Here is a 49740-nt window from a genome sequence, read left to right as displayed (position 1 = left end):
GTGTCAGGCAACAACGACGTCGACTGACACGACGTTTTCGCGAGCAAGCTCGCTCCCACAGGGGGATGTGATCCGACCGGGAATGCACCTGCAGGCTTGCAATCCACTTAAGCCCGGCCACATTGGCCAGGCGAACGAAACCTGTTGGGAGTTTCACATGGCAAACGCCTCCAGCACTTACAGGAAGGCACTTGAAGGTCATCAGCAACCGAAAAAGGTGCTGGTGAAAGTCGATCGTGTCACCAAGAAGTTCGACGAAACCGTGGCAGTGGACGATGTGTCCCTGGAGATCCATCAGGGCGAAATCTTCGCCCTGCTCGGCGGCTCCGGTTCGGGAAAATCGACCCTGCTGCGCATGCTCGCCGGTTTCGAGCGACCGACCGAAGGGCGGATTCTGCTCGACGGCGTGGACATCACCGACATGCCGCCGTACGAGCGGCCGATCAACATGATGTTCCAGTCCTACGCGCTGTTCCCACACATGACCGTCGCGCAGAACATCGCCTTCGGCCTCAAGCAGGACCGTTTGCCGGCCAGTGAAATCGACGCCCGTGTCGATGAAATGCTGCGTCTGGTGCACATGACCCAATACGCCAAACGCCGTCCGCACCAGTTGTCCGGCGGTCAGCGTCAGCGCGTCGCCCTCGCCCGCTCGCTGGCCAAGCGTCCGAAGCTGTTGCTGCTCGACGAGCCGATGGGCGCGCTGGATAAAAAGCTGCGTTCGCAGATGCAACTGGAACTGGTGCAGATCATCGAACGCGTCGGCGTAACCTGCGTGATGGTGACTCACGACCAGGAAGAGGCCATGACCATGGCCGAGCGCATCGCGATCATGCACCTCGGCTGGATCGCCCAGATCGGCAGCCCGGTCGACATTTATGAAGCGCCGGTCAGCCGCATGGTCTGCGAGTTCATCGGTAACGTGAACGCCTTCGATGGCACCGTGGTGGAAGACCTTGAAGGTCACGCGATCATCCACAGCCCGGACTTGCAGCAGAAGATCTACGTCGGTCACGGCGTCAGCACCTCCGTGCAGGACAAATCGGTCACCTACGCGATCCGTCCGGAAAAAATGCTTGTCAGCACGACCAAGCCGGAGTTCCGCTACAACTGGTCCGAAGGCAAGGTGCATGACATCGCCTACCTCGGCGGTCACTCGGTGTTCTACGTCGAATTGCCCGGCGGCAAAATCGTCCAGTCGTTCATGGCCAACGCCGAACGCCGTGGCGCGCGTCCGACCTGGGACGACAAGGTTTACGTCTGGTGGGAAGACGACAGCGGCGTGGTACTGCGCTCATGAGAACCTTCAATCAGCAATTCCTGCGCCTGGTGCCCAGCGGGCGAAAACTGGTGATCGGCATTCCGTTCATCTGGCTGTTCCTGTTCTTCATGCTGCCGTTCTTTCTGGTGATGAAGATCAGTTTCTCGGAAGCCGCGCTGTCGATCCCGCCGTATTCGGAGATCTACACCTACGCCGAACAGAAATTCCAGCTGATGCTCAACATCGGCAACTACACCATGCTCGGCGAAGACGAGCTGTACCTGTCGGCCTACCTCGGTTCGCTGAAGGTGGCGGCACTGAGCACGATGATGTGCCTGCTGATCGGTTTCCCGATGGCCTACGCGATCACCAAGACCGGCAAGGAAACGCAAAACGTCCTGCTGCTGTTGATCATGATGCCGACCTGGACCGCGATCCTGATCCGCGTTTATGCGTGGATGGGCATCCTCAGCAACAACGGTCTGCTCAACGCGTTTTTGATGTGGACGGGGTTGACCGATCACCCGATCGAGATCCTCAACACCAACACGGCTGTGTATATCGGCGTGGTTTACGCCTACCTGCCGTTCATGGTGTTGCCGCTGTACGCCAACCTCGTCAAGCACGATGGCAGCCTGCTGGAAGCCGCGCAGGACCTGGGTTCGAGCAACTTCAACAACTTCTGGAAAATCACCGTGCCGCTGGCCAAGAACGGGATTATTGCCGGCTGCATGCTGGTGTTTATTCCGGTGGTCGGTGAGTTCGTGATTCCGGAACTGTTGGGTGGCCCGGAGACCCTGATGATCGGTCGCGTGCTGTGGCAAGAGTTCTTCAATAACCGCGACTGGCCGGTGGCGTCTGCCTTGGCGGTGGTGATGCTGTTGATCCTGATTGTGCCGATTCTGCTGTTCAACCGCAGCCAGGCCAAAGAGATGGAGGCACGGGGATGAAACGCTTCGGTTTTTCCAAGTTCATGCTGATCTTCGGTCTGATGTTCATTTATCTGCCGATGCTGATTCTGGTGATCTACTCGTTCAACGCATCCAAACTGGTGACAGTCTGGGGCGGCTGGTCGGTGAAGTGGTACGTCGGGCTGCTCGACAACACGCAACTGATGGGCTCAGTGGTGCGCTCGCTGGAAATCGCCTGCTACACGGCGATTGCTGCCGTGGCGCTGGGCACCCTCGCCGCTTTCGTGCTGACCCGCGTCACGCGCTTCAAGGGTCGCACGCTGTTCGGTGGTCTGGTCACCGCGCCGTTGGTGATGCCTGAAGTGATCACCGGTCTGTCGCTGTTGCTGCTGTTCGTGGCCATGGCGCAGTTGATCGGCTGGCCGCAGGAGCGTGGCATTGTCACGATCTGGATCGCCCACACCACGTTTTGTGCCGCTTATGTCGCGGTGGTAGTCTCCGCCCGCCTCCGCGAGCTGGATCTGTCGATCGAAGAAGCGGCGATGGATCTCGGCGCGAAACCGTTCAAGGTGTTTTTCCTGATCACCATTCCGATGATCGCGCCGTCGCTGGCGGCGGGCGGGATGATGTCGTTCGCTCTGTCGCTGGATGACCTGGTGTTGGCAAGCTTCGTTTCCGGGCCGGGTTCGACGACCCTGCCGATGGAAGTGTTCTCGGCGGTGCGTCTGGGCGTCAAGCCTGAGATCAACGCCGTGGCCAGCCTGATTCTGCTGGCGGTGTCGCTGGTGACCTTCCTGGTCTGGTACTTCGGCCGCAAGGCAGAAGCCAATCGCAAACGAGCGATTCAGGAAGCGATGGATCAGACCGCAAACGAGTCGTGGCAGCCTCAGCAATCCGCAGCAACCGCTTAACCTGTAGTCAGCCCCTCGGTCAGTCCCCTCTCCCCCTGGGAGAGGGTTAGGGTGAGGGGGCTTTGCGTAACGTGAATAAAAAGAATGGAGTTGTACCGATGAAAATGTTTGGCAGGACTCTGCTGACACTGTCCTTAATGGGCGCGATGGTCATGGGCGCCCAGGCCAACGACAAGGTGCTGCGTGTTTACAACTGGTCCGATTACATCGCGCCGGATACGGTCAAGAAGTTCGAAGACGAGACCGGTATCCGCGTGACCTACGACGTCTTCGACAGCAACGAAACCCTTGAGGCGCGTTTGTTGGCGGGCAAATCCGGCTACGACCTGGTCGTGCCGTCGAACAGTTTCCTGGCCAAGCAGATCAAGGCCGGCGTCTATCAGACGCTGGACAAATCCAAGCTGCCGAACTGGAAGAATCTCAACCCGGTGCTGCTGAAAAACGCCGCTGCCAGTGATCCGGACAACGCCCACGCGTTCCCGTACATGTGGGGCTCGATCGGCATTGGTTTCAACCCGGCCAAGGTCAAGGAAGTGCTCGGCGCCAACGCCCCGACCAATTCCTGGGACTTGCTGTTCAAACCGGAAAACGCTGAAAAACTCAAAGCCTGCGGCATCAGTTTCCTCGATTCGCCGACCGAAATGATCCCGGCCGCCCTGCACTACCTGCGCTACCCGGTGAACGACAAGGACACCGCGCACATCAAGGAAGCCGAGGCGCTGTTCATGAAGATCCGCCCGAACGTGGCGTACTTCCACTCCTCGAAATACATCTCGGATCTGGCCAACGGCAACATCTGCGTCGCGGTCGGTTACTCCGGCGACGTGCTGCAGGCCAAGGCCCGCGCGGTGGAATCGGGCAACAACGTGGTCATCGACTACAGCATTCCCAAGGAAGGCGCCGGCAGCTTCTACGACATGGTCGCGATCCCGCGCGATGCGGCGAACGTCGAGAACGCCTACCTGTTCATGGACTTCCTGATGCGCCCGGAGATCATCGCCGAGATCACCAACAGCAACGGCTACAGCAACGCCAACGCGGCGGCAACGCCATTGGTGGATGAAGCGATCCGCAACGACCCGGGTTCGTACCCGTCGCAAGCGGTGATGGCGACGCTGTATGCGGTGCCGGATCAGCCGATTGCCACACAGCGAATCATGACCCGTGGCTGGACCCGGGTGAAACTCGGTAAATAGGACAAGCACAAATCCAAATGTGGGAGCGAGCTTGCTCGCGAAAGCGGGTAAACAACCGCTAAAGATGTTGGATGTGCCGACGCCTTCGCGAGCAAGCTCGCTCCCACAGGGTCAGTGGCTGACTCGAAGAAATTTATGATTTCCCGTTCACGCAGCGCCTTACCACCGCTGCACCCTGCAATGAACGGCCTCACCTGGCTTCCTCGGTCAAGGTGAATTTCAGGCGCCTTCGGGCGCCTTTTTTTGTGCGCTCAAATCAGCGGCCAATCCTGCAGGATCCGGTAGCGCCCCTTGTGTGATTCGAACAGGGCAAAACGTTCAGCGCGCAGGAAAAACTCCGGCGGCGTGACGGATTCCGGCTCCGGCGCACGAAAGTCTCGGGCCAGGGTCAGGTGCGGACGAAACTCGCGGGGCGTCTCTTCAAAACCGAACGGCAACATCGCCTGTTCCAGCGCATAGACCAGTCGCAACAACGCCGGCGGCGCCTGCTCCGGCGCCAGCGACAACACCCCGGCGCGATGCCAGACCTGTAAGCGATCCAGCGAAATTTTCAACGCCTCACCCGGTGTGCGCACTTGCCCGGCCGCCTCGCAGACTTCATTGATCTGGGCTAATGGCACCGCGCCAAGGAACAGCAACGTCAGATGAAAGTTGTCCGCCGGCACCGGCTTACCGGTTCGCAAACCCAACTCCCCGCGCCAATGAGCAATTGCCTTGCGTTGCACCGCCGGGCAATCGAGGGCGAAAAACAGTCGCTTCGCTTCTTCGGTCATGGCCCTGCTCCCCTGTTCAAAGTGATCCGCCGGATTCTACACAGCCTGATCTGACGACTCGTGACAGGAAGCTATAGTTCAAGGATTGCCATCAACCGGAGGCCGTCATGCGCGCGATCCTCAGCAAAGAACCGTGGTGGGCCCGCCCGCCCAATCCCGGGCAGGATGAAAGTGAACTGGAATGGGGCTGGCTGGTGCATTACAGCGAAGGTGAGCCGCGCTTCGAATTCGTCCGCGAACGCCCCACCGATGAGCAGATCCGCAACCGCAAAAGCTGTCGCATCACCCCCTCGGAGTGAACACAATACCTGTAGGAGTGAGCCTGCTCGCGATGGCGTTCGCACATTCAATGCTTCATTGACAGACCCACCGCGATCGCGAGCAGGCTCACTCCTACAAAAGATTTACGCTGGTTTCAGGGTTCGAGGATATTTTTAAAGCCACCAAAGATCATCCGCTGCCCATCAAACCCCATCGGGTTGACGTCTGGTTGCATGCGCGGATCTTCCATCATTTTGCCCATGCCAGCGTCGCGAGTGGCCTTGTCGGGCCAGATCAACCAGCCAGCCGAAACCGTCTCGCCTTCCTTGAGTTTGACCGCCATCGGGAATGACGTGACCTTGCCCTCCGGCACGTCATCGCCCCAGCACTGCATCACATCCTGTGCACCGTATTCCTTGAACAGTTTCGCCGCGATTTCACAGTGCTTTTTGTACTGCTCAAGGTTGGCAGTCGGCACCGGCGCTACAAAAATATCGATGTAAGCCATGATCACTCTCCTTGCACGTTGGGTTCGATCTGCTGGTTAGTCGATTGCGGCGGCTGCCATTCGACAGGATTCACGCCCAAGCCGACCGACGGTTCATCACCCCTACCCAGATTGCGCTCGACCTGCCCGGCCACGTGCAACGTGCCGGCCATAACGCCAGTCGTCGGGCTTTGCACCAGTTTCAGCCAGGCTTTGTCGAAGGTGCTGCCCAGACTGGTGCGAATCAGCGCTTCGCTGTCGGGTCGGTCATTGGCCTGGATGATCGCGCGGATCCCCGCCACACCCACCGAGATCAGCCCTCCAGCCAGTTTCCCCGCCGCAGCCGCTACAGCACTGGCTGCCCCGCGCGGGGCCATTTCCGCTTCCATCCGCTGACTGGCGCGCTTGGCCACCGGGGCCATGCCGGCATCGGTCGAGGCAATGCCCTTGGCGCCGCCGTCAGTGTGGATCTTGTCGATCAACGCGGCATAGGCCGGCAAGGTGTTCAACGGTTCCGTGCTGATCACTTGAAACAACGAAGCATCCCGCGCTGGCGGCGGGCCCAGTGCAATGGCGGGGATTTTCTGCAAACGCCCGTTGAGCTGAGCGACAGGCACACCATGACGCTGGGCGATGAGCGGCATCTGTTGCGCCATCAACTGCGCATAGAACGCCGTGGCCTGGCCGAGAATCGCATCCGGATCGATCTCCACCGCAACCGGCGCCAGCACCCTTTCCTGATATTGCTCAAGCAGATACGCCGCCAAGCGCTTGGCCGACGCATCTTGCTCACCGCCGGCATTGATCGTGTACCAACTGACTTTCATCGACAGCCATTCCTGGGTCCAGTAGCTGCTGAACCACGGGATGAAATTTTCTTCAGTTTGCTGATAGACGCGAGTGCGCCAATGTTCCATCGAGCCACGGGCGAATACTTTGACTTGCTCGGTGGCTTGCTGCGAAGCGCTGACGATTTCCCGGTCGATCTGCTGCCAGGTCTGCGGCGAGACAAACACGGCTTGCGGCGCTGACACCGGCGCCCGCGCGGAAGTGGCGCAGCCGGCCAGCAACAACAGTGCGGCGACGAGCAGCGCACGCGAGTTCACGGTGGCGGTTTCCTTTCAATAAGGAGGAGTCAGATTTGAGTATAGGTGTGGGCGTCGGACTATTTGTCCGCTATCGCGAAAACACTGCAGATCCCCTGTGGGAGCGAGCTTGCTCGCGAATGCGGTGTATCAGACACATATGAATCGACTGGCTCGACGCCTTCGCGAGCAAGCTCACTCCCACAGTGGTCTGCGACAACCATCACTGCCATCGATATTCACCATCGCCACGATTGCCTTCCGCCCACCGCCCATCAAAGGCACGATTGACCCATCCGAAACACAACGAGGAGTTCACAACATGATTCACACCCACGTCACACTCTCCGTGAGTTTCCCGGTGTTCGGCAGCAACTATTACGACCAGCACGCCGTGTCGCACAAGGCGCAGGCACTGGTGTTCAACGAAGATTTCGAAGATCTGCTGATGCCCGCCGCCACCAATCATTTCAGCAATGAAGTGGTCGGCATCAACGATCAGTTCCGTTTTCTGAGCGACATTCTCGCCACCCATTTGCTGGACATCGAGGCCTCCGTGCCTGCGCGATCCAGCGTCCGGGCGAGCGCTCACTTTTCTTGAGTATCGAGGGTTAAACAAAGAGGGCGTCCCATCGCGGGACGCCCTCTTGCGTTCAATCAGTCATCATCCCGATCACGGTAGTAGCGACGCCCGTCGCGGCGATCATCGCGGTCATCCCAGCGCCGGTCATGGTCGTAATTGCGGCCATGATCGCGGTCGTAATGCCGGCCATGGCGGTGGTCATCATCAAAATCCGCGACACAGCCGCCGAGCAATACGGCGGCGGTCACGGTCAGCAGCATCGTTGTTGCGCGCTTCATTCAACGCTTCCCTAAAACCAAGGTCTTGACGACGGAATCGGCGACGCTGCCCGCGCCTTCAGAACGCGGTGCGCGCAGCCGCAGATACGACCGGGCAAAACGCCGTTGATTCACTGGCCACTATCGACCGTTTGTCGCCCCGCCCGCGCTGCCCGAGCAGCGGCGAAATGCCACCTATACTCCTTGCAACCAAGCCCCACGCAATGGATCTGCGCCCTCAATAACAACAAGCAGAGGTGGACCATGGTCTGGCAGCAAATTTACGACCCGTTCGGCAACCCGGTGATCTCCACGCTCATGGCCGCCGTACCGGTGGTGGTGATGCTTGCGGCGCTGGCGTTCTTCCACGTCAAGGCGCACTTGGCGGCACTACTGGCGCTGGCGTCCGCCCTGCTGATTTCGATTTTTGCCTTCGGCATGCCGGCGAGCATGGCCGGTTCTGCGGCGTTGTTCGGTTCGGCGAATGGCTTGCTGCCAATCGGCTGGATCGTCCTCAACATCATCTTTCTGCACCGTCTGACCACCGAGAACGGCTCGTTCAAAGTGCTGCAGGATTCCCTTGCGCGGATCACCGATGACCGCCGTTTGCAGTTGCTGCTGATCGCCTTCTGTTTCGGTGCGTTTTTTGAAGGTGCGGCGGGGTTCGGCACGCCGGTAGCGGTGACCGGGGCGATCCTGATCGGGCTGGGGTTTTCGCCGTTGGCCGCGTCGGGTCTGGCGCTGATCGCCAACACCGCCCCGGTGGCATTCGGCGCACTCGGTACGCCGATCATCACGCTGGCCAAAGTCACCGGCCTGGATGAAATGGAGCTGTCGATGATGGTCGGTCGGCAGTTGCCGTTTTTCTCGGTGCTGGTGCCGTTCTGGTTGATCTGGGCCTTCGCCGGGTGGCGCAAGATGCTGGAGATCTGGCCGGCGATTCTGGTGGCCGGCGTCAGCTTCGCGATCCCGCAATTTCTCGTGTCGAACTACCACGGTCCAATGTTGGTGGACGTGATCGCCGCGCTGATTTCCATGGCCTGTCTGACGCTGTTTTTGAAGGTGTGGAAACCGGCGACCATTCACACCTCGGCAGCGCTTTCGGGGCGGGTCGACAATTCCAAAGTCGAGGAAGAAAAAGTCACCGCCAGCGCTGCGTTCAGCGATCAGGCGCGCCCGGCGGTGATGCGCGCGTGGATGCCGTGGATCATCCTCACCGTGTTCGTGTTTGCCTGGGGTACTCAGGGCTTCAAGAATATGTTCGACACCCGCCCCGCCATTGATCCGGTAACCCACTCGGCCAAGCTCGACCCGCAGGGCAAGCCGCTGCGCGAAGCCAACCCGGTCTTCGCCCCGGCCGTGACTTTTACCACTTTGCACCTGCAAATCGAAAAAGTACCGCCGGTGGTCGCGGCACCGAAAGCGGAAGAAGCGGTGTACAAATTCACTTGGCTGACCGCCACCGGCAGCGGGATTCTGCTGGCGGCGATTGTCGGTGGTTTGCTGATGGGCTATTCGATCCCGCAACTGATCAAGCAATACCTGCGCACGTTGTGGGTGGTGCGGTTTTCGTTGATCACCATTGCGGCGATGCTGGCGCTCGGGTTTCTCACGCGCTACTCGGGACTCGACGCGACCATGGGCCTGGCGTTTGCCGCGACGGGGATTTTCTATCCGATGTTCGGCACGTTGCTCGGTTGGCTGGGCGTCGCGCTGACCGGTTCGGATACCGCGTCAAACGTGTTGTTTGGCGGCTTGCAGCGGGTGACGTCGGAACAGCTCGGGATCAGTCCGATCCTGATGGCGGCGGCGAACAGCTCCGGCGGGGTGATGGGCAAAATGGTCGATGCGCAATCGATCGTGGTCGCCTCCACCGCGACGCGCTGGTACGGGCATGAGGGCGAGATTCTGCGCTATGTGTTCTTCCACTCGATTGTGCTGGCGATTCTGGTCGGCGGGCTGGTGACGTTGCAGGCGTATGTAGCGCCGTTTACGCATATGGTGGTTGGCTCGCATTAGCCAGGTAGACCCCATTCCCCTGTGGGAGCGAGCTTGCTCGCGAAGGCGTCCGTTCAGTCGATGAAGAGGTTGAATGTGCCGGCCTCTTCGCGAGCAAGCTCGCTCCCACAGGGATTTGTGCCAAGTCAGGCGATTGATGAACCACACGCATAACTCTATAGCGCATATCCGCAAAAACCTTTTCCTCTTTCCGGCAGTCACTCCTTTACGAGACCGGCGATGACGCTGGCTGCCCGCTTGGGCCATTCACGACCCTGCTGCCCTGATGAAGAGAGAAAAGGAATCGAACCATGACGATTTCCCGACGCGGATTTCTGATCCTCGGCGCCGTGACCGCCACCGCGTTCGCGATGCCGCCGTTTATCAGCCTCAAGGCCTACGCGGCCAATCTGGAGCAACCGGCTATGAGCAAAGTGACGATCAACGTCAACGGCAAGCCGCGTGCGCTTGACGTCGACACCCGCACCACACTGCTCGATGCCTTGCGCGAGCACTTGCACCTGAGCGGCACCAAAAAAGGCTGCGACCACGGCCAGTGCGGGGCCTGCACGGTGATCGCCGATGGTCGACGCATCAACTCTTGCCTGACCCTGGCAGTGATGCACGAAGACAGCGAGATCACCACCATCGAGGGCCTCGGCATGCCCGACAATCTGCACCCGATGCAGGCCGCATTCATCAAGCACGACGGCTATCAGTGCGGCTATTGCACACCGGGGCAGATTTGCTCGGCGGTGTCAGTGATCAAGGAAATCCGCGACGGTATCCCCAGCCACGTCAGTGAGAGCCTCACCGAGGCGCCGCAGTTGATCGCCAGAGAGTTTCAGGAGCGCATGAGCGGCAATATCTGCCGCTGCGGTGCCTACTCGAACATCATCGAAGCCATCACCGAAGTCGCGGAGGTACCGGCATGAGACCGTTCAATTACAGCCGCGCCGACTCCCCCGCCGCTGCCGCTGCGCAAGCCGCACAGGTCGAAGGCGCACGCTTCATCGCTGGCGGCACCAACCTGCTGGACTTGATGAAACTCGATATCGAAACCCCGCTGCACCTGATCGACGTCAACCACCTCGGCCTGGATCAGCTCGAAGCCACGCCCGAGGGCGGCTTGCGCATCGGCGCGCTGGTGCGCAACACCGATCTGGCGGCCGATATGCGCGTGCGGAAAGACTACGCCCTGCTCTCGCGCGCCTTGCTCGCCGGGGCTTCCGGACAGTTGCGCAACATGGCGAGCACCGCCGGCAACCTGCTGCAACGCACGCGCTGCCCGTATTTCTACGACACCCATCAAGCCTGCAACAAACGCAATCCCGGCAGCGGTTGCGCGGCGATTGGCGGGGTCAGTCGGCAACTCGGCATCATCGGCGTCAGCGACGCGTGCATCGCCACGCACCCGAGTGACATGGCGATTGCCATGCGTGCCCTCGATGCGCAGATTGACACGGTGAAACCCGACGGCAGCACCCGCAGCATCGCCATGGTCGACTTTCACCAGTTGCCCGGTACCACGCCGAACATCGAAACCAGCCTGACGCCCGGCGAGTTCATCACCTCGGTGACACTGCCCGCGCCCGTCGGCGGCACCCACATTTATCACAAGGTGCGTGATCGTTCGTCCTACGCGTTTGCGCTGGTCTCGGTTGGTCTGATCCTGCAAAAGGACGGCAGTGGCCGCGTTGCCGTTGGCGGTATCGCGCCGAAACCGTGGCGGGTTGAAGCGGCCGAAGCGCTGCTGCCAAAAGGCGCCAAAGCCGTCAGCGAACGCCTGCTCGACGGCGCCACGCCGACCCACGACAACCAGTTCAAACTGACCCTGGTCGAGCGCACGCTCGGTTCGGTGTTGGCGCAAGCGAGGGATCAAGCATGAAATTCGACACGCCCGCCACTACCAATCCGATCGACCAGTTGAAAGTCATCGGCCAACCCACCGAGCGCATCGAAGGCCCGCTGAAAACCTGCGGGCAGGCCACGTATGCCTACGAGCAACATGAAGCGGCCGCCAATCAGGCCTACGGTGTCATGGTCGATGCGGCCATCGCCAAAGGGCGGATCAAAGCCATTCATCTGGACGAGGCGAAAGCCGCGCCGGGCGTGCTGGCGATTGTCACCGCCGCGAATGCCGGCAAGCTCGAGAAGGGTCAATACAACGCCGCCCACCTGCTCGCCGGTCCCGAAGTGCAGCATTATCAGCAGGCCGTCGCGCTGGTGGTCGCTGAGACCTTCGAACAGGCCCGCGCCGCCGCGCAACGGGTCAAGGTCGATTACGAAGCCGTCGAAGGCAAATTCGATCTGGCCAGCGTGAAAGACTTGGGCGTCGAGCCGAAAGACGAGTTGCCCGACGTCAATCATGGTGATTTCGACAAGGCCTTTGCCGCCGCGCCGGTGCAGTTTGATCAGACTTACACCACCCCGGACCAGTCCCACGCGATGATGGAACCCCACGCGACCTTGGCAGCGTGGAAAGGCGATCAACTGACCTTGTGGACCTCCAACCAGATGGTCGCCTGGAGTGTCGGCGACATTGCGAAAACCCTCGGCCTACCGAAGGAAAAAGTTCGTTTGGTCTCGCCGTATATCGGTGGCGGTTTCGGCGGCAAGCTGTTCATCCGCGCCGACGCGATTCTTGCCGCCCTCGGTGCGCGCATGGCTGGCCGACCGGTGAAGGTGACCCTCGCCCGCCCGCAGATGGCCAACAACACCACGCACCGTCCGGCGACAATTCAGCGCATCCGCATGGGCGCCACGGCGGACGGCAAGCTCACCGCCATCGCTCACGAAGGCTGGTCGGGCAACCTCGCCGACGGCAAGGTCGAGCTCGCCGCACAACCGAGCCAGTTGCTGTACGCCGCCGAAAACCGTCGCGTGAGCATGCGCCTCGCGCCGCTCGATTTGCCCGAAGGCAACGCCATGCGTGCGCCGGGTGAAGCACCGGGGTTGATGGTGCTGGAAATCGCCATGGACGAGATGGCCGAGCAACTGAAGATGGACCCGGTGCAATTCCGCATTCTCAACGATACGCAGGTCGATCCGGTGAAGACCGAACGGCCGTTTTCCCAGCGGCAATTGATCAAATGCCTGCAGACCGGGGCCGAGAAATTCGGCTGGAACCAGCGCAAGGCTCAACCGGGTAGCCGTCGAGAAGGTCGCTGGCTGATCGGCATGGGCGTGGCGGCGGCGTTTCGCAACAACCTGCTGGTCAAGTCCGGCGCCCGCGTGCATTTGGAGCGTGACGGCAAGATTGTTGTGGAAACCGACATGACCGATATCGGCACCGGCAGCTATACGATCATCGCGCAGACTGCCGCCGAGATGATGGGCGTTGGCCTCGACGCGGTGGTGGTGCGGCTGGGTGACTCGAACTTCCCAGTGTCGGCCGGCTCCGGCGGCCAGTTCGGCGGTAACTGCTCGACCTCCGGGGTCTATGCCGCGTGCGTAAAACTGCGTGAAGCGGTGGCGAGCAAACTGGGGCTGGCGGCGGACCAGGCCGAATTCATCGACGGTCAGGTGCGCGTCGGCAGCAAGAGCGTGCCATTGCGCAACGCGGCTGAAGGCGGCGCGCTGGTCGGCGAGGACAGCATTGAGTTCGGTGATCTGGCCGAGAAGTATCAGCAGTCGACCTTCGGTGCGCATTTCGTCGAAGTCGCTGTCGACGCTGCCACCGGTGAAGTGCGCGTGCGGCGCATGTTGGCGGTGTGTGCAGCAGGGCGGATTCTTAATCCGACATCGGCGCGCAGCCAGGTTATCGGTGCGATGACCATGGGCGTTGGTGCGGCGTTGATGGAAGAGTTGGCGGTGGACAAGAAACTTGGGTTTTTCGTCAACCATGACCTAGCCGGGTATGAAGTGCCGGTGCATGCCGACATACCGCATCAAGAGGTGATTTTTCTTGATGAGACCGACCCGGTGTCTTCGCCGATGAAGGCCAAGGGTGTTGGTGAATTGGGGATTTGCGGGGTCAGTGCGGCGGTGGCGAATGCGATTTACAACGCCACCGGAGCGCGGGTGCGGGAGTATCCGGTTACGCTGGACAAGATTCTCTCGTCGTTGCCGGAGATGATCTGAGCGCCCCCTGAAAAGCCCCTCACCCTAGCCCTCTCCCAAAGGGAGAGGGAACCGATCCGGGGATGTTCGGGAACTGCACCGACCTGAACGTTTTGCTGTGAATCCATAATCGATACGGCACTTTCAGGTCGAAGTGCTGTGAACCCGTAATCGACACGGCACTTTCAGGTCGGAGTGCTGTGAATCCGTAATCGACACGGCACTTTCAGGTCGAAGTGCTGTGAACCCATAATCGACTCGGTCTCTCAGGTCGATGTATGGCGCAAGACACCTCGGTCGGCCCCCTCTCCCTCCGGGAGAGGGCTGGGGTGAGGGAAATCAGGAGCGCACCAGCATGGGGTGCTAGTGCGCTACCAACAGCTTTCAGTCAGCTCGCGGATATTGCTTATCACTCACCTGCTCCATCCAATCCGCGACTTTGCCATCGAGCACTTCAGCAATCGCGATATGAGTCATTGCAGTGCCAGGCGCCGCACCGTGCCAATGCTTGGCCCCCGGCGCAATCCACACCGTATCCCCTGGACGAATCTCACGAACCGGCTGCCCCCACTCCTGCACAAAACCGGAACCGGCCGTGACGATCAAGGTCTGTCCCAACGGATGTGTATGCCACGCGGTACGCGCGCCCGGCTCGAACGTCACCGTCGCACCACTGACCCGCGCTGCTTCGGTGCCTTTGAAGGGCGCATCGACCCGCACAGTGCCGGTGAACCAGTCAGCCGGGCCCTTGGCCGAAGGTTGCGAACCATTCGGGGTGACGGTCACTCGGGGATTTTCATTGGCCTGCACCTCACCCGCCAACAGGGAAAGGGTCAATGCAGAAGCGGCAATTGGGTTCATGGCGGTTCCTCCGGATAAACAATGTCAGCACTCTACCGCCGTCAACTCTTCAGATAATCGACTAGAATTCGAAAAAACTTATGCAGGACTCTCATCAATGCTTCGAGAAAACGCCACCGACCTGCTCGCCTTCCTCGCCGTGGCCCGCGAGCGCAGTTTCACCAAAGCGGCGGCCAAACTCGGCGTTTCGCAATCGGCGCTCAGTCACACTATTCGCGCGCTTGAAGCGCGTTTAGGCCTGCGCTTGCTGACCCGCACGACTCGCAGCGTCTCGCCCACCGAAGCCGGCGAACACCTCCTGCAAACCATCGGCCCGCGCTTCGAAGAAATCGAACTGGAACTGGCGGCGCTGAGCAACCTGCGCGACACCCCGGCGGGGAAGATCCGCCTCAACGCCACCGACCATTCGCTGGACTGGCTGCTGCGCCCAGTACTCAAGGAATTTCTGCCCAAATATCCGGACATCAGCGTCGAGGTGAGCTGCGATTATGGTTTCGTCGACATCGCCGGCCAGGGTTTCGACGCCGGCGTGCGCCTGGGCGAAGACGTCGCGCAAGGCATGATCGCCACCCGCATCGGCCCCGACATGCGCATGGCGGTGGTCGGTTCACCGGCCTATTTTACCAAACGCGCCAAGCCGCAAACGCCCCGCGACCTGACCGACCACGCCTGCAACAACCTGCGCCTGCCGACCAATGGCGGGTTGTACAGCTGGGAGTTCGAGAAGGATGGCGAAAGCCTGAAAGTGCGGGTCTCCGGGCAAATCACCTTGAACGGTGTCTACCCGTTGCTCGACGCTGCGCTGGACGGTTTCGGCCTGAGTTACATCCCGGAAAACATCGTCGCACCGTATCTGGCCGACGGCCGTTTACTGCAAGTGCTGGAAGACTGGTGCCCGACGTTTGCCGGTTACCACCTCTACTACCCGAGCCGACGCCAGGCGGCGCCGGCGTTTGCATTGTTGCTGGAGGCGTTGCGCTATCGCGGTTAAGCGCCGTCTACGAGATCGATTATCCCGCTGCTAACGCAATCAACTGATGCCGTTGCGCATCGGTGAGCATCGGCCCGAACCCGGCCTTGGCGTTATCGGCCATATAGCGCGGATTGCCCGTGCCCGGGATCACGCAAGTCACCGCCGAATGCGATAGCAGAAACTTCAACGCCAATTGTGCCCAGCTGTTGACCTGCACATCCGACACCCAGCCCGGCAGCGGTTTGCCTTTGAGCCGGGCCAGCAGTCCCCCGCCACCGAACGGTCGATTACAGATCACCGCGACGCCGCGTTCGCGGCACAAAGGCAAAATACGTTTCTCCACGCCTCGGTCATCGAGGGCGTAATTGATTTGCAGAAAGTCCAGTTGTTCGGCCTTCAACACCGATTCGACTTCGTCATAGGCCGAGGGCGTGTAATGGGTGATGCCGATGTAACGGATCCGTCCCTGAGCTTTCCATTCACGCAAGATCGGCAGGTGGGTTTGCCAGTCGAGCAGGTTGTGAATCTGCATCAGGTCGATGCGTTCGGTGCGCAGCAGGTTGAACGACTGCTCCATCTGCGCAATGCCTTCCTTGCGCCCGCGCGTCCACACCTTGGTCGCCAGAAACGCCGGCGAACGCGGTTCGTGGATCGATAGCAGTTCGCCGGTGGTCTGTTCGGCGCGGCCATACATCGGTGAACTGTCGATCAGCGTGCCGCCCTTTTTGAACAGCTCATCGAGCACCGCCGACAATTGCCGATAGGCCGGGTCACCGGGCGCGACGTCAAAGCCGCGATAGGTGCCCAGGCCCACGATTGGCAGCGACTCGGCACTGGACGGGATGGCACGGGTCTGCATGGTTTGGCCTCCGGTGGTCGTGGACGTGGTGGTTGTGGCCAGCGCCCGATCAAAGGTGAAGACCGCCGAAACCCCGGCAGCCAGCGTGAGCAATCGGCGACGGGAGTAACCCTCAGTGTGGCTCATGCTGGTTCCCCTGCTGCGTGGATCTGTTGCCTGTTGTGTGTGTGTGTGCGAGCGGCCCGGTGGCAGGGCTGAACTACACTGCGACAGCGATCCTTCACACACCGTTAAAAGTAGCCGAATGTCCCGAACCTTGATGTCACTCGTCGCATTGATCGTTGCCGTGTACCTGGTGCTGTGCGCGGCGCTGTTCTTTTTTCAGCGCTCGCTGATCTATTTTCCGCAGCCCAATGCTGTCAGCAGCAGCGACTCACAACTGATCCTGTCGATGCCGGACGCGCGGGTTTCAGTGATCACCCGCGAGCGTGTCGGGCCACGGGCGCTGATCTATTTCGGCGGCAATGCCGAGGACGTGTCGCGCAATCTGCCGGAGTTTGCCGAGGCGTTTCCCGATTACGCAGTGTATTTGCTCAACTACCGCAGTTTCGGTGGCAGCGGCGGTTCACCGTCGGAGGCGGCGATTGCTGAGGATGCGCTGGCGCTGTTCGATCAGGTCTACGCCAGTCATCCGCAGGTGGCCGTGGTCGGGCGCAGCCTCGGTTCCGGCGTGGCCGTGCGTCTGGCCAGTCAACGGCCGGTGCAACAGCTGATTCTGGTGACGCCTTACAACAGCCTCGAAGAAATCGCGGCGCGCCAGTATCCGTGGGTGCCGGTGCAGTGGTTGCTCAAGGACCGATTTGAATCCGGCAAGTACGCCGCGCATACCCGCGTGCCGACGTTGTTGCTCGCGGCCAGTGATGACGAGGTGATTCCGCGCGCCAGCACCCAGCGTTTGCTGGAGAATTTCCCGCAAGGCGTGGCGGTGCTCCGGGTGGTGCCGGATTCGGGGCATAACTCGATCTCGGATCGTGCGCAGTATTTGCAGTGGATGGGGGATGTTTTGAATCGGTGAACCAAGTCCCGATTCTCCAGTCCTACTCGCGCCGCTTTCTGCGGCTCACTCAACTTTTGCGCTGTCCCTCTTCAGAGCTGCCCGTCTCATGCGCCACGCCGTTCGTTCGTCTCGCTTCGTTTCGCTGTGCCTGCTGATCCTTTCGCCGCTGTTCGCTGCAACCGCCCATGCCGGTGCCGAGCGGCAACTGGTGGCCGCCATCAACGACTATCGTGCCCATCCGCAGCGCTGCGATCGACGCCCGGCACAACGCCTGGCGCCGTTGGCGCTGAAGTCGAACCTGGCCTTGCCGATCGGTTATCGCTACGCCGGCGGCATGCGTGAAGCGCTGAAGTCATCCGGCTACTCCGCCGTTGCGGTACGCAGTATTCGCGTGATCGGGGCCGAGGACGCCGAAGAGGCTTTCGACCTGCTGCAAGACGAACACTGCGCCGCGCTGCTGGATGCGAGCTACGCCGACATCGGCATCAGTCGCTCACGCAATGAATGGCAAGTGGTGCTGGCGCAACCGGTGCTCGACAGCCGCGTTGGCGATAACCGCAGCGTCGGCAAGGCTTTGCTCGCTGAGGTCAATGCCGCGCGCGCCCGGCCACGGATGTGCGGACGCCAGCGCTTCGCCGCCGCCCGGCCGTTGAGCTGGAACGCAGCACTGGGCGCTGCCGCGCAGGGGCACAGCAAAGCCATGGCTTACGGCAACTACTTCGCCCACCGTGATCCGGACGGCGACCTGCCTGCCGATCGCGCCCGTGCAGCCGGCTATCGCGGTCGGCAAATCGGTGAAAACATCGCCGCCGGACAGAGTTCACCGGGCAAAGCCATGGTCGGATGGCTGGCCAGCCCCGGGCACTGCGCCAACCTGATGAACCCGATGTTTACCCAGGTCGGTGCCGGGTTTGCCAGTGAAGCGCGCAGTGATGAAGGGGTTTACTGGACGATGGTGTTTGGTGCGCAGTGACTGCCAGCGTCCAGTGCCAATTTCAACAGTTCCTTGCGCAGCATTGAGGGTGCCCGCACGGCCAATCCGCCCTGCCAGTCGAGTGGCAACAAGCGATTGAGCTTTTGCTGGCTGACCTCGGCTGGCGCAAGAAAACAGCTTTTACGATCGCGGATACTGATCACATTCAGCAGCCAGTCATCGCCCTGCTCTGCCATCCAGCAATTGATCATCGGCCGGTACTTTTGCAGCAAGGTGTCGGCATCCCAAACAGTCATTTGCGCGAAAAAGCATGGCAGGTTGCTCTCGGGTTTCATCCGTTTCGAGTCGGCTGCCAATGCAGCGGCAAGGTTCGATTCGATGCTGGCCTGGCACTCGAGAAAATATTGCCGAGGCCAGTCTGCCGGCAGTTTTGCCCGTGAAGCGAGGTCGACGTAAGCCTCGATGTCCGCTGGCGTGGTCATCTGCCCGGTGAAATTCTGCGTGTTGTCGAGAATCGCGGTGGCCAGCAAAGCGGCACTTTGCACGCTGATCTGCGGCAGCACACCGGCCGCCTGCCAGCGCTGAAAAACCTGAGTTGCCGCCGCGCCGATCGGGCGAATATCGGCAGCAGACCCAAGCTTCTGCTGCCAATAGTTTTCGTAGCCTGGATGATGGTCGATGACCTCCACCACCCGTTCAAGCACCACCAACGGGTCGAAATGGTGATAGTCCGAGACATCGACCAAGACAAACTCATCGTCCGATGTCGGCTGGTAGTCGTGAAACGCCGCGCCCCAGCCGAGCACGCTTGGCGAAACGCTGGCGTTGGCAGGCGCGCTGCTGACGGCGCGGGCGGGAATGCCTTGCAGGTTGAGCAATTCGGCATAGGCAATGCAGCAGGCGTAGGCGTCAATGTCCAGATAGGACGCGCCGGAGGTGATGATTTTCATGGGCCGGCAACATCGCACAGGTTTGTGACGTTTGGGTGACAGGAAAAGATCGCAGCCTCGTTACACTCGACAGCTGCTGCAAGGCTGCGATCTTTTCATCTTCAAGCCGCCCGCTGCCCTCCCGCGACCATCGCCGAAGCCGCCAGCATCGCCCGCAACAACACCGCACACCCCGCCGCCAGATCATCCGGCGCGGCGTTCTCGATTTCGTTGTGGCTGATGCCGCCTTCGCACGGCACAAAGATCATCCCGGCGGGGCCGAGTTCGGCGAGGAAAATCGCGTCATGCCCGGCGCCACTGACGATGTCCATATTCGACAAACCCAGCCCTTTCGCTGCGCCGCGCACCGCTTCCACGCAGCCTTTTTCGAAGTACAGCGGCGGGAAATCGGCAGTCGGGGTCAGTTCGTAAGTCAGGCCATGTTCTTCGCAAGTGGCGTCGATGACTTGCTTCACCTCAGCGATCATCGAATCCAGCCGCGCCGGTTCCAGATGCCGGAAGTCGAGCGTCATGCGTACTTCGCCCGGAATGACGTTGCGCGAACCGGGATAGGCCTGCAGACAACCGACGGTGCCGCAGGCGTGGGGTTGATGACCGAGGGCGGCGCGGTTGACCGCACCGACGATCACCGAGGCGCCGACCAGCGCGTCTTTACGCAGGTGCATCGGCGTTGGACCGGCATGGGCTTCGACGCCGCGCAGCTTGAGGTCGAACCACTTCTGCCCCAGCGCGCCGAGCACAACGCCGATGGTTTTCTGTTCGTCTTCGAGGATCGGGCCTTGCTCGATGTGTGCTTCGAAATAGGCGCCGACCTTATGCCCGCTGACTTTACGCGGACCGGCATAGCCAATGGCGTTCAGCGCTTCACCGACGGTGACGCCATCGGCATCGACTTTGGCGAGGGTTTCTTCGAGGGTGAATTTCTCGGCGAACACCCCGGAGCCCATCATGCACGGGGCGAAGCGCGAGCCTTCTTCGTTGGTCCAGACCACCACTTCCAGCGGCGCTTCAGTTTCGACGCCGAGGTCGTTGAGCGTGCGCAGGACTTCGACGCCGGCGAGTACGCCGAAGCAGCCGTCGAACTTGCCGCCGGTGGGTTGGGTGTCGATGTGGCTGCCGGTCATCACCGGTGGCAGATTCGGATTGCGCCCGGGGCGACGGGCGAAGATGTTGCCGACTTCATCGACCGTGACGCTGCACCCGGCGTCCTTGCACCACTGCACGAAGAGGTCGCGGGCCTGGCGGTCGAGGTCAGTGAGGGCCAGGCGACAGACCCCGCCCTTGACCGTCGCGCCGAGTTTGGCCAGTTCCATGAGCGACGCCCACAGGCGATCGCGGTTGATGTGCTGATGGGTCGATTGCAGAACGTCTACGGCTGCGTTCATGGGGATCTCCTCAGTGCTGATACCGATAGTTCCCACGCTCTGCGTGGGAACTCATCCATGGACGCTCTGCGTCCGCTGTTGGGACGCGGAGCGTCCCGGGCTGCATTCCCACGCAGAGCGTGGGAATGATCATGTGCTACACCGCCGACTTCACGACCGAAGGCTGCGCGCGCATCACGCACAACCCGTAATAAATAATCCCGCCCAGCGCCGAACCGGTGAACCAGCCATAGCTGTAAAACCAGCTGAACGCATCGCTGCCCAGCGACATCACGGTCAACACCACCGGTACGCCAAAGGCAACAAAACCGGCCCAGTTCCACGCTGGATAGACGTCGTCGCGGTACAGCCCGGCGAGGTCCAATTGCTGTTTCTTGATCAGAAAATAGTCCACCACCATGATCCCGGCGATCGGTCCGAGAAGGCTCGAATAACCGAGCAGCCAGTTGGAGTAGACACTTTCCAGGCTGACCTCGGAAACGATCCAGCCGAGCTTCTTCAACAGCTCATGCCCCATCAACAACAGCCCGACCAACCCGGTCAGCAACACCGCTTTGGTGCGGTTGATCACCTTGGGGGCGATGTTCTGAAAGTCGTTGGTTGGCGAAACGATGTTCGCGGCAGTGTTGGTCGATAGCGTGGCGATGATGATCAATGCCATCGCCACCGCGACCCATACCGGACTTTGGATATGGCCGATCAGCGTCACCGGATCGGACACCGTCACACCGACCAGTTTCACCGACGCGGCAGTCATCACCACACCCAGCGCGGCGAACAGGAACATGGTCAGCGGCAGGCCGATGATCTGCCCGAGAATCTGATCCTTTTGGCTCTTGGCGTAACGGCTGAAGTCCGGAATGTTCAACGACAACGTCGCCCAGAAGCCGACCATCGCCGTCAGTCCGGCGGCGAAGTAGCCGTACACGCTCGCGCCTTCCGGGCGTTTGGCCGGAATCGCCATCAATTCACTCATCGATACATTGGGCATCGCCCACACCAGCAAGCCAATGCCGACCGCCACCAACAGCGGCGCCGACAAGGTTTCCAGCCACTTGATCGACTCAGCGCCGCGAATCACCACCCACAGGTTCAGCGCCCAGAACACCATGAAGCCAATCACCTCCCCCGTGCCGCCGAGGGATTTCCAGCCCTCGAACACCGAGCCGAGAAACAGGTGAATCGCCAACCCGCCAAACATCGTCTGAATGCCAAACCAGCCACACGCCACCAACGCACGAATCAGACACGGCACGTTGGAACCGAGAATGCCGAACGACGAGCGCAGCAACACCGGAAACGGAATGCCGTATTTGGTGCCGGGGAAAGCGTTAAGTGTCAGCGGAATCAGCACGATGATGTTGGCGAACAGAATCGCCAGCAGCGCTTCACCGACGCTCAAGCCGAAGTACGCCGTGAGCACGCCACCGAGGGTATAAGTCGGCACACAGATCGACATGCCGACCCACAGCGCGGTGATGTGCCACTTGTTCCAGGTACGTTCGCGCACCTTGGTCGGTGCCATGTCGTGGTTGTAACGGGGACTGTCGAGGACGTCGCTGCCGGCTTCGAGTTCGAACAAGCCGTCGCGCTCGGTCACTTGCGATCTGATCTGTTGCATGGCCGCTCCACTGTTCTTCTGATTATTTTTTTGCTCATCAGGCGGCTTGCACACGAGTGCGCGAGCCGGACGATGGCCGGAGGAACTGACAACTTTCGTGCACCGGCCATGGTGTCAGCGGCGGCATCAATAAACGTGCCGGGTGCCCCGCTTACGCATCGGGCCGAGGGTCAAACGCTTTGCAACTTTCTGATATTCATCAGTTTTAATTATTCACCGGGTGAGTTCGCGGAAATTTGTCTGGGTGCTCAGGCTAAACACTTAGCAAGTTGTCCGAACAGACAGGACTCAAACTGGTGCACTGCATTTATTTTCATCGTGAGCGAGCAGCCGCAGCTCAACTTCAAGCGGCTGATTTCACATAGGAAATCTTGCTCATATTTCCATCCTGTCAAGTGCGTCAAAATGGTGAACGGCCTCACCATTTTGGTGATTTACGTTTTTTATCGTTATTTTTCATACACTTAAAACAGCAATAAGCTTATAAAAAATAATCTTGCTCTATTGCAAATCTGCGACTAGTTTCTATTCCTGACAGCGCTGACAGGAATACGCCCTGCATCGCCGTACATCAATAAAACATCTAGAACCGGCACAAGTCGGTCAATGCCTGCGAGGAACTCGGAATGTCTCTGTTGATCCGTGGCGCCACCGTTGTTACCCATGATGAAAGTTACCGCGCCGACGTCTATTGCGCCGACGGCGTGATCAAAGCCATTGGTGAAAACCTTGATATTCCCGCCGGCGCCGAAATCCTCGACGGCAGTGGTCAATACCTGATGCCTGGCGGCATCGATCCGCACACGCACATGCAACTACCGTTCATGGGCACCGTGGCCAGCGAAGATTTCTATAGCGGCACAGCGGCAGGTCTGGCCGGCGGCACCACATCGATCATCGATTTTGTGATTCCCAATCCGCAGCAGTCGCTGATGGAAGCCTTTCATCAGTGGCGCGGCTGGGCGGAAAAATCGGCTTCCGACTATGGCTTCCACGTCGCAATCACCTGGTGGAGCGAGCAAGTGCGTGAGGAAATGGCCGAGCTGGTCAGCCATCACGGGATCAACAGCTTCAAGCATTTCATGGCTTACAAGAACGCAATCATGGCCGCCGACGACACGCTGGTGGCGAGTTTCGAGCGCTGCCTGGAACTCGGCGCGGTGCCGACCGTGCACGCGGAAAACGGCGAGCTGGTTTATCACTTGCAACGCAAGTTGATGGCCCAGGGCATCACCGGGCCGGAGGCGCATCCGCTGTCGCGGCCGTCGCAGGTTGAAGGTGAAGCGGCGAGCCGGGCGATTCGTATTGCTGAAACCATCGGCACGCCGTTGTATCTGGTGCACGTTTCGACCAAGGAAGCCCTCGACGAAATCACTTATGCGCGCAGCAAGGGCCAACCGGTGTACGGCGAAGTGCTGGCCGGGCATTTGTTGCTCGACGACAGCGTCTATCAACACCCGGACTGGCAGACCGCTGCCGGTTACGTGATGAGCCCGCCGTTCCGTCCGCGCGGCCATCAAGAGGCGCTGTGGCACGGACTACAAAACGGCAATCTGCACACCACCGCGACTGACCATTGCTGCTTCTGCGCCGAGCAGAAAGCCGCCGGCCGCGATGATTTCAGCAAGATCCCCAACGGTACGGCGGGTATCGAAGATCGCATGGCGGTGCTGTGGGACGAAGGCGTCAACAGTGGTCGTTTGTCGATGCAGGATTTCGTCGCTCTCACCTCCACCAACACCGCAAAGATCTTCAATCTCTATCCGCGCAAAGGTGCGATTCGCGTCGGCGCCGATGCCGATCTGGTGCTGTGGGATCCGCAAGGCAGCCGGACCATTTCCGCCAAGACCCACCATCAGCAGGTGGACTTCAACATCTTCGAAGGCAAGACCGTGCGCGGCGTGCCGAGCCATACCGTCAGCCAGGGCCGGGTGGTCTGGGCCGATGGCGACCTGCGCGCCGAGCGTGGGGCCGGGCGGTATATCGAACGGCCGGCGTATCCGGCGGTGTTTGATTTGCTGAGCAAGCGGGCTGAGCAACATCGCCCGACTGCCGTCAAGCGCTAAAGCGAGGCCTTCGGCCTCATCGCGAGCAGGCTCACTCCTACATTTGGAATGCGTACACCTGTAGGAGTGAGCCTGCTCGCGATGGCGTCAGTTCAAACAACACAAAAACCACTGCCCATCAGAGGCAGAGAACCTCAATAACCGTGAGGCAAAAAACCGTGATCGAGACCCTGAACCATCTCCCCCACCCGCACGAAAGCGCGGCCGCCCTCGCCGGGCATTTCACCGATCTGGCGCCGCCACTCAACGACCGGCAGGCGCATCTGGAAGCCTCGCGCTGCCTGTATTGCTACGACGCGCCGTGCGTCAATGCGTGCCCCAGCGAGATCGACATCCCGTCGTTCATCCGCAACATTCATCAGGACAACGTCCCCGGTGCGGCGCAGAAAATCCTCTCGGCGAACATCCTCGGTGGCAGTTGCGCGCGGGTCTGTCCAACCGAGATCCTTTGCCAACAAGCCTGCGTGCGCAATAACGCCCAGGAATGCGCGCCGGTGTTGATCGGCCTGTTGCAACGCTACGCCGTGGACAACGCGCACTTCAGCGAACATCCGTTCCAGCGCGCCGCAGCGACCGGCAAACGCATCGCCGTGGTCGGTGCCGGGCCGGCCGGTTTGTCCTGTGCGCATCGCAGCGCCATGCACGGTCATGACGTGGTGATTTTCGAAGCTCGGGAAAAGGCTGGCGGCCTCAATGAATACGGAATCGCCAAGTACAAACTGGTCGACGACTACGCGCAGAAGGAACTGGATTTCCTTCTGCAGATCGGCGGCATCGAGATTCGTCACGGGCACAAGCTCGGCGAGAATCTGACCCTCAGCGAACTGCATCAACAGTTCGATGCGGTGTTCCTCGGCCTCGGCCTCAGCGCAAGCAAGCAACTCGGTTTGGCCCACGAAGATGCCCCCGGCCTGCTCGCTGCCACCGACTACATTCGCGAATTGCGCCAAGCCGATGACCTCACGCAACTGCCATTGGCCGAACGCTGCATCGTCCTTGGCGCCGGTAACACCGCGATCGACATGGCCGTGCAAATGGCTCGCCTTGGGGCTCGCGACGTCAATCTGGTGTATCGCCGGGGCGCTGCCGACATGGGCGCTACCGGTCATGAACAGGACATCGCCAAAGCCAATCAGGTACGCCTGCTGACCTGGGCGCAACCGGAAGAGGTGCTGCTCGACGCTCAGGGCCAGGTGCGCGGTATGCGTTTCGCCCGCACCGATCTGGTCGACGGTCGCCTGCAAACCACCGGCGAGACCTTCGAACTGGCCGCCGATGCGATCTTCAAAGCCATCGGTCAGGCCTTCGACGGCAGCGCCCTCGCCGACCCGTTGGCCCGTGAACTCAAGCGTCAGGGCGAACGCATCTACGTCGATGAAAACCTGCGCACCAGCATCCCCGGCGTGTATGCCGGCGGCGACTGCACCAGCCTCGATCAGGACCTCACCGTGCAAGCCGTGCAGCACGGCAAACGCGCCGCCGAGGCGATCAATGCTCAACTGATGCTTAACGTGGAGGCTGCGTAAATGGCCGATCTGTCGATTGTCTTCGCTGGCATCAAAGCGCCGAATCCTTTCTGGCTGGCCTCTGCGCCGCCCACCGACAAAGCCTACAACGTGGTCCGTGCCTTTGAAGCGGGCTGGGGTGGCGTGGTCTGGAAAACCCTCGGAGAGGATCCGGCGGCGGTCAACGTGTCGTCGCGTTACTCCGCGCATTACGGCAACAACCGTGAAGTGCTGGGCATTAACAATATCGAGCTGATCACCGACCGTTCGCTGGAAATCAACCTGCGCGAAATCACTCAGGTGAAGAAGGACTGGCCGGATCGCGCGCTGATCGTTTCGCTGATGGTGCCGTGCGTGGAGGAATCGTGGAAACACATTCTGCCGCTGGTGGAAGCCACCGGCGCTGACGGTATCGAGCTGAATTTCGGCTGCCCGCACGGCATGCCCGAGCGTGGCATGGGGGCGGCGGTCGGTCAGGTGCCGGAGTACGTCGAACAGGTCACGCGCTGGTGCAAGACCTATTGCTCGCTGCCGGTGATCGTCAAACTGACGCCGAACATCACCGACATCCGCGTCGCCGCCCGCGCCGCCCATCGCGGCGGTGCCGATGCAGTGTCGCTGATCAATACGATCAACTCGATCACCAGCGTCGACCTGGAACACATGGTCGCCCTGCCCACCGTCGGCAGCAAAAGCACCCACGGCGGTTATTGCGGCTCGGCGGTGAAGCCAATTGCGCTGAACATGGTTGCGGAAATTGCCCGCGACCCGCAGACCCAGGGCTTGCCAATCTGTGGCATTGGCGGCATTGGCAGTTGGCGCGATGCGGCAGAATTCATGGCGCTGGGCAGCGGCGCGGTGCAGGTGTGCACAGCGGCGATGTTGCATGGGTTCCGCATTGTCGAGGAGATGAAGGACGGTTTGTCGCGATGGATGGACAGTCAGGGTTACGCCAGCATCGCCGAGTTTTCCGGGCGTGCGGTGGGCAATACCACGGACTGGAAGTACCTCGACATCAACTATCAGGTGATCGCCAAGATTGATCAGGACGCGTGCATTGGTTGCGGGCGTTGCCACATTGCTTGTGAGGACACTTCACACCAGGCGATCAGCAGTCTGAAGCAGGCGGACGGCACGCATAAATATGAAGTGATTGATGAGGAGTGTGTGGGCTGCAATCTGTGCCAGATCACGTGTCCGGTGGCGGACTGTATCGAGATGGTGCCGATGGAGACTGGGAAGCCGTTTCTGGACTGGAATCATGATCCGCGGAATCCGTATCACGTTGCGGTCTAGATCGCCGACTGATCCAACAGCCCCCTCACCCTAACCCTCTCCCAAAGGGAGAGGGGACTGATTGGGGGATGCTTCAGAAATCCACCGACGTGAACGATTTGCTTTGAATCCACAATCGACTCGGTTTTTCAGGTCGATATATCTCGCAGGACACCTCGGTCGGCCCCCTCTCCCTCCGGGAGAGGGCTGGGGTGAGGGTTGGCTTTTGCTTTCAGGGTTCCAACCCGATCCCACGCAATATCACACTCGTCACCGTCTGCACCGCCCGTTCAAACTGCATATCCGACAACGGCTGATGCTCATTCAGAATATTCACCTGATGATCAAAGTCAGCATAGTGCTGTGTCGACGCCCAGATCATGTACAGCAAACTCGACGGTTCCACCGGCAGAATCCGCTTGTCCTCGACCCACTGACGAATCTTCGCTTCCTTCATCTTCGCCCAGTCATACAGGCTGACATCCAGCGCCTCGCCCAACGTTGGCGCGCCGTGGATGATCTCGTTGGCCCAGACTTTCGAGCCGTACGGTCGGCTGCGCGAGTGGTTCATCTTGGCGCGGATGTAGCTGCTCAGCACCACGCGCGGATCGTCGAACATCTCAAAGCACAGCGCATCCTGTTTCCATACTTCCAGCAGATCGAACAGCACCGCGCTGTACAGCTCGCTCTTGGTGCTGAAGTAATAATGCAGATTGGAACGCGGCAACTGCACCTCAGCCGCGATGTCGGCCATGGCCGTGCCGCCGAAGCCTTTTTCGGCGAAGACTTTTTCCGCCGCGAGGAGAATTTTCTCGACGTTGTTGCGACGAATCTCGATCTTGTGATTGCCCATGAGGGCTCCCTGACAACAGCGTTGCCCAAGACTAGCATCCGCTCTGGTCCGCGGGCGACCGCTGCAAACAAAACTTCGTACTGGCGTGAGCGGATGGCTAAACTGACGCTTCTTCGATCCTGCCTCAGAGGTATCCGCGATGCTGTTCAAGAACGTCCTGACCACCACTGCCCTGCTCGCTTCGCTGTTCGCCGCATCTTCCGTATTTGCCCACGCCCACCTGAAAAGCCAGACCCCGGCCGCCGATAGCACCGTCGCTGCTCCCGCCGATTTGCGCCTGACCTTTTCCGAAGGTGTCGAGGCCAGTTTCACCAAAGTCACCTTGACTCGCGATGGCGCACCGGTCGCGGTCAAACCGCTGATCACCGAGGGCGACAAGAAAACCCTGATCGTTACCCCCGCAGCTCCTTTGAGCGCCGGCGAGTACAAAGTCGAATGGCACGCAGTGTCTGTCGACACGCACAAAAGCGAAGGCGCCTACCAGTTCAAGGTGAGTCAGTAATTCATGAGTGAAGCGCTGGTGCTGTGCCGCTTTGTGCATTTCATCGTGGTGTTGATGCTGTTCGGGGCCTGGCTGTTCAGGCCGTTGCTGCTCAAGGATGAAGCGCCGCAAGTGGATCGGCACCTGGCGCGACTGGCGCGTTGGCTGGCGACTGTCGCACTGCTCAGCGGAATTGCCTGGGCGCTGTTGATCACCGCGAGCATGGCCGGTTCGGCAGCGGCGGCGTTTGACCCAGACACGGTTGCGCTGGTGCTGGGTCATACGTTTTTTGGTCAGGTGTGGCGTTGGCATTTGCTGATCAATGCCGCGCTGTTGGCGCTGTTGTTCACGCCTTGGCGTTCGAGCATGCCGTTGCGTTTGGGCTTGAGCGGCTTGCTGCTGGCGACCCTCGCACCGGTCGGACATGGCGCCATGCTCGATGGCGTGAGCGGGCAATTGCTGATTCTCAACCAGATCGTTCATTTGACCTGCGTGGCGGCGTGGTTGGGCGGGTTGTTGATGCTGGTGCTGATTCTGCGTCAGCCGACGGAACCGATGCGTGAAGTGTTGCGGCGTTTCAGCGGCGTCGGTTATGCGCTGGTCGCGGGGCTGCTGCTGACGGGATTGATCAATGTCCGCGTGCTGACCGGCCAGTGGTGGCCGACGCCGTTGTTCAGCGGGTTTGCGTTGATCCTGTTGATCAAGGCGCTGATCGTGCTGGGAATGCTTGGATTGGCGTTGTTCAATCGTTTGCGGATTGATGATTGCGAGCAGCGGATGGGCGCGCTCAGGCGCAGTGTGATGCTCGAATGGCTGCTGGGCATTGGCGCGGTTGCGGCTGTCTCGCTGCTCGGTACCCTGCCCCCGATGATCACAACCTGAAAATCAAAAGATCGCAGCCTTCGGCAGCTCCTACATGGGTAATCTGTAGGAGCTGCCGAAGGCTGCGATCTTTTGATCTTAATGGGGTTGGGTGTTGCCCGCTGCGGTGTCGATGCTGACCACCACCGACATCCCCGGCCGCAAACGCTCCTCTTCCTGCTGATCCGGATCGATGGTGATCCGCACCGGCACCCGCTGGGCAATTTTGACGAAATTGCCGGTGGCGTTGTCCGCCTGCAACAGGGCAAATTCCGAGCCCGTCCCCGGCGAAATATGCTGCACATGCCCGGTGAATCGGCGGTGATTCAGCGCATCGACGGTGAAGCGCACCGGTTGCCCGACGCGCACGTTATCCATCTGGGTTTCTTTCATGTTGGCGATCACCCATTTCTGGTTTGGCACCAACGCCATCAACTGCGCTCCGGAGTTGACGTAGGCACCGAGGCGCACGCCGATCTGCCCGAGCTGGCCATCACGCGGGGCGACGATGCGCGTATTCGACAGATCAATCCGCGCCAGTTGCACCGCCGCTTCGGCGCTGGCCACGGCCGCCTCCAGCGAGCCACGATTGACGATCACTGTTTGCAGATCCTGACGGGCGATTTCCAGATTGGCCTTGGCTTGTGCGACCGCCGCAATGCTTTGCGCATTCGCCGCCAGTGCGACGTCCATCTCGCGCTTCGACACCGAACCGTCGCGCACCAATTCCTGATTGCGGCGCAGATCCGCTTCACTCTTGCGCAACTGCGCTTCGCTGTCGGCCTGCGCCGCCTGACGCAATTTGATCGTCGCCTCGGCGCTGTTGCGTTGCTGCACCACATTGGCCAACGCGGCTTTCTGCACCGCCAGTTGCGCCAGTGACTGGTCGAGTCGCTGCTGATAGATGCGGTCATCGAGACGCACCAGCAAATCCCCGGCTTTCACGTACTGGAAATCCTGCACCGGCACCTCGTAAACATAACCGGCGAGTTGCGGGCCGATGATCGTCACCTGCCCGCGCACCAACGCGTTTTCAGTAGTCTCAACCGCACTGCTGAACGGCGGCAATTGCCAGGCATACAGCACGATCAACACGCCAACGATGGCAATCGCGGCAAAGCCCAGCGAAGAAATGATCCGCACCCGCAGCGAGCGCGGCTCGGTGTTCGGCGATGACGGCGGCGCCACACCCTCAGGCGTGGCGGCAATGGCATTGGTGGTTGTGGTGGTCGGTTCGGTCATGAAGAAGTGGCACCGCTCGAAGGTGTGGATGGCGCTGGGGCGACGGCTTTGGTGGTGCTCATCAGCCACAGCGCGCGAATGGACAGCCAGATCATGGTCAGCACCGCAATCACGGCGATCAGCATGAACACATCGTTGTAGGCCAGCACATTGGCCTCTCGGGTCGCGGCGTTGGACAGGCTGCGAATCCCCGCCAGGTTGCGCAGACTCGGGTCGGCCAGCAACGAGCCATATGCCGAGCCGCCGCTCTGCACGCGCGCGGCCACCAAAGGGTCAGACAGCGTCAGGTGCTCAACGATTTGACTGGAATGAAATTTTTCCCGGACGATCTGAAAAGTGCCCAGAAGCGCCGCACCGAGCAGGCCACCGAGGTTGTTGCAGATCCCGAACAGCACGGAAAAACTCACCAGATTGCGCGGATTGGTCAGCACGTTGCGCGTACCGAAAACCATGGTCGGGCCGAGGAAAAACGTGCTGCCGAACGCCAGCAGAAACTGGCTGAAGTAGAGGTTTTCCGGGCGGGTCAGGTTGTTGGAAAAACTGTCCATCACCGACCCGGTTGCCATCAGTGCCAGCGAGATAATCAGCGGCATCAGCAGGTGTTTCGGGTCGATCGTCAGCGCACTGGTCAACAACCCCGCAACACTGCCGATCAGCATCACCACGTAGAGGCTGTGCAACTGCTCATAGCCCATGTTCAGGTTCTGCATGAAACCGACCGCACCGGTGGACTGCTCCGAGGTGACCATGCGAATCAGGGTCACCGCCAGCGCCAGGCGGATCATCGTCCCGCTGCCAAGCCAGCGGGTCATCAGCAGCGGGTTGCTGCGGTTATGTTCGATGGCCAGACCGGCGAGGATCAAAGCAATCGAGGCAGCCAGCGCGTAGCCGATCCAGTTGGCCTCCAGCCACCAGTCAATCCGCCCCAGCGACAACACCGCACACAGCAGCGCCACGCCAGTGGCGAGAATGGCGAAGGTGAGAAAGTCGAGTTTTTCGAAGGTTTTGAAGCGGTCGCCCGGTGGCAACTTGAGCATCAATACGCAGCCCAGCGACAGCAGTGCCATGCCCAGTTCGAACAGATACAAGCCGCGCCATTCGGCTATCTGCAGCAAGTCTTCGGAAAATAATCGCGCCAATGGCAAGGCCAGTTGCGAGGTGCCGAGGCCGAGTACCAGCGCCTTCAACCGCCACTTCGCCGGGAACGCCTGGACCATGTAATACAGGCCCAGCGAACTCAGCGCCGCGCCCACCATGCCGTGGGCCGCGCGCACCGCCACCGCCGAATTCAGGTCGTTGACGAACAGATGGCCGAAAGTCACCAGCGCATACAGCACCAGAAACACTTCGGTGAATGCACGCAAACCGAACTGCTGACGAAACTTCACCAGCAACAGGTTCATCGACACGTTGGTCATCACATACGCCGCCGGCAGCCAGGCCATTTCGGCGGTGGTCGTGCCGAGTGCGCCTTGCAGATAAGGCAGGTTGGCCACCACCAGCGAGTTGCCCAAGCCACCGGTCACCGCCACCAGTACGCCGACCAGCGCATAGGCCAGGCGCTTGGGGTTGGAGTGCAACGGCGTCGAGGGGGAACCGGGCAGACTGGGCTTTTCGTGGGGCTGCCAGTTGCGCGGGGCGTATTGATCCATTGCAAGGCCTTGTGCGGAAGGTGGGTGAAGTTTGCCGCAAATTCACCGGCAACACACATCCCATGGACAACACAGATACTTGTAGGAGCTGTCGAGTGAAACGAGGCTGCGATCTTTTGATCCTGTTTTTTTTTAAAAAGCCAGATCAAAAGATCGCAGCGTTCCGCAGCTCCTACAAAGTGATCTGCGTCGCGACGGCAAGTCATCGTATAACTTGCTGTTGACATTCCCCTAAAACCTAGGAAATATCCGCAACCATGTTGTACGACGACGTATGACAAATAATAAAAACAACAAACGCAACAGGGAGCGTCACATTGAGCACACTCGCCCGTAATTTCGTCCGCCCTTCCCGCTTTGCCACGCTGCGCCCGCACACCACCCTTGGCCTGATCGGTTGCAGCAGCCTGGCTCTGGCCTTGCCGATGAGCGCCAATGCCGAAGGCTTTCTTGAAGACAGCAAAGCCACGCTGAATCTGCGCAACGCCTACTTCAACCGCAACTTCGTCAACCCGGCCTACCCACAAGGCAAGGCTGAGGAATGGACGCAGAACTTCATTCTCGATGCCAAATCCGGCTTCACTCAGGGCACCGTCGGCTTCGGCCTCGATGTGCTGGGGATGTATTCGCAGAAGCTCGATGGCGGCAAAGGTACGGGCGGTACGCAACTGTTGCCGATCCACGATGACGGGCGTCCGGCCGACAATTTCGGACGGCTCGGCGTGGCGTTGAAGGCCAAAGTCTCGAAGACTGAATTGAAGGTCGGCGAATGGATGCCGGTGCTGCCGATCCTGCGCTCTGACGATGGCCGCTCGCTGCCGCAAACCTTTCGCGGCGGGCAGATCACGTCCACCGAGATCAACGGTCTGACCGTCTACGGTGGCCAGTTCCGAGGCAACAGCCCGCGCAACGATGCGAGCATGGAAGACATGTCCATGAACGGCCGTGGCGCGTTCACTTCCGATCGCTTCAACTTCGGCGGCGGCGAATACACCTTCAACGACAAACGCACCCTGGTCGGCGTGTGGTACGCCGAACTCAGCGACATCTACCAGCAGCAGTATTTCAACCTCAGCCACAGCCAGCCGTTGGGCGACTGGACCCTGGGCGCCAACCTCGGTTTCTTCACCGGCAAGGAGGACGGCAGCGCCCAAGCCGGCGACCTCGACAACAAGACTGCGTTTGCCCTGCTTTCGGCCAAATACGGTGGCAACACGTTTTATGTCGGCCTGCAAAAGCTCAGCGGCGACGACGCGTGGATGCGGGTCAACGGCACCAGCGGCGGCACCCTCGCCAACGACAGTTACAACGCCAGTTACGACAACGCCAAAGAGCGCTCCTGGCAGTTGCGCCACGACTACAACTTCGTCGCCCTCGGCATCCCCGGCCTGACCCTGATGAACCGCTACATCAGCGGCGACAACGTGCACACCGCCACCACCAATGACGGCAAGGAATGGGGCCGCGAGTCGGAGCTGGCCTACACGGTGCAGAGCGGCCCGCTGAAAAACCTAAACGTGAAATGGCGCAACGCAACGATACGCCGGGACTTCAGCACCAACGAGTTTGACGAGAACCGGATCTTTATCAGTTATCCGATTTCGTTGTTGTAAAGCCAGTCGTCACACCGAGTTTCCCTGTGGGAGCGAGCCTGCTCGCGAAGGCGGCGTGTCAGTCGACATCACTTCGAAATGACATACCGCTTTCGCGAGCAGGCTCGCTCCCACAACGGGATTGCATTGCAACCAAGGAATCGTGGTGATCGAAAAGTGAATTAGCCCCTTCCGTCATTTACACCAAAAGTCGCGTTGACAAGTTCCGGAAACCCTACCGATACTTCAGTGCAGTCATACGACAACCTACAACAAACCTAATAACAACGTGTAAGGGCTTGCCATGACGTCTACCTCTACTCCCCACGCCCCGTTCAACCGTTTGCTGCTGACCGGCGCTGCCGGGGGCCTGGGCAAAGTTCTGCGCGAACGTATGCGCCCTTATGCCAATGTCCTGCGCCTGTCGGACATTGCCGCCATTGCCCCGGCCGTCGATGATCGCGAAGAAATCGTCCCTTGCGATCTGGCCGACAAACACGCCGTGCATCAACTGGTCGAAGGCGTCGATGCGATCCTGCATTTCGGCGGCGTCTCCGTCGAGCGGCCCTTCGAAGAAATCCTCGGCGCCAACATCTGCGGCGTGTTTCACATCTACGAAGCGGCGCGCCGGCATGGCGTGAAGCGGGTGATCTTCGCCAGCTCCAACCACGTCATCGGCTTCTACAAACAGGACGAGCCGCTAGACGCCAGCTCCGCGCGCCGTCCCGATGGCTACTACGGACTGTCCAAGTCCTACGGCGAAGACATGGCCAGTTTCTACTTCGATCGCTACGGCATCGAGACCGTCAGCATCCGCATCGGCTCCTCGTTTCCCGAGCCGCAAAACCGCCGAATGATGCACACCTGGCTGAGTTTCGACGACCTCACGCAATTGCTCGAACGCGCGCTGTACACGCCGAACGTTGGCCACACCGTGGTCTACGGCATGTCCGCCAACAAGGACGTCTGGTGGGACAACCGCTTCGCCAGCCACCTCGGCTTCGAGGCGAAGGACAGCTCCGAAGTGTTCCGCGAAAAAGTCGAGGCGCAACCGATGCCGGCCGCCGATGACCCGGCGCGGATCTATCAGGGCGGCGCGTTTGTCGCCGCAGGTCCGTTCGGCGACTGATCACCCTGACAACGACGCGAAGGAATGAGTATGCAAGCCGAATTGATCGTCGATGCCCGCAACGCCGTGGGCGAAAGCCCGGTCTGGGTGCCGCAGGAAAACTCGCTGTATTGGGTGGATATTGCCAACGGCGGGCTGCAGCGCTGGAGCGCCGATACCGGCCACGTGCATGCCTGGAAAACCCCGGAAATGCTCGCCTGCATCGCCCGCCATAGCGGTGGCGGCTGGGTTGCCGGCATGGAGAGCGGCTTTTTTCATCTGCACCCACACAGCGACGGCAGCCTCGACAGCGAACGGCTGGCCAGCGTCGAGCACCGCTGCGCAGACATGCGCCTCAACGATGGTCGCTGCGACCGACAGGGCCGTTTCTGGGCCGGCAGCATGGTGCTGAACATGGGCCTGAGTGCGCCCGAAGGCCGGCTCTATCGCTACAGCGCCGGGCAGTCTGGCGTGATCGCAGCGCAGCTCGACGGTTTCATCGTGCCCAACGGCCTCGGTTTCAGCCCTGACGGCACGACGATGTACCTGTCCGATTCGCACCCCGACGTGCAACTGATCTGGGCGTTCGATTACGACACCGAGACTGGCACGCCGTCGAACCGTCGTGTGTTCGTCGACATGAACCACTTCCCCGGGCGGCCAGATGGCGCTGCCGTGGATGCTGAAGGTTTCTACTGGATCTGCGCCAACGACGCCGGCCTGATTCACCGCTTCGCGCCGGACGGTCGTCTTGATTTCTCACTGGAGGTGCCGGTGAAAAAACCGACCATGTGTGCCTTCGGCGGCAGCCGCATGGACACTTTGTTCGTCACCTCGATTCGTCCCGGCGACGACCACGATCCGCACTCTCTGGCCGGTGGCGTATTCGCCCTGAACCCCAACGTCAAAGGCCTTGCGGAACCCTTGTTCAACGATTTGCTTTAAACCCCTCTGCTGCACCGCTGCGCCTTGAACACAACAATAACAAGACTGGAGACTCACCCCCATGAACTTCAAACGCACCTTGCTGGCCGCTGCACTCCCGCTGATGTTTACCTTCACTGGCGCCGCTCAGGCACTGCAACTCAAATTCGCTGACATTCATCCCGCCGGTTATCCAACCGTGGTGGCCGAAGAAAACATGGGCAAGACCCTGACCAAGGAAACCAACGGCGAACTGACCTTTCAGTACTTCCCGGGCGGTGTGCTGGGTTCCGAAAAGGAAGTCATCGAGCAGATGCAGGTCGGCGCAGTACAGCTGTCTCGCGTCAGCCTGGGTATCGTCGGCCCGGTGGTACCGGACGTGAACGTGTTCAACATGCCGTTCATCTTCCGCGACCATCAACACATGCGTAACGTCATCGACGGCCCGGTGGGCGACGAAATCCTCGACAAAATCACCAACTCCGAATTCGGCTTGGTGGCCCTGGCCTGGATGGACGGCGGCACGCGCAACATCTACACCAAGAAACCGGTACGCAAGCTCGAAGACCTCAAGGGCATGAAAATCCGCGTGCAAGGCAACCCGATGTTCATCGACATGATGAACGCCATGGGCGGTAACGGCATCGCCATGGACACTGGCGAGATCTTCAGCGCCTTGCAGACCGGCGTCATCGACGGCGCGGAAAACAACCCGCCAACCCTGCTCGAACATAACCACTTCCAGAACGCGAAGTACTACAGCCTCACCGGACACCTGATCCTGCCAGAGCCGATCGTGATGTCGAAAATCACTTGGGAAAAACTGACCCCGGATCAGCAGACGCTGGTCAAGACCGCCGCCAAGGCTGCCCAAGCCGAAGAGCGCGTGCTGTGGGACAAGAAGTCCGCTGCCAGTGAAGAAAAACTCAAGGCCGCCGGCGTCGAGTTCATCGAGGTCGACAAGAAACCCTTCTACGACGCCACCGCACCGGTGCGGGAAAAGTACGGCGCGAAGTACGCCGACCTGATCAAGAAAATCGAAGCCGTTCAGTAACGCCTCCCGCTCCGTAATTTTGAAAAAGGCCCGGCATGCCTGATGGCTCAGGCACGCCGGGTTACGGTGGAACCCGATGAAGAATCTACTGCTGCGTATCAACGACAAGATCTACATGACGTGCATCTGGGTCGCCGGCCTTTCCGTTCTGGCGATTTCCCTGATGATTCCCTGGGGCGTGTTCGCCCGCTACGTGCTGGGCACCGGCTCGAGCTGGCCCGAGCCTACGGCGATTCTGTTGATGATGGTCTTTACCTTCATCGGCGCTGCCGCCAGTTACCGCGCCGGTGCGCACATGGCCGTGGCCATGCTCACCGACCGCATGCCGCCGCAGTTGAGAAACGCGGCGTCGATTTTTTCCCAACTGCTCATGGCGTCGATCTGCATTTTCATGACGATCTGGGGCGCCAAACTGTGCATGTCCACTTGGAATCAGTTCATGGCTGCTCTGCCCGATCTGCGCGTTGGCGTGACCTATCTGCCGATTCCCGTGGGCGGCTTGCTGACGCTGGTTTTTGTTCTGGAAAAACTCTTGCTCGGTGATCAGAGCAAACGGCGGGTCGTGCAGTTCGACCTGGTGGAAGAAAGTGAAGGTGCCGCTTAATGGACGCTTTGATACTGCTGGGCAGTTTTATCGTATTGATCCTGATCGGCATGCCCGTCGCCTACGCGCTGGGCGCCGCCGCGCTGATCGGTGCATGGTGGATCGACATCCCGTTCCAGGCGGTGATGATCCAGGTCGCGTCAGGCGTGAACAAATTCTCGCTACTGGCCATTCCTTTCTTCGTGCTGGCCGGTGCGATCATGGCCGAGGGCGGCATGTCGCGTCGGTTGGTGGCGTGTGCCGGGGTGCTGGTGGGTTTTGTCCGCGGTGGCCTGTCACTGGTCAACATTGTCGCCTCGACCTTTTTCGGCGCGATCTCCGGGTCGTCAGTGGCCGACACCGCGTCGGTGGGTTCGGTGCTGATTCCGGAAATGGAACGCAAGGGCTATCCACGGGATTTCTCCACTGCCGTGACCGTCAGCGGCTCGGTGCAAGCCCTGCTGACTCCGCCAAGCCATAACTCGGTGCTCTACTCCCTGGCCGCCGGCGGTACGGTTTCGATTGCCTCGCTGTTCATGGCCGGCATCGTGCCGGGCTTGATGATGAGCGCCTGCCTGATGGTGCTGTGCCTGATCTTCGCGAAAAAGCGCAACTACCCCAAAGGTGAAGTCATCCCGATGCGCCAGGCGTTGAAAATCGTCGGCGAGGCCCTCTGGGGCATGATGGCGATGGTGATCATCCTCGGCGGCATCCTCTCGGGGATCTTCACCGCGACCGAATCGGCGGCGATTGCCGTGCTGTGGTCATTCTTCGTCACCATGTTCATCTACCGCGACTACAAATGGAGTGAACTGCCGAAACTGATGCATCGCACCGTGCGGACGATTTCGATCGTGATGATCCTGATCGGTTTCGCTGCGAGCTTCGGCTACATCATGACCCTGATGCAGATCCCGGCGAAGATCACCACGCTGTTCCTGACCCTGTCGGACAACCGCTACGTGATCCTGATGTGCATCAACGTCATGCTGCTGTTGCTCGGCACGGTGATGGACATGGCGCCGCTGATCCTGATCCTGACGCCGATCCTGATGCCGGTGATTCTCGGCATCGGTGTGGATCCGGTGCAGTTCGGCATGATCATGCTGGTCAACCTCGGGATCGGGCTGATAACACCGCCGGTGGGCGCGGTGCTGTTTGTCGGTTCGGCGGTGGGCAAGGTCAGTATCGAGAGCACTGTGAAAGCGCTGCTGCCGTTTTATGCGGTGCTGTTTCTGGTGTTGCTTCTGGTGACCTACGTGCCGGCGATTTCGCTGTGGTTGCCACATCTGGTGTTGTAAGCGGTTAATGGATCGCAGCCCTCACGGGCTGCGATTTTTGCTTTAAGCCCGCAACAACATATACCCCGCCACCACCAGACAGACACTGGCAAATCCCACCTGCAACGCCCGCGCCGGCACCCGCGCACAGAGCTTACGGCCGATGATCATGCCGACAATGCTGGCGACGATAAACGCCGCACCCTGCGCATCAATCCGCACACCGGCGTGAAACGAGCCGATCACCCCGATTGCCGAAATCAGACTGATCACCATCAACGACGTCGCGACAATTCCGCGCATCTGCACGTCAGTCAGTTGCTTGAACGCCGGCACGATCAAGAAGCCGCCACCGACCCCAAGCAAACCGGACACCACCCCGGTAATCGCGCCCAACGCCGCCAGCGTTGCGGTGCATTTGGCGGTCCAGTCGAAGCGCCCGGTTTCGGCATTGAGCATGCAATTCTTCTGGCCCCAACTGGCGTGACCATGATCACTCGGCCCTTCCTGCTGACGCTCACGGCGCAGCATGCGCCAGGCCACCATGACCATCAGCAGACTGAACAGGATCATCAGGATTTTCTCCGGCAACTGGTGCGCGAAGTAGATCCCCAATGGCGAAAACACCGCGCCGAGCGCGGCAATCAACAACGCCGCACGATAGCGCACCAGGCCATGACGCAGGCCATCGATCGCACCGACCGCCGCCGCACTGCCCACCGCAAACAACGCCACCGGCGCTGCCTGAGTCATCGTCCAGCCGAGGCCGAGGACCAGCGCCGGCACCGCGAGAATCCCGCCGCCGGCCCCGGTCAAACCGAGCACCAACCCCATCACCACACCAAACAGGCTTGCCAGCAACATAGGATGTTCTCAGTCGACTTTGGACAGGCCGGTCAGCCACTCGCGCCCTTTGAGCATGCCGTTCCAGTAGAACCACGGCAGCAGCGTCGCCTTGAGCAACCACGCCGAGCGCCGCGCCACGGTCGGGTCCATCGGGAAGGTCGGCAGCAACTTACCGGCATAACCGAACTCGGCAAGAATCACCTTGCCCTTCTCCACCGTCAGCGGGCAGGAACCGTAACCGTCGTACTTCAGCGGCAGCGGTTGTTGCTTGCGCTGGGCGAGCAGGTTTTCCGCGACCACCACCACTTGCTTGCGCACTGCTGCGGCGGTTTTCGCATTGCTGGTGCCGCAGATGTCACCGAGTGCAAACACCTCGGGATAACGCGCGTGCTGCAGGCTGTGCGGATTGACTTCACACCAGCCGGCCGCGTCGGCCAAAGGACTTTGCGCGATGAAATCCGGCGACACCTGCGGCGGCACCACGTGCAACAGATCGAAGGCTTTCGCTACGCGGCTGACGTTGCCGTCGGCGTCCTTGATCTCGAACCAGGCGGTTTTCGCCGGACCGTCGACCTTGACCAGATTCGAATTGAACGCCAGTTGCGCGTTGTACTTTTCGATGTACTTCATCAACGGCGGCACAAACGTCGCCACGCCGAACAGCGCGGCGCCCGCAAGATTGAATTCGACATGGATGTTGTTCAACACGGCGGTTTTACGCCAGTGATCGCAGGACAGGTACAGCGCTTTTTGCGGCGCTCCGGCGCATTTGATCGGCATCGCCGGTTGAGTGAACAGGGCTTTGCCGCCGCGCAGTTTCTGCACCTGATCCCAGGTGTACTGCGCGTGCTGATAGCTGTAATTGGAGGTGACGCCGTGCTGGCCGAGGCTCTCTTGCAAGCCTTCGATCTTCTCCCAGGCCAGGCGCAGACCGGGGCAGACGATCAGGTTCTGATAGCTGACCGTGCGTTGATCGCTGAGGGTGAGTTGGCGTTGGTCCGGGTCGATTGCGGTGACTGCCGCTTGCAGCCAGTTCGCTTGCCGGGGCATGACCTTGTTCATCGGCCGTGCGGTGTCTTTGACGTCGTAGGCGCCACCGCCGACCAGCGTCCACGCCGGTTGGTAGTAATGCTGGGCGCTCGGTTCGATCACGGTAATTTTCAGCGCAGGGTCACGCTTGAGCAGGCTGGCGACAAAACCGATACCGGCCGTACCGCCGCCGATGACCACGATGTCTGCACTGATGGATGGGCCCCAGTGTTGATCGTTCATTGCTTGTTCCTTTTGCTGCACGCAAGGAGTTTTCTAGCCAACACAAATCCGAATGTGGGAGCGAGCCTGCTCGCGAAGGCGGCGTGTCAGTCGATGCAAATATTGCCTGACCTAACGCTTTCGCGAGCAGGCTCGCTCCCACATTGAACCAGTGTCATGGCTGGCATTTATTGGTGGCCCAGGCTTTTCAGCACGGCCCCGCAATACAACCCGGAGAGGGTCTTCATGACCTGAATGACTTCCGGACTGGCGAGGCCGTAGAAAATGTACTTGCCTTCACGACGGGTCGCGACCAGGCCTTCATCCCGCAGGATGCCCAGTTGCTGGGACAGCGTCGGCTGGCGCACGCCGGTCATCTTTTCCAGTTCGCCAACGTTGCGCTCGCCCTGGGTCAGTTGACACAGGATCAACAGGCGATCCTCATTGGCCATGGCCTTGAGCAACGCGCAGGCCTTGGAGGCCGAGGCGCGCAGTTGGGCGACTTCACATTCGGTCAGACTGGATTGCATTTGCACGAGGCCTTCAAGGTCACTTAAGCTGCGAACATTATGTTTTTAGATAAAGTGTTGCAACCCATTTTCCTTGTTCAGGTTGGTGTCCATGCCCGCGCAGATTGAAGCTTTTCTCGACCCCGCCTCTTCGACCTACAGCTACGTGGTCTATGAAACCGACGGCGGGCAATGTGCGATCGTCGATCCGGTGCTCGATTACGACGGCGCCGCCGGGCGCACCTGCACCGCACAGGCGGACAAAATCATCGCCTTCGTCCGCGCGCACAATCTGCAAGTGCAGTGGCTGCTGGAAACCCATGCCCACGCCGACCACCTGTCCGCCGCGCCTTATCTACGCCGGGAGCTGGGCGGGAAAATCGCCATTGGTGAATCAATCAGCAAAGTGCAAAACGTGTTCAAGGCGCTGTTCAATCTGGAGCCGGAGTTCTGCGTCGATGGCTCGCAGTTCGATCACCTGTTTGCGCCGAACGAGTCATTCAGGATCGGCAATCTCAAAGCCACTGCCCTGCATGTACCTGGGCATACCCCGGCGGACATGGCCTACTTGATCGACGGCGAACAGATTCTGGTGGGCGACACGCTGTTCATGCCCGACGTCGGCACCGCGCGCTGCGACTTTCCCGGCGGCAACGCCCATCAGTTGTTCAACTCGATTCATAAACTGCTGGCCTTCCCGGCCAGCGTGAAACTCTACGTCTGTCACGATTACCCGCCCGAGGGCCGCGCCGCTCAGTGCCAGACCACGGTCGGTGAGCAGCGCAAAAGCAATATTCATGTGCATGACGGGATTGATGAGGCGGCGTTTGTCGAAATGCGCACCCAGCGTGATGCCGGGCTGGGCATGCCGACGCTGTTGCTGCCGGCGATTCAGGTCAATGTGCGGGCGGGGAATCTGCCAGCGGCGGAAGACAACGGCGTCGTTTATCTGAAGATCCCGATCAATAAGCTTTAACAGCACAAGATCGCAGCCTGCGGCAGCTCCTACATCGATCGTTCCCCACGCTCTGCGTGGGAATGCTGCCGGGGACGCTCCGCGTTCCGCTTCGGGTCAGGTGCCTAACGTCAAGCCATTTGCCGGCAACGGCAATGCAGTTTTGTATCTCACCTGCTTCAGCGCAAAACTCGACCGGATATTTGCCACACCCGGCACTTTGGTCAGGAAGTCCATCATGAACCGCTCCAGCGACTGAATCGTCGGCACCAACACCCGAAGCAGATAATCCGGATCGCCAGCCATCAAGTAGCACTCCATCACCTCGGGGCGATCAGAAATCGCCTCCTCGAAATGCTGCAACGCCTCCTCCACCTGTTTCTCCAGGCTGACATGAATGAACACGTTCACATGCAGCCCCAGCAGGTCGGCATCCAGCAGCGTTACCTGCTCGCGAATCAGCCCTAATTCCTCCATTGCCTTGACCCGGTTGAAGCATGGCGTCGGCGACAGATTCACCGAGCGTGCGAGGTCGGCGTTGGTGATGCGCGCATTCTCCTGAAGGCTGTTGAGAATGCCGATGTCGGTACGGTCCAGTTTGCGCATGAGACAAAACCACCTGTTTTTTATGTTTATGCAGAATTTCTATCTGCAAATCATCTCCAGCGCAACGAAACAGAGATAAATATTCTTCTTGCCCGGGCCTATGATTGTTGTAGGACAAGATTTCTTCTACCGAAGAATGACTGCCAGCTCACTACAAGAAATTCACAAGATCGAGCGTAGAAGCCATGACCCAAGCGTATGAACCGCTGCGTCTGCACGTCCCTGAACCCTCGGGCCGTCCAGGCTGCAAAACCGATTTTTCCTACCTGCATCTGACCGATGCCGGTACGGTGCGCAAACCTTCCATTGATGTCGAACCTGCCGACACCGCTGACTTGGCGCGTGGCCTGATCCGTGTGCTCGACGATCAGGGCAACGCCCTCGGCCCCTGGGCCGAAAACGTCCCGGTCGAGATCCTTCGCAAGGGCATGCGCGCCATGCTCAAGACGCGGATCTACGACAACCGCATGGTGGTCGCCCAGCGTCAGAAAAAGATGTCGTTCTACATGCAGAGCCTTGGCGAAGAAGCCATCGGCAGTGCTCAGGCTCTGGCCTTGAACATCGACGACATGTGCTTCCCGACTTATCGCCAGCAAAGCATTCTGATGGCCCGCGAAGTGCCGCTGGTCGACCTGATCTGCCAACTGCTGTCCAACGAGCGCGATCCGCTCAAGGGCCGCCAGTTGCCGATCATGTACTCGGTCAAGGACGCCGGTTTCTTCACCATCTCCGGCAACCTCGCCACCCAGTTCATTCAGGCCGTCGGCTGGGGCATGGCCTCAGCGATCAAAGGCGACACGAAAATCGCCTCGGCATGGATCGGCGACGGCGCCACCGCCGAATCGGACTTCCACACCGCCCTCACCTTCGCCCACGTTTATCGCGCGCCGGTGATCCTCAACGTCGTGAATAACCAGTGGGCGATCTCGACCTTCCAGGCCATCGCCGGTGGTGAAGCCACCACCTTCGCCGGACGCGGCGTCGGTTGCGGCATCGCTTCGCTGCGCGTGGATGGCAACGACTTCTACGCGGTGTATGCGGCATCTGCCTGGGCTGCCGAACGCGCCCGCCGCAACCTCGGCCCGACCATGATCGAATGGGTCACCTACCGCGCCGGTCCGCACTCGACCTCCGATGATCCGTCAAAATATCGTCCGGCCGATGACTGGAGCCACTTCCCGCTCGGCGACCCGATCGCCCGTCTCAAGCAGCATCTGATCAAGGTCGGTCACTGGTCAGAAGAAGAGCACGCCGCCGTCAGCGCCGAGCTCGAAGCCGAAGTGATTGCCGCGCAGAAACAGGCCGAACAGTACGGCACCCTTGCCGGCGGCCAGATTCCAAGCGCCGCGACCATGTTCGAAGACGTTTACAAAGAGATGCCGGAGCACTTGAAGCGCCAGCGTCAGCAGTTGGGGATCTGACATGAACGATCACAACAACAATATTCAGTTGGAAACCGCCATGACCACGACCACCATGACCATGATCCAGGCCCTGCGCTCGGCCATGGATGTGATGCTTGAGCGTGACGACAATGTGGTGGTGTTCGGTCAAGACGTCGGCTACTTCGGCGGCGTGTTCCGTTGCACCGAAGGCCTGCAGACCAAGTACGGCACCTCGCGCGTATTCGACGCCCCGATCTCGGAAAGCGGCATCGTCGGTGTTGCCGTGGGCATGGGTGCTTATGGTTTGCGCCCGGTCGCCGAAATTCAGTTCGCCGACTACGTCTACCCTGCCTCCGACCAGATCATTTCCGAAGCGGCGCGCCTGCGTTATCGCTCGGCCGGCGAGTTCACCGCGCCGATGACCCTGCGCATGCCTTGCGGCGGCGGCATCTACGGCGGCCAGACCCACAGCCAGAGCATCGAGGCGATGTTCACCCAGGTGTGCGGCTTGCGCACGGTGATGCCGTCCAACCCATATGACGCCAAAGGCTTGCTGATCGCCTCCATCGAAAACGATGACCCGGTGATCTTTCTTGAGCCGAAACGCCTGTACAACGGCCCGTTCGACGGCCACCACGATCGCCCGGTAACACCGTGGTCGAAACACCCGCAAGCCCAAGTGCCGGACGGTTACTACACCGTGCCGCTGGACGTCGCCGCGATCACCCGTCCGGGCAAGGACGTGACCGTGCTGACTTATGGCACCACCGTCTACGTATCACAAGTCGCGGCCGAAGAATCCGGCGTGGATGCCGAAGTCATCGACCTGCGCAGCCTGTGGCCGCTGGATCTGGAAACCATCGTCAAGTCGGTGAAGAAGACCGGCCGTTGCGTGGTGGTACACGAAGCCACCCGCACTTGCGGTTTCGGTGCCGAACTGGTGTCGCTGGTGCAAGAGCATTGCTTCCATCACCTGGAAGCGCCGATCGAACGCGTCACCGGTTGGGACACCCCCTACCCGCACGCGCAAGAGTGGGCGTATTTCCCTGGGCCGTCCCGAGTGGGCGCAGCGCTGAAACGGGTTATGGAGGTCTGAATGGGCACGCACGTTATCAAGATGCCGGACATCGGCGAAGGCATCGCAGAAGTAGAACTGTCGCAGTGGCACGTCAAGGTTGGCGATCTGGTGGTTGAAGACCAGGTGCTGGCGGACGTGATGACTGACAAGGCCATGGTCGATATTCCGTCGCCGGTGCATGGCAAGGTGATTGCGCTTGGTGGTCAGCCGGGTGAAGTGATGGCGGTTGGAAGTGTGCTGATCAGCATCGAGGTTGAGGGTGCCGGCAATCTGAAAGAATCCGCCGCGCCTGCGCCTGTTAAAGAAGCACCCGTTGCGCCGAAAGTTGAGGCCGTTGTTGAGAGCAAACCTGCTCCAGCCGCCCCGGGTCCGGCTGCGGTTTGCCAAGGCCCGATGGTGGCTCGCGAAGCAGACGAACGCCCGCTCGCCTCCCCGGCCGTGCGCAAACATGCGCTGGATCTGGGGATTCAATTGCGTCTGGTGCGCGGTTCCGGCCCGGCCGGTCGTGTGTTGCACGAAGACCTTGAAGCCTATCTGGCGCAAGGTCAGTCCAACGCTTCGGCACCAGTGGCCGCCGCTTACGCCCAGCGCAACGACGAAGAACAGATTCAAGTGATCGGCATGCGTCGCAAGATCGCCCAACGCATGCAGGACGCCACTCAGCGTGCCGCGCATTTCAGCTACGTCGAAGAAATCGACGTCACCGCGATTGAAGAACTGCGCGTGCATTTGAATGAAAAACACGGTGCCAGCCGTGGCAAATTGACCTTGCTGCCGTTCCTCGTCCGTGCGCTGGTCGTCGCCCTGCGCGACTTCCCGCAGATGAATGCCCGTTACGACGACGAAGCCCAGGTCATCACTCGCCTCGGCGCGGTGCATGTCGGCGTCGCCACGCAAAGCGATGTCGGCCTGATGGTGCCGGTGGTGCGTCACGCCGAGGCGCGCAGCCTGTGGGACAGTGCTACAGAAATCTCGCGTTTGGCCAACGCCGCGCGTAATGGCAAGGCCAGCCGTGATGAACTGTCCGGCTCGACCATCACCCTGACCAGCCTCGGTGCACTGGGCGGCATCGTCAGCACGCCGGTGCTGAATCTGCCGGAAGTAGCGATCGTCGGCGTGAACAAAATCGTCGAACGGCCAATGGTCGTCAAAGGCCAGGTGGTGATCCGCAAGATGATGAACCTCTCCAGCTCGTTCGATCACCGCGTGGTCGACGGCATGGACGCGGCGCTCTTCATCCAGGCCATTCGTGGCTTGATCGAACAACCCGCCACTTTGTTTGTGGAGTAAGGCGCGCATGCAATCTCTGAACACTACGCTGCTGATCATTGGCGGCGGCCCCGGCGGCTATGTAACGGCGATCCGCGCCGGGCAACTGGGCATCCCGACGATTCTGGTCGAAGGCCAATCGCTGGGCGGCACCTGCCTGAACATCGGCTGCATCCCGTCGAAAGCGCTGATTCATGTGGCTGAGCAGTTTCACCAGACCCAGCATCACAGCCAGCATTCGGCGCTGGGCATCAGCGTTTCGGCGCCGAGCCTCGACATCAGCAAAAGCGTTGAATGGAAGGACGGCATCGTTGATCGCCTGACCACCGGCGTCGCTGCACTGTTGAAGAAGAACAAGGTTCAGGTCATCAACGGCTGGGCCAAAGTCATCGACGGTAAAACCGTGGATGTCGGCGACACGCGCATCCAGTGCGAGCATCTAGTGCTGGCCACTGGTTCGACCAGCGTCAATCTGCCGATCCTGCCGATTGGCGGGCCGATCATCTCCTCCACCGAAGCGTTGGCGCCGAAATCCGTGCCGAAACGTCTGGTGGTGGTGGGCGGTGGTTACATTGGTCTGGAACTGGGCATTGCTTATCGCAAGCTCGGCGCTGAAGTCAGTGTGGTCGAGGCGCAGGATCGTATCTTGCCGGCCTACGATGCGGAGCTGACGCAACCGGTGCATGAAGCGTTGAAGCAACTGGGCGTTAAGTTGTATTTGAAACACAGCGTGCTGGGTTTCGATGGCACGTTGCAGGTGCGCGATCCGGAAGGCGAAACCCTGAACCTGGAAACCGATCAGGTGCTGGTCGCCGTCGGCCGCAAACCGAATACCCAGGGCTGGAACCTCGAAGCGCTGAATCTGGATATGAACGGTTCGGCGATCAAGATCGACAGTCGCTGCCAGACCAGCATGCGCAACGTCTACGCCATCGGCGATCTGAGCGGCGAGCCGATGCTGGCCCACCGCGCCATGGCTCAGGGCGAGATGGTTGCCGAGTTGATCAGCGGCAAAACCCGTGAATTCAGCCCGACTGCGATCGCTGCGGTGTGCTTTACCGACCCGGAACTGGTGGTGGTCGGCAAGACCCCGGACGAGGCCAAGGCTGCGGGGCTGGACTGCATTGTTTCCAGCTTCCCGTTCGCCGCTAACGGCCGGGCGATGACGCTGGAGTCAAAAAGCGGCTTCGTGCGCGTGGTCGCTCGTCGGGACAACCATGTGATTGTCGGTTGGCAAGCGGTGGGCGTTGGCGTGTCGGAGTTGTCGACAGCGTTTGCGCAAAGCCTGGAAATGGGCGCGCGGCTGGAAGACATCGGCGGCACCATTCATGCGCATCCGACATTGGGTGAAGCGGTGCAGGAAGCGGCGTTGCGTGCTTTGGGGCATGCGTTGCACCTGTAGCTGCGTTTATCGTTCCCACGCTCTGCGTGGGAATGCAGCCGGGGACGCTCTGCGTCCCAAAAGCCGAACGCGGAGCGTCCGATGAGGCATTCCCACGCAGAGCGTAGGAACGATCAAGCGTGGGAACGATCAGTGGAGCGAATTCCGGCTGCGAAACCGCTCAAGAATGAAGTATTGTTGTGCCCATCCAAAAAACGTCAGAAGCCTTGAACCGTTTCGGCGGTTGTTCAGTGATAGAGGGTGTCATGGGTAACGAGAGCATCAATTGGGACAAGCTGGGTTTTGACTACATCAAGACCGACAAACGCTATCTGTCGTACTTTCGCGATGGCGAGTGGGACAAAGGCACCCTGACCGAAGATAACGTGCTGCACATCAGCGAAGGCTCGACGGCCCTTCACTATGGCCAGCAGTGCTTCGAAGGCATGAAGGCCTATCGTTGCAAGGACGGCTCGATCAACCTGTTCCGCCCGGACCAGAACGCCCTGCGCATGCAACGCAGCTGCGCGCGTCTGCTGATGCCGACGGTCGACACCGAGCAGTTCATCGAAGCCTGCAAAGCCGTGGTTCGCGCCAACGAGCGCTTCATTCCGCCATACGGCACCGGCGGCGCGCTGTACCTGCGTCCATTCGTGATCGGCGTGGGTGACAACATCGGCGTGCGCACTGCGCCCGAGTTCATTTTCTCGATCTTCTGCATCCCGGTCGGCGCCTACTTCAAGGGCGGCCTGACCCCACACAACTTCCAGATCTCCAGCTACGACCGCGCCGCCCCCCAAGGCACCGGCGCAGCCAAGGTCGGCGGCAACTACGCGGCCAGCCTGATGCCGGGCTCGAAAGCGAAGAAAGCCAACTTCGCCGACGCGATCTATCTGGATCCGATGACCCACACCAAGATCGAAGAAGTCGGTTCGGCCAACTTCTTCGGGATCACCCACGACAACAAGTTCATCACCCCGAACTCGCCGTCGGTTCTGCCAGGCATCACCCGCCTGTCGTTGATCGAACTGGCCAAGACCCGTCTGGGCCTGGAAGTGGTGGAAGGTGATGTGCTGATCGACAAACTGTCGGACTTCAAGGAAGCCGGCGCTTGCGGTACTGCTGCGGTGATCACCCCGATCGGTGGCATAAGCTACAACGACCATCTGCATGTGTTCCACAGCGAGACCGAAGTCGGTCCTGTGACCCAGAAGCTCTACAAAGAGCTGACTGGCGTGCAGACCGGCGACATCGAAGCGCCAGCGGGCTGGATCGTCAAAGTTTGATCTGACGGCGATTGATGTAGAAAAGCCCTCCACCGAGTGATTGGTGGGGGGCTTTTTTTGCGTTTAGTGGGGATTTTTGTGTAGGGCTTGAGATCTTTTCCCCCTCACCCCCGCCCTCTCCCCCAGGGGGGCGAGGGGGAAAGGGAGCCGATCTCGGTTGTTCTCAAGACTGAAGTTCGACTCAAGCTTTCAGGTCGATGGATCAATGCAGTGGTCAACTAATTCCGGACACCTCGATAGGTGGTTTTGACGCCATCGCCCGCTCGTAAGCGGTCGGTGGCAGATATCCCAGTTTCGAGTGCAACCGTTCGTTGTTGTAAAACCCAACGATGT

The 49740-nt window shown here is 60.2% G+C and carries 46 protein-coding genes; 30 read left to right on the top strand and 16 right to left on the bottom strand.

Translation table 11 applies throughout. The features are described from left to right. Positions 1-157: 157 nt before the first annotated feature. The 4 genes from AC0ZWN_RS25935 (at position 158) to AC0ZWN_RS25920 (ending at position 4279) form a co-directional block, all read left to right on the top strand. A complete protein-coding gene (locus tag AC0ZWN_RS25935) occupies positions 158-1300 on the top strand; it encodes an ABC transporter ATP-binding protein (RefSeq protein ID WP_077572275.1) in 1143 nt (380 codons plus the stop codon). Beyond that, on the top strand, positions 1297-2211 hold the full coding sequence (locus AC0ZWN_RS25930; RefSeq protein ID WP_034155532.1) for an ABC transporter permease subunit: 915 nt from the start codon (positions 1297-1299) through the stop codon (positions 2209-2211). Before AC0ZWN_RS25935 ends, AC0ZWN_RS25930 begins: the two co-directional genes overlap by 4 nt. Next, positions 2208-3083 carry an ABC transporter permease subunit gene (locus AC0ZWN_RS25925; protein WP_038365610.1) on the top strand — a complete coding sequence of 292 codons (876 nt, stop codon included), beginning with the start codon at positions 2208-2210 and terminating at the stop codon, positions 3081-3083. The genes AC0ZWN_RS25930 and AC0ZWN_RS25925 overlap by 4 nt, the downstream gene beginning before the upstream one ends. Before the next feature lie 98 nt (positions 3084-3181). Then, positions 3182-4279, top strand: a complete 1098-nt coding sequence (locus AC0ZWN_RS25920) for a polyamine ABC transporter substrate-binding protein (RefSeq protein WP_476337179.1) — start codon at positions 3182-3184, stop codon at positions 4277-4279. A gap of 251 nt (positions 4280-4530) precedes the next feature. Here AC0ZWN_RS25920 and thpR read toward each other — a convergent pair whose 3' ends face one another. After that, positions 4531-5052, bottom strand: coding sequence for an RNA 2',3'-cyclic phosphodiesterase (gene thpR / locus AC0ZWN_RS25915; protein WP_476337177.1), 522 nt, complete (start codon positions 5050-5052; stop codon positions 4531-4533). 107 nt (positions 5053-5159) lie between these two features. Here thpR and AC0ZWN_RS25910 point away from each other — a divergent pair, with 107 nt between their 5' ends. Continuing rightward, positions 5160-5351, top strand: coding sequence for a hypothetical protein (locus tag AC0ZWN_RS25910; RefSeq protein ID WP_093440824.1), 192 nt, complete (start codon positions 5160-5162; stop codon positions 5349-5351). A 116-nt stretch (positions 5352-5467) separates the two neighbouring features. On the opposite strand, the gene AC0ZWN_RS25905 is transcribed toward AC0ZWN_RS25910, so the two are convergent. After that, positions 5468-5821 carry a DUF1428 domain-containing protein gene (locus AC0ZWN_RS25905; RefSeq protein ID WP_476337175.1) on the bottom strand — a complete coding sequence of 118 codons (354 nt, stop codon included), beginning with the start codon at positions 5819-5821 and terminating at the stop codon, positions 5468-5470. A gap of 2 nt (positions 5822-5823) precedes the next feature. Continuing rightward, positions 5824-6906, bottom strand: coding sequence for a hypothetical protein (locus tag AC0ZWN_RS25900; protein ID WP_476337173.1), 1083 nt, complete (start codon positions 6904-6906; stop codon positions 5824-5826). 301 nt (positions 6907-7207) lie between these two features. Here AC0ZWN_RS25900 and AC0ZWN_RS25895 point away from each other — a divergent pair, with 301 nt between their 5' ends. Continuing rightward, positions 7208-7486 (top strand): hypothetical protein, encoded by a 279-nt coding sequence (locus AC0ZWN_RS25895; protein WP_007918828.1) that lies wholly within the window; start codon positions 7208-7210, stop codon positions 7484-7486. Positions 7487-7542: 56 nt separating this feature from the next. Here the strand turns inward: AC0ZWN_RS25895 and AC0ZWN_RS25890 are convergent, their stop codons facing one another. After that, on the bottom strand, positions 7543-7746 hold the full coding sequence (locus AC0ZWN_RS25890; RefSeq protein ID WP_007918829.1) for a hypothetical protein: 204 nt from the start codon (positions 7744-7746) through the stop codon (positions 7543-7545). 243 nt (positions 7747-7989) lie between these two features. Here AC0ZWN_RS25890 and AC0ZWN_RS25885 point away from each other — a divergent pair, with 243 nt between their 5' ends. The 4 genes from AC0ZWN_RS25885 (at position 7990) to paoC (ending at position 13806) form a co-directional block, all read left to right on the top strand. Next, positions 7990-9744 (top strand): L-lactate permease, encoded by a 1755-nt coding sequence (locus AC0ZWN_RS25885; RefSeq protein ID WP_476337171.1) that lies wholly within the window; start codon positions 7990-7992, stop codon positions 9742-9744. Positions 9745-10034: 290 nt separating this feature from the next. Then, positions 10035-10658: an aldehyde dehydrogenase iron-sulfur subunit PaoA gene (paoA, locus tag AC0ZWN_RS25880; RefSeq protein ID WP_476337169.1), complete on the top strand. Its 624-nt coding sequence runs from the start codon at positions 10035-10037 to the stop codon at positions 10656-10658. After that, entirely contained in the window at positions 10655-11611 is a 957-nt protein-coding gene (locus AC0ZWN_RS25875) for an FAD binding domain-containing protein (RefSeq protein WP_476337168.1), read from the top strand. The genes paoA and AC0ZWN_RS25875 overlap by 4 nt, the downstream gene beginning before the upstream one ends. Further along, on the top strand, positions 11608-13806 hold the full coding sequence (gene paoC / locus AC0ZWN_RS25870) for an aldehyde oxidoreductase molybdenum-binding subunit PaoC (RefSeq protein ID WP_476337167.1): 2199 nt from the start codon (positions 11608-11610) through the stop codon (positions 13804-13806). Before AC0ZWN_RS25875 ends, paoC begins: the two co-directional genes overlap by 4 nt. A 363-nt stretch (positions 13807-14169) precedes the next feature. Here paoC and AC0ZWN_RS25865 read toward each other — a convergent pair whose 3' ends face one another. Continuing rightward, on the bottom strand, positions 14170-14646 hold the full coding sequence (locus AC0ZWN_RS25865; RefSeq protein WP_476337165.1) for a (R)-mandelonitrile lyase: 477 nt from the start codon (positions 14644-14646) through the stop codon (positions 14170-14172). A gap of 97 nt (positions 14647-14743) precedes the next feature. On the opposite strand from AC0ZWN_RS25865, the gene AC0ZWN_RS25860 reads away from it, so the two are divergent. Further along, a complete protein-coding gene (locus AC0ZWN_RS25860) occupies positions 14744-15637 on the top strand; it encodes a LysR family transcriptional regulator (RefSeq protein WP_476337163.1) in 894 nt (297 codons plus the stop codon). Positions 15638-15656: 19 nt separating this feature from the next. On the opposite strand, the gene AC0ZWN_RS25855 is transcribed toward AC0ZWN_RS25860, so the two are convergent. Then, positions 15657-16604, bottom strand: coding sequence for an aldo/keto reductase (locus AC0ZWN_RS25855; protein ID WP_476337161.1), 948 nt, complete (start codon positions 16602-16604; stop codon positions 15657-15659). Positions 16605-16722: 118 nt separating this feature from the next. On the opposite strand from AC0ZWN_RS25855, the gene AC0ZWN_RS25850 reads away from it, so the two are divergent. Both AC0ZWN_RS25850 and AC0ZWN_RS25845 read left to right on the top strand, forming a co-directional pair. After that, the gene (locus AC0ZWN_RS25850; protein WP_476337160.1) at positions 16723-17493 is read left to right on the top strand and encodes an alpha/beta hydrolase; all 771 of its coding nucleotides are present in this window, start codon (positions 16723-16725) and stop codon (positions 17491-17493) included. 88 nt (positions 17494-17581) lie between these two features. Beyond that, complete coding sequence (locus AC0ZWN_RS25845; RefSeq protein WP_476337158.1) at positions 17582-18448, top strand: CAP domain-containing protein; 867 nt, start codon at positions 17582-17584, stop codon at positions 18446-18448. Here the strand turns inward: AC0ZWN_RS25845 and AC0ZWN_RS25840 are convergent. The 3 genes from AC0ZWN_RS25840 to AC0ZWN_RS25830 all read right to left on the bottom strand — a co-directional run bounded on the left by AC0ZWN_RS25840 (position 18418) and on the right by AC0ZWN_RS25830 (position 22365). After that, positions 18418-19359 carry a DHH family phosphoesterase gene (locus AC0ZWN_RS25840; protein WP_476337157.1) on the bottom strand — a complete coding sequence of 314 codons (942 nt, stop codon included), beginning with the start codon at positions 19357-19359 and terminating at the stop codon, positions 18418-18420. The two genes, AC0ZWN_RS25845 and AC0ZWN_RS25840, sit on opposite strands and share 31 nt — an antisense overlap. A gap of 101 nt (positions 19360-19460) precedes the next feature. Beyond that, the gene (locus AC0ZWN_RS25835) at positions 19461-20744 is read right to left on the bottom strand and encodes a Zn-dependent hydrolase (RefSeq protein ID WP_476337156.1); all 1284 of its coding nucleotides are present in this window, start codon (positions 20742-20744) and stop codon (positions 19461-19463) included. A gap of 136 nt (positions 20745-20880) precedes the next feature. Next, positions 20881-22365 (bottom strand): NCS1 family nucleobase:cation symporter-1, encoded by a 1485-nt coding sequence (locus tag AC0ZWN_RS25830; RefSeq protein WP_476337154.1) that lies wholly within the window; start codon positions 22363-22365, stop codon positions 20881-20883. A 626-nt stretch (positions 22366-22991) separates the two neighbouring features. Here AC0ZWN_RS25830 and hydA point away from each other — a divergent pair. The 3 genes from hydA to preA all read left to right on the top strand — a co-directional run bounded on the left by hydA (position 22992) and on the right by preA (position 27232). Beyond that, positions 22992-24431 carry a dihydropyrimidinase gene (hydA, locus tag AC0ZWN_RS25825; RefSeq protein ID WP_476337153.1) on the top strand — a complete coding sequence of 480 codons (1440 nt, stop codon included), beginning with the start codon at positions 22992-22994 and terminating at the stop codon, positions 24429-24431. Between the two features lie 158 nt (positions 24432-24589). Continuing rightward, entirely contained in the window at positions 24590-25957 is a 1368-nt protein-coding gene (locus AC0ZWN_RS25820; RefSeq protein ID WP_476337151.1) for an NAD(P)-dependent oxidoreductase, read from the top strand. Then, positions 25958-27232, top strand: coding sequence for an NAD-dependent dihydropyrimidine dehydrogenase subunit PreA (gene preA, locus AC0ZWN_RS25815; RefSeq protein ID WP_093440896.1), 1275 nt, complete (start codon positions 25958-25960; stop codon positions 27230-27232). A 211-nt stretch (positions 27233-27443) separates the two neighbouring features. Here preA and AC0ZWN_RS25810 read toward each other — a convergent pair whose 3' ends face one another. Beyond that, complete coding sequence (locus AC0ZWN_RS25810) at positions 27444-28064, bottom strand: TetR/AcrR family transcriptional regulator (RefSeq protein WP_007919317.1); 621 nt, start codon at positions 28062-28064, stop codon at positions 27444-27446. Between the two features lie 139 nt (positions 28065-28203). On the opposite strand from AC0ZWN_RS25810, the gene copC reads away from it, so the two are divergent. Continuing rightward, entirely contained in the window at positions 28204-28566 is a 363-nt protein-coding gene (gene copC / locus AC0ZWN_RS25805) for a copper homeostasis periplasmic binding protein CopC (RefSeq protein WP_476337148.1), read from the top strand. A gap of 3 nt (positions 28567-28569) precedes the next feature. Then, positions 28570-29427: a copper homeostasis membrane protein CopD gene (gene copD / locus AC0ZWN_RS25800; protein ID WP_476337147.1), complete on the top strand. Its 858-nt coding sequence runs from the start codon at positions 28570-28572 to the stop codon at positions 29425-29427. 78 nt (positions 29428-29505) lie between these two features. On the opposite strand, the gene AC0ZWN_RS25795 is transcribed toward copD, so the two are convergent. Both AC0ZWN_RS25795 and AC0ZWN_RS25790 read right to left on the bottom strand, forming a co-directional pair. Beyond that, positions 29506-30648, bottom strand: coding sequence for an HlyD family secretion protein (locus tag AC0ZWN_RS25795; RefSeq protein ID WP_476337145.1), 1143 nt, complete (start codon positions 30646-30648; stop codon positions 29506-29508). Continuing rightward, positions 30645-32300: an MFS transporter gene (locus AC0ZWN_RS25790; RefSeq protein ID WP_476337144.1), complete on the bottom strand. Its 1656-nt coding sequence runs from the start codon at positions 32298-32300 to the stop codon at positions 30645-30647. Before AC0ZWN_RS25790 ends, AC0ZWN_RS25795 begins: the two co-directional genes overlap by 4 nt. Before the next feature lie 317 nt (positions 32301-32617). On the opposite strand from AC0ZWN_RS25790, the gene AC0ZWN_RS25785 reads away from it, so the two are divergent. From AC0ZWN_RS25785 to AC0ZWN_RS25760, 6 genes are all read left to right on the top strand, one after another. Continuing rightward, positions 32618-33913 (top strand): OprD family porin, encoded by a 1296-nt coding sequence (locus AC0ZWN_RS25785; protein ID WP_460129190.1) that lies wholly within the window; start codon positions 32618-32620, stop codon positions 33911-33913. Positions 33914-34196: 283 nt separating this feature from the next. After that, on the top strand, positions 34197-35021 hold the full coding sequence (locus AC0ZWN_RS25780; protein WP_476337142.1) for an NAD-dependent epimerase/dehydratase family protein: 825 nt from the start codon (positions 34197-34199) through the stop codon (positions 35019-35021). 30 nt (positions 35022-35051) lie between these two features. After that, on the top strand, positions 35052-35945 hold the full coding sequence (locus AC0ZWN_RS25775) for an SMP-30/gluconolactonase/LRE family protein (protein WP_476337140.1): 894 nt from the start codon (positions 35052-35054) through the stop codon (positions 35943-35945). A 61-nt stretch (positions 35946-36006) separates the two neighbouring features. Next, complete coding sequence (locus AC0ZWN_RS25770; RefSeq protein ID WP_460129196.1) at positions 36007-36978, top strand: TRAP transporter substrate-binding protein; 972 nt, start codon at positions 36007-36009, stop codon at positions 36976-36978. A 76-nt stretch (positions 36979-37054) separates the two neighbouring features. Beyond that, entirely contained in the window at positions 37055-37582 is a 528-nt protein-coding gene (locus AC0ZWN_RS25765) for a TRAP transporter small permease (protein WP_093440938.1), read from the top strand. Then, positions 37582-38862 carry a TRAP transporter large permease gene (locus tag AC0ZWN_RS25760; protein WP_016986826.1) on the top strand — a complete coding sequence of 427 codons (1281 nt, stop codon included), beginning with the start codon at positions 37582-37584 and terminating at the stop codon, positions 38860-38862. The genes AC0ZWN_RS25765 and AC0ZWN_RS25760 overlap by 1 nt, the downstream gene beginning before the upstream one ends. Positions 38863-38904: 42 nt before the next feature. On the opposite strand, the gene AC0ZWN_RS25755 is transcribed toward AC0ZWN_RS25760, so the two are convergent. The 3 genes from AC0ZWN_RS25755 to AC0ZWN_RS25745 all read right to left on the bottom strand — a co-directional run bounded on the left by AC0ZWN_RS25755 (position 38905) and on the right by AC0ZWN_RS25745 (position 41468). Further along, the gene (locus AC0ZWN_RS25755; protein WP_116254960.1) at positions 38905-39705 is read right to left on the bottom strand and encodes a sulfite exporter TauE/SafE family protein; all 801 of its coding nucleotides are present in this window, start codon (positions 39703-39705) and stop codon (positions 38905-38907) included. Positions 39706-39714: 9 nt separating this feature from the next. Continuing rightward, positions 39715-40959 (bottom strand): NAD(P)/FAD-dependent oxidoreductase, encoded by a 1245-nt coding sequence (locus AC0ZWN_RS25750; RefSeq protein ID WP_476337137.1) that lies wholly within the window; start codon positions 40957-40959, stop codon positions 39715-39717. Between the two features lie 167 nt (positions 40960-41126). Then, positions 41127-41468 (bottom strand): ArsR/SmtB family transcription factor, encoded by a 342-nt coding sequence (locus AC0ZWN_RS25745; RefSeq protein WP_007915092.1) that lies wholly within the window; start codon positions 41466-41468, stop codon positions 41127-41129. A 91-nt stretch (positions 41469-41559) separates the two neighbouring features. Here AC0ZWN_RS25745 and AC0ZWN_RS25740 point away from each other — a divergent pair, with 91 nt between their 5' ends. Next, positions 41560-42423 (top strand): MBL fold metallo-hydrolase, encoded by an 864-nt coding sequence (locus tag AC0ZWN_RS25740; RefSeq protein ID WP_186624574.1) that lies wholly within the window; start codon positions 41560-41562, stop codon positions 42421-42423. 96 nt (positions 42424-42519) lie between these two features. Here the strand turns inward: AC0ZWN_RS25740 and bkdR are convergent, their stop codons facing one another. After that, a complete protein-coding gene (bkdR, locus tag AC0ZWN_RS25735; RefSeq protein ID WP_476337134.1) occupies positions 42520-43008 on the bottom strand; it encodes a Bkd operon transcriptional regulator BkdR in 489 nt (162 codons plus the stop codon). A 185-nt stretch (positions 43009-43193) separates the two neighbouring features. Between bkdR and AC0ZWN_RS25730 the strand changes: the two genes are divergently transcribed. The 5 genes from AC0ZWN_RS25730 (at position 43194) to AC0ZWN_RS25710 (ending at position 49407) form a co-directional block, all read left to right on the top strand. After that, positions 43194-44429, top strand: coding sequence for a 3-methyl-2-oxobutanoate dehydrogenase (2-methylpropanoyl-transferring) subunit alpha (locus tag AC0ZWN_RS25730; protein WP_003224001.1), 1236 nt, complete (start codon positions 43194-43196; stop codon positions 44427-44429). 1 nt (position 44430) lies between these two features. Next, on the top strand, positions 44431-45489 hold the full coding sequence (locus tag AC0ZWN_RS25725; protein WP_003224000.1) for an alpha-ketoacid dehydrogenase subunit beta: 1059 nt from the start codon (positions 44431-44433) through the stop codon (positions 45487-45489). Further along, positions 45490-46761, top strand: a complete 1272-nt coding sequence (locus AC0ZWN_RS25720; protein ID WP_476337133.1) for a dihydrolipoamide acetyltransferase family protein — start codon at positions 45490-45492, stop codon at positions 46759-46761. A 7-nt stretch (positions 46762-46768) separates the two neighbouring features. Further along, entirely contained in the window at positions 46769-48142 is a 1374-nt protein-coding gene (lpdA, locus tag AC0ZWN_RS25715; protein ID WP_476337131.1) for a dihydrolipoyl dehydrogenase, read from the top strand. A gap of 245 nt (positions 48143-48387) precedes the next feature. Next, complete coding sequence (locus tag AC0ZWN_RS25710) at positions 48388-49407, top strand: branched-chain amino acid aminotransferase (RefSeq protein ID WP_007915073.1); 1020 nt, start codon at positions 48388-48390, stop codon at positions 49405-49407. Positions 49408-49740 lie beyond the last annotated feature (333 nt).

It is taken from the genome of Pseudomonas sp. 3B-A001-10F, from assembly GCF_056313565.1.
This window is presented reverse-complemented; position numbering and strand designations above follow the sequence as displayed.

What these genes read in the sequence shown, in the direction of transcription:
- AC0ZWN_RS25795 (WP_476337145.1), bottom strand. Translation starts at nt 30,648, where the DNA reads ATGACCGAACCGACCACCACAACCACCAATGCCATTGCCGCCACGCCT.
- AC0ZWN_RS25835 (WP_476337156.1), bottom strand. Translation starts at nt 20,744, where the DNA reads ATGAACGCAGCCGTAGACGTTCTGCAATCGACCCATCAGCACATCAAC.
- AC0ZWN_RS25875 (WP_476337168.1), top strand. Translation starts at nt 10,655, where the DNA reads ATGAGACCGTTCAATTACAGCCGCGCCGACTCCCCCGCCGCTGCCGCT.
- AC0ZWN_RS25770 (WP_460129196.1), top strand. Translation starts at nt 36,007, where the DNA reads ATGAACTTCAAACGCACCTTGCTGGCCGCTGCACTCCCGCTGATGTTT.
- AC0ZWN_RS25775 (WP_476337140.1), top strand. Translation starts at nt 35,052, where the DNA reads ATGCAAGCCGAATTGATCGTCGATGCCCGCAACGCCGTGGGCGAAAGC.
- hydA (WP_476337153.1), top strand. Translation starts at nt 22,992, where the DNA reads ATGTCTCTGTTGATCCGTGGCGCCACCGTTGTTACCCATGATGAAAGT.
- AC0ZWN_RS25755 (WP_116254960.1), bottom strand. Translation starts at nt 39,705, where the DNA reads ATGTTGCTGGCAAGCCTGTTTGGTGTGGTGATGGGGTTGGTGCTCGGT.
- AC0ZWN_RS25885 (WP_476337171.1), top strand. Translation starts at nt 7,990, where the DNA reads ATGGTCTGGCAGCAAATTTACGACCCGTTCGGCAACCCGGTGATCTCC.
- bkdR (WP_476337134.1), bottom strand. Translation starts at nt 43,008, where the DNA reads ATGCGCAAACTGGACCGTACCGACATCGGCATTCTCAACAGCCTTCAG.
- AC0ZWN_RS25840 (WP_476337157.1), bottom strand. Translation starts at nt 19,359, where the DNA reads ATGAAAATCATCACCTCCGGCGCGTCCTATCTGGACATTGACGCCTAC.
- AC0ZWN_RS25810 (WP_007919317.1), bottom strand. Translation starts at nt 28,064, where the DNA reads ATGGGCAATCACAAGATCGAGATTCGTCGCAACAACGTCGAGAAAATT.
- AC0ZWN_RS25935 (WP_077572275.1), top strand. Translation starts at nt 158, where the DNA reads ATGGCAAACGCCTCCAGCACTTACAGGAAGGCACTTGAAGGTCATCAG.
- AC0ZWN_RS25905 (WP_476337175.1), bottom strand. Translation starts at nt 5,821, where the DNA reads ATGGCTTACATCGATATTTTTGTAGCGCCGGTGCCGACTGCCAACCTT.
- copD (WP_476337147.1), top strand. Translation starts at nt 28,570, where the DNA reads ATGAGTGAAGCGCTGGTGCTGTGCCGCTTTGTGCATTTCATCGTGGTG.
- AC0ZWN_RS25765 (WP_093440938.1), top strand. Translation starts at nt 37,055, where the DNA reads ATGAAGAATCTACTGCTGCGTATCAACGACAAGATCTACATGACGTGC.
- AC0ZWN_RS25750 (WP_476337137.1), bottom strand. Translation starts at nt 40,959, where the DNA reads ATGAACGATCAACACTGGGGCCCATCCATCAGTGCAGACATCGTGGTC.
- AC0ZWN_RS25725 (WP_003224000.1), top strand. Translation starts at nt 44,431, where the DNA reads ATGAACGATCACAACAACAATATTCAGTTGGAAACCGCCATGACCACG.
- paoA (WP_476337169.1), top strand. Translation starts at nt 10,035, where the DNA reads ATGACGATTTCCCGACGCGGATTTCTGATCCTCGGCGCCGTGACCGCC.
- AC0ZWN_RS25890 (WP_007918829.1), bottom strand. Translation starts at nt 7,746, where the DNA reads ATGAAGCGCGCAACAACGATGCTGCTGACCGTGACCGCCGCCGTATTG.
- AC0ZWN_RS25895 (WP_007918828.1), top strand. Translation starts at nt 7,208, where the DNA reads ATGATTCACACCCACGTCACACTCTCCGTGAGTTTCCCGGTGTTCGGC.
- AC0ZWN_RS25710 (WP_007915073.1), top strand. Translation starts at nt 48,388, where the DNA reads ATGGGTAACGAGAGCATCAATTGGGACAAGCTGGGTTTTGACTACATC.
- AC0ZWN_RS25925 (WP_038365610.1), top strand. Translation starts at nt 2,208, where the DNA reads ATGAAACGCTTCGGTTTTTCCAAGTTCATGCTGATCTTCGGTCTGATG.
- AC0ZWN_RS25930 (WP_034155532.1), top strand. Translation starts at nt 1,297, where the DNA reads ATGAGAACCTTCAATCAGCAATTCCTGCGCCTGGTGCCCAGCGGGCGA.
- AC0ZWN_RS25845 (WP_476337158.1), top strand. Translation starts at nt 17,582, where the DNA reads ATGCGCCACGCCGTTCGTTCGTCTCGCTTCGTTTCGCTGTGCCTGCTG.
- AC0ZWN_RS25855 (WP_476337161.1), bottom strand. Translation starts at nt 16,604, where the DNA reads ATGAGCCACACTGAGGGTTACTCCCGTCGCCGATTGCTCACGCTGGCT.
- preA (WP_093440896.1), top strand. Translation starts at nt 25,958, where the DNA reads ATGGCCGATCTGTCGATTGTCTTCGCTGGCATCAAAGCGCCGAATCCT.
- AC0ZWN_RS25790 (WP_476337144.1), bottom strand. Translation starts at nt 32,300, where the DNA reads ATGGATCAATACGCCCCGCGCAACTGGCAGCCCCACGAAAAGCCCAGT.
- paoC (WP_476337167.1), top strand. Translation starts at nt 11,608, where the DNA reads ATGAAATTCGACACGCCCGCCACTACCAATCCGATCGACCAGTTGAAA.
- thpR (WP_476337177.1), bottom strand. Translation starts at nt 5,052, where the DNA reads ATGACCGAAGAAGCGAAGCGACTGTTTTTCGCCCTCGATTGCCCGGCG.
- AC0ZWN_RS25720 (WP_476337133.1), top strand. Translation starts at nt 45,490, where the DNA reads ATGGGCACGCACGTTATCAAGATGCCGGACATCGGCGAAGGCATCGCA.
- AC0ZWN_RS25910 (WP_093440824.1), top strand. Translation starts at nt 5,160, where the DNA reads ATGCGCGCGATCCTCAGCAAAGAACCGTGGTGGGCCCGCCCGCCCAAT.
- AC0ZWN_RS25850 (WP_476337160.1), top strand. Translation starts at nt 16,723, where the DNA reads ATGTCCCGAACCTTGATGTCACTCGTCGCATTGATCGTTGCCGTGTAC.
- lpdA (WP_476337131.1), top strand. Translation starts at nt 46,769, where the DNA reads ATGCAATCTCTGAACACTACGCTGCTGATCATTGGCGGCGGCCCCGGC.
- AC0ZWN_RS25865 (WP_476337165.1), bottom strand. Translation starts at nt 14,646, where the DNA reads ATGAACCCAATTGCCGCTTCTGCATTGACCCTTTCCCTGTTGGCGGGT.
- AC0ZWN_RS25780 (WP_476337142.1), top strand. Translation starts at nt 34,197, where the DNA reads ATGACGTCTACCTCTACTCCCCACGCCCCGTTCAACCGTTTGCTGCTG.
- AC0ZWN_RS25860 (WP_476337163.1), top strand. Translation starts at nt 14,744, where the DNA reads ATGCTTCGAGAAAACGCCACCGACCTGCTCGCCTTCCTCGCCGTGGCC.
- AC0ZWN_RS25830 (WP_476337154.1), bottom strand. Translation starts at nt 22,365, where the DNA reads ATGCAACAGATCAGATCGCAAGTGACCGAGCGCGACGGCTTGTTCGAA.
- AC0ZWN_RS25740 (WP_186624574.1), top strand. Translation starts at nt 41,560, where the DNA reads ATGCCCGCGCAGATTGAAGCTTTTCTCGACCCCGCCTCTTCGACCTAC.
- AC0ZWN_RS25730 (WP_003224001.1), top strand. Translation starts at nt 43,194, where the DNA reads ATGACCCAAGCGTATGAACCGCTGCGTCTGCACGTCCCTGAACCCTCG.
- copC (WP_476337148.1), top strand. Translation starts at nt 28,204, where the DNA reads ATGCTGTTCAAGAACGTCCTGACCACCACTGCCCTGCTCGCTTCGCTG.
- AC0ZWN_RS25745 (WP_007915092.1), bottom strand. Translation starts at nt 41,468, where the DNA reads ATGCAATCCAGTCTGACCGAATGTGAAGTCGCCCAACTGCGCGCCTCG.
- AC0ZWN_RS25760 (WP_016986826.1), top strand. Translation starts at nt 37,582, where the DNA reads ATGGACGCTTTGATACTGCTGGGCAGTTTTATCGTATTGATCCTGATC.
- AC0ZWN_RS25920 (WP_476337179.1), top strand. Translation starts at nt 3,182, where the DNA reads ATGAAAATGTTTGGCAGGACTCTGCTGACACTGTCCTTAATGGGCGCG.